The organism is Streptomyces sp. UNOB3_S3 (assembly GCF_020740895.1).
In the GTDB taxonomy this organism is placed as follows: domain Bacteria; phylum Actinomycetota; class Actinomycetes; order Streptomycetales; family Streptomycetaceae; genus Streptomyces.
In genome coordinates, this window is the sequence record NZ_JAILXP010000012.1 from 1 (window position 1) to 41081 (window position 41081).

The window sequence follows — 41081 nt, forward strand, 5'->3', positions numbered from 1 at the left end:
GGGTAATCGGGCGGGTGGGTGGGGTAGAACCGCGCCGAAGGCGCGGAAAACCCCCACGGCGGCGAGCCGAACGTCGGCGGAACCCAGCGGGAGCTATCCCCGCGAGCGCGCCTTGAACGCCGCCTTGCGCGCCGCCTTCGCCGCCGCCTTGTCCGGATGCAGCCTCCCCATCGCCTCCAGGACGTCCGCCGTCGCGGGGTGCTCCACCCGCCACACCGCGTCGAAGAAGCCGCTGTGCCCGCTGACCAGGCCCTCGACGAGTTCCCGCAGCTCCTCGGGGTCGTCCGCCTCCGTGTCCAGGCGGGCGGCGATCGTGTCGACGGTCAGCCAGTAGACCATGTCCTCGCCGGGCGGCGGGACGTCCGTCGCGCCGTGCTCCGCGAGCCAGACGCGGGCGAGGCCGCCGAGCTCCAGGTCGTCGAGGACCTCGCGGAGCGCGGGCTCGGCCCCGGCGTCGAGGAGGGAGAGCGTCTGCTGGCACATGAGGCGGCGCCCCGGCGCCTCCTCGTCCGCGCCGCGCGCGGCGGCGAGCAGCTCGCGGGCCGCGTCGAGGGGTGTGCGGCGGGCGAGCCACAGCTCGGCCTCGGCGCGCACGGCGAAGCCGGGGTGGCCGGGGAGCGCCATGAGGAGGTCGGTGGCGGAGGACTCGGCGAGGTCGCCGACGGCCGGGGCGTCGATGCCGGCGTCGAGCATCCGGGACCGTACGGCGAAGAGGCCGAGCGGGGTGAGGGCGACCATGCCGTAGCGGCTGACGTCCTCCTCCTCGGGGAGGTCGGAGGTCACGCCGTCGACGGACTCCCGGATGTGGCCCTCGCCGTCGACGACCTCGATCAGGGACTCGTCCACCGGCTGGTAGCGCACCAGGCCGGTCGGCGCGAGGATCCGGAACTGGTCGTCCAGGCGCATCATCGCGTCGGAGACCTCTTCGAGGACGTCGTCCGTGGGCTCGTCCATGTCATCCGGGACGATCATGGAGGCGGCGAGCGCGGGCAGCGGGACGGGCCGGTCGGGCGAGCCCTCGTCGAGCGCGGTCAGCAGGTAGAGGTTGCCGAGGACGCCGTCGAGGAAGTCGGCCTCCTCCTCGGGGTTCCAGTCGATCGCGTCGAGGTCGAGGTCGCCGTCGCCGTTCTCGGAGAGCTGCTCGACGAGGTCGCCGAGGTCGGGCGCGGCGGCGTCGGCCAGGACGGTCTCCAGGCCGCCGAGCCACAGGTCCAGGATGTCCTGGGGGCTGCCGGAGGTGAGCGTGGCCAGTTCCTCGCCGGCGGTGGCCGTGCCGTGGGGCTCGTCCGAGGAGACGTCGGCGGACTCGTCGGGGGACTCCGTGAATTCGACCAGGCCCGTGTCGAGCGCCAGCTGCCAGGCCTCGGCCGCGTACGCCGGGCCGTCCTCGTCGTCCTCCAGGCCGAGCAGCCCGGTCGCCGTCTTCAGCTGACCGGAGAGCAGTTCGCCGCCCGCGCCGACCGGGGTGCCCTCGCCGGCCCAGCGGGCGAGCTTCGCGGCGCGGGCGAACAGCGGCGCGGACAGCGCGTCGCGTGCGAGCTCCGCGTCGGAGGGGAGCCGCACCGGCGGCATGGTCGGGCGGTCTCCTGACATCAGGGGGACATCTCCTCGTCGTGACGGCCGCGCCGCGGTCCCGGGCGCGCAGTGCCCCACCTTAGACGGGTTTTCCGCACCGGCCCGCGCGCCGTGGGGGCCGTTACCGGCGGTTCATCGGCGGGTTGCCCGCCAACCCTTGACAACTGGCCGGAAATCAGCGGACATTGACGCGCGTAGATCACTCGTTGCTCGGATGACGGCGGGCGATCTCATCCGATCGGCATACCGGTCGCCCCCTCATCGCTCCCACCGGAGGACTTTGTGCTGTCCCACCGCCGCCGTGCCGCGACCGTCGGCTCCCTCATAGCCGGCGCGCTCGCGGCCGGGCTGATCGCCCCGGCCCAGTCCGCGAGCGCCGCCGACGCCGGTGTCCGCGTCCACGACATCCAGGGCACCACCCGTATCTCGCCGTTCGCCGGCAAGCAGGTCACGGACGTGCCGGGCGTCGTCACGGCTGTGAAGAACTTCGGCTCGGCCCGCGGCTTCTGGGTCCAGGACCCCCACCCGGACCGCGACGAGGCCACCAGCGAGGCGATCTACGTCTTCACCGGCGCGACCGCCCCGGCCGTCGCCGTCGGCGACTCCGTGCTCGTCTCGGGCACCGTCACCGAGTACTACCCCGGCGGCGAGGCGGCGGGCGGCCAGTCGGTCACCCAGCTGACCAAGCCCACCGTGACCGTGAAGTCCTCCGGCAACGCCCTGCCCGCCGCCGTCCGGCTCAACGCGGCCACCCTCCCGTCCCGCTACGCGCCCGACGCCCACGGCGGCTCCATCGAGGGGCTGCGACTGCAGCCCCGCCGCTACGCGCTGGACCGCTTCGAGTCCCTGGAGGGCATGCGGGTCGAGGTCCGTGACGTCCCCGTCACCGGCGCGACCAGCCAGTACAAGGACCTGTGGGTCACCACCGCGCCCCGGCACAACCGCACCCAGCGCGGTGGCGTCGTCTACGGCTCGTACGGCGACCCCAACGCCGGCCGGGTGAAGGTCGCCTCCCTGCTCCCTTACGCGCAGTACCCCTTCCCCGTCGCGAACGTCGGTGACGAGCTCTCCGGGGTCACGGCGGGCCCGCTCGACTACGACAACCACGGCGGCTACACCATCCAGGCCACCGCGCTGGGCACGCTCACCGACCACAAGCTCCAGCGCGAGACCACGCGCAAGCAGAAGAGCGACGAGCTGGCCGTCGCCACGTACAACGTGGAGAACCTCTCCCCCAAGACCCCGCAGGCGAAGTTCGACCGCCTCGCCGGGGCCCTGGTGACCAACCTCGCCTCGCCCGACATCGTCGCCCTGGAGGAGGTCCAGGACAACGACGGCACGACGAACGGCGGTGTCGTGGACGCCACGCAGACGCTGAAGAAGCTGACGGACGCCATCGTCGCCGCGGGCGGCCCCGCCTACCAGTGGCGGCAGATCGACCCCGTCGACGGCAAGGACGGCGGCCAGCCGGGCGGCAACATCCGCACCGCCTTCCTCTTCAACCCCGCGCGGGTCTCGTTCAAGGACATCCCCGGCGGTGACTCCACCACGGCCGTGCGGGTCGTCCGCGAGGGCGGCAAGGCCGGTCTCTCCGCCTCCCCCGGCCGCGTCGAGCCGGGGGACGCCGCCTGGACCAACAGCCGCAAGCCGCTGGCCGGTCAGTTCTCCTTCCGGGGCAAGGACGTCTTCGTCGTCGCCAACCACTTCAACTCCAAGGGCGGCGACCAGGGCCTCGACAGCCGCTTCCAGTCCCCGGCCCGCTCCTCCGAGACCCAGCGAACCCAGCAGGCCGAGCTCGTCAACGGCTTCGTCAAGCAGCTCCTCGCCGCCGACCGGAACGCCAATGTGATCGTCGCGGGCGACCTCAACGACTACCAGTTCTCGCCCGCCCTCAAGGCCCTCACCGCCGGCGGCGCCCTGACGGACCTGGTCGGCAAGCTCCCCGCGAAGGAGCGCTACGGCTATGTCTTCCAGGGCAACTCCCAGGTGCTGGACCACATCCTCACCAGCCGCCACGTGAGCCGCGTGGACTACGACATCGTCCACATCAACGCCGAGTTCGCCGACCAGGCCAGCGACCACGACCCGCAGGTGCTGCGCTGGAAGCCGTAGCAGTGCTTAGGAAAGTCGCTCAGAACATTTAAATAGACCTGTACGGTCGAAGGGCCCAGAATCCGGGGAGGCACCAGAACCCGGAGCGTGACGCCATGCCACCCACCAACCCCTTCGGCCGTACCGTCTGTGCGATGGTGACGCCGTTCACCGCCGACGGCGCACTCGACCTCGACGGCGCGCAGCGGCTCGCCGACCGCCTCGTCACGGAGGGCGGCTGCGACGGCCTCGTCCTCAGCGGCACCACCGGCGAGTCGCCGACCACCACCGACGCGGAGAAGAGCGCTCTCGTCACGGCCGTCGTCGAGGCCGTGGGCGACCGCGCCCGGATCACGGCCGGAGTGGGGTCGGCCGACACCCGGCACACCGCCGGACTGGCCCGGGCCGCCGAGCGGGCCGGCGCCCACGGCGTCCTGGTGGTCACCCCGTACTACAGCAGGCCGCCCCAGGAAGACATCGCGGAGCACTTCCGCACGGTGGCCGACGCGGTGGGCGTCCCGGTGATGCTCTACGACATCCCGGGCCGCACGGGCACCCGCATCGAGCCCGACACCATGCTGCGACTGGCCGAGCACCCGCGCATCGCCGGGGTCAAGGACTGCGCGTACGACCTGCTCGGCAGCTCGAAGGTGATCGCGGCGACGGGCCTCGCCTACTACTCCGGCTGCGAGGAGCTCAACCTTCCGCTGCGGGCGGTGGGAGGAACGGGCTATGTCAGCACCGTGGCCAACGTCGCGGGCCAGGCGCTGGCCGCCGTGCTGGACGCGTTCGACCGCGGTGAGAACGCGGAGGCGACCCGACTCCACCAGCGCGCCCTGCCCCTGACGGAGCGGATGATGGCCGCGGGCCTCCCCGGCACGGTCACGGCGAAGGCGTTGCTGGGAGCGCTGGGCCTCCCGGGCGGGCCGGTGCGGGCGCCGCTGCGCGCGGCGACGAAGGAGCGCACCGAGGCGCTGATGAAGGCGTACGAGGGCGTGGGCGCCCGGTAGTCCGGGCGCCCGGGGAGGGGCGGGGTCGAAACCCCGCCCCTACCGCGTCAGTCGTTGCTGTGCAGGATCTCGTTGAGCCCGCCCCACGTGCTCTTGTACGGGCGGGCCTCGACGGCGCCCGTGGTGGAGTTGCGGCGGAAGAGGATGTTGTCGGCGCCGGAGAGGGTCAGGGCCTTGACGATCTCACCGTCCGGCATCGTGACCCGGGTGCCGGCGGTGACGTAGAGGCCCGCCTCGACGACGCACTCGTCGCCCAGCGCGATGCCGATGCCCGACTCGGCGCCCAGCAGGCAGCGCTCGCCGATGGAGATGATCTGCTTGCCGCCACCGGACAGGGTGCCCATGGTGGAGGCGCCGCCGCCGATGTCGGTGCCGTCGCCGACGACGACGCCCGCGCTGATCCGGCCCTCGACCATGGAGGTGCCGAGCGTGCCGGCGTTGAAGTTGACGAAGCCCTCGTGCATGACGGTGGTGCCGGAGCCCAGGTGGGCGCCCAGGCGGACCCGGTCGGCGTCGGCGACGCGGACGCCGGAGGGGACCACGTAGTCGGTCATGCGGGGGAACTTGTCGACGCTGGTCACCTGGAGGTGGAGGCCCTCGGCGCGGGCGGCGAGGCGCGTGGCCTCGACCCGGTCCACGGGGACCGGGCCCAGCGAGGTCCAGGCGACGTTGGCGAGCAGGCCGAAGATGCCGTCGAGGTTCTGGCCGTGCGGCTTGACCAGACGGTGGGAGAGCAGGTGCAGCCGCAGGTAGGCGTCGTGCGCGTCGGCCGGCTTGTCGTCGAGCGAGGCGATGACCGTGCGGACGGCGACGACCTCGACCCCGCGGCGCGGGTCCGGGCCCACCGCCTTGAGGGCGCCCTCGCCGAGCAGTTCCGCGGCCCGCTCGGCGGTCAGCCGCTCGGTGCCGGCCGGGCCGGGCGCGTCGGCCAGCTCGGGGGCCGGGAACCAGGTGTCGAGGACGGTGCCGTCCTCGGCGAGGGTGGCGAGGCCGGCGGCGATGGCGCCGGTGGTACGGGAAGCGGGAGCAACAGCATCGGTCATGTCCGGAAACCTAACCGGACCGGCCCGTCCAAGGCGAACCGGCCGCCCCTCCCCACCCCTTACCGGCCTTCCACGCGCCGCTCACACGGATGGCGCAGCCCCGCCAGCCGGTCGGCCGCGCTCGCGTCGCCCGCTCGAATGAACCGGCATATCCAGTGGAGTGGGCGCTCCCGCCCACCCCTTTCGTCCCGTCGTGAACGGATGCCGCATGAGACAGCTCCGACGCTGCCTGACCACGGCCCTGGTCCTGGCCCTCCCGCTCACCGCCGCCCCGGTCGCGGCGGCCGACCACGGCCCCGGCCACGGGCGCCCGGCGCACCGGGCACCGCTGCGCAGGACGGCCGGCGAACCGGTGTCCGGGCACTACATCGTCACCCTGCGCAAGGGCGCCAGCCCGCGCACGCTGACGAGCGTGCTGGGCGTCGTCCCGGACCGCATCTACACCCACACCCTGACCGGCTTCGCCGCCCGGCTCACCCCGCAGCAGCTGGAGGCCGTGCGCAGCTCCCCGGAGGTCGAGGCCGTCGAGGAGGACGCGGTCTACGCCCAGGCGGCCGAGGGCCCCCCGTCCATACGTCCCCGGGCGGCGACGGACTCCTGGGGCCTGGACCGCGTGGACCAGCGCAACCTCCCCCTGGACGGCCGGTTCACCGTCAACGGCACCGGTGAGGGCGTCACCGCCTACATCATGGACACCGGCATCGACTACTCCCACCCCGACTTCGGCGGCCGGGCCCGCAAGGGCGTCGACGAGGTGACCACGGGCGGCGACGGCCGGGACTGCACCGGCGGCAGCGGCCACGGCACCCATGTGGCGGGGGTGGTGGGCAGCGCGACGTACGGCGTGGCGCGCCGGGCGTCGCTGGTCAGCGTGCGCGTGCTGGACTGCGCCGGGCGGGGCACGACGTCGGCCATCGTGTCCGGCTTCGAGTACGTGGCCACGAGCGCGCCGCCCGCGTCGGTCCTCAACGCCTCCCTCGTCGGCCCCGTCTCGCAGGCCCTGGACAACGCCGCCAACAGCGTCGCCGCCAAGGGGACGCCGGCGCTGGTCGCGGCCGGCAACTCCAACGACAGCGCCTGCAACCACTCCCCGGCCGCCGCCCTCCAGGCCCTGGCCGTGGGCGCGACCAACCGCATGGACCAGATGACGGACTTCACCAGCTACGGCCCGTGCGCGCGGATCCTCGCCCCGGGCGATGAGATCCTCTCGCTGCGGCTGGGCGGCGGCACCACCACCAAGAGCGGCACCTCGCAGGCCACCCCGTTCGTCACGGGCGTCGCGGCCCTGTACAAGGCGCAGAACCCCGCCGCGAGCTCGGCGACGGTCGTCAACTGGCTCATCTCGCAGTCCACCAAGGACGTGGTGTCGGACATCAAGCCCGGCACGCCCAACCGGCTGCTGTACACGGGCGGCCTCTGACGGACGATCATGGGCATCCGACGATGAATCACCTGCCCGCCGAGGCACGGCCGCACGCGCGGACCTGTCTGGGCTGGCCCCCGGCCGGCCCGGTCCGGGGCGGGCGGACGGCCGCCGTGCGCGAGGACGTCGCCGCGGTCGCCCGGACGGTCGCCGACTACGAGCCGGTCGTGATGCTCGCGTCCCCGCGGGACGCGGCGGACGCCCGCCGGGCGTGCGGCGGCGCGGTGGAGGTCGTGGAGGTGCCGGTGGACGACCTCTGGCTGCGCGACTCCGGGCCGGTGTTCGTCACCGGCGAGGACGGCACGGTCTCCGGGATCGACTTCGGCTTCAACGGCTGGGGCGGCAAGCGGGAGCACTCCCGGGACGGCCTGGTGGCCCGTCGGCTGCTGAAGTGGGCCGGCGTCCCACGCGTCGAGGCCCCGCTGGTCGCCGAGGGCGGCTCCCTGGAGACCGACGGCGACGGCACGCTGCTCGTCACGGAGAGCTCGCTGGTCGACGAGAACCGCAACCCGGGCCGCTCCCGCGACGACATCGAGCGGGCCCTCACCGGGCTGCTCGGCGTCCGGAAGGTGATCTGGCTCCCGGGCGTGCGCGGCGAGGACATCACCGACTGCCACATCGACGCCCTCGCCCGCTTCGCCGGGCCCGCCACCGTGCTCCTCAGCCGTCCGCCCGCCGGTGCGGCGCCCGGTGTGTGGACGCGGGTGTACGAGGAGTCCCGCGCGGCCCTGGAGTCGGCCGCCGACGCCCGCGGCCGCACCCTGGAGATCATCGAGATCCCGGAGCCCGCCCCCGCCGCCCTGGGCGAGCGCGGCCCGGACTTCCTGGGCTCCTACGTCAACTACTACGTGGCGAACGGCGCCGTGATCGTCCCCCGCTTCGGCGACCGCCGGGCCGACGAGGAGGCGGCGGCCATCCTCGGCTCCCTCCACCCGGGACGTGAGGTGCGCACCGTGGGCATCCCCGCGCTCGCCGAGGACGGGGGCGGGATCCACCGCGCCACACAGCAGCAGCCCGCCTCCTGAGGGTTCAGGAGGCGGGCCGGCCGCTGTCGGAAGGCGGGTCGCTCAGACGTTGAAGCCCAGCGCGCGGAGCTGCTCGCGGCCCTCGTCGGTGATCTTGTCGGGGCCCCACGGCGGCATCCAGACCCAGTTGATCCGGAGCTCGTTGACGATGCCGTCGGTGGCCGACTTCGCCTGGTCCTCGATGACGTCGGTCAGCGGGCAGGCCGCGGACGTCAGGGTCATGTCGAGGGTGGCGATGTTGGCGTCGTCGATGTGGATGCCGTAGATCAGGCCGAGGTTGACGACGTCGATGCCCAGCTCGGGGTCGACCACGTCGTAGAGGGCCTCGCGGACCTCCTCCTCGGTGGCCGGCTTGGTGGTCACCTCTGCGTTGTCGCTCATGCGGTCTTCCTTTCAGCGCCTTCGCCCAACGCCTGGGCGGTCGCGTCCTTCCACGCCATCCAGCTCAGCAGAGCGCACTTGACGCGTGCGGGGTACTTGGAGACACCGGCGAACGCGACCGCGTCCTCCAGCACCTCCTCCATGGCGTCGTCCGGCTCGATCCGGCCCTTGGACTGCATCAGCTCCAGGAACGTCTCCTGGATCCGGCGGGCCTCGTCGAGGTCCTTGCCGACCAGCAGCTCGTTGAGCACCGAGGCGCTCGCCTGGCTGATGGAGCAGCCCTGGCCCTCGTACGAGACGTCCTCGACCGTCTCACCGGACATCCGCACACGCAGCGTGATCTCGTCGCCGCACGTGGGGTTGACGTGGTGGACCTCGGCGTCGCCGTCCCGCAGACCGCGTCCATGGGGATTCTTGTAGTGGTCCAGGATCACGTCCTGGTACATCGAATCAAGCTTCACAGTCAGCCCTTGTCACCCGAAGAAGTTCCGTACGTGCTCCAGGCCCTCGATCAGCGCGTCGACCTCGCCGGGGGTGGAGTACAGGTAGAACGACGCTCGCGTGGTCGCCGGAATTCCGTAGCGGAGGCAGACGGGGCGGGCGCAGTGGTGGCCGACCCGGACCGCGATGCCCTGCTCGTCGAGTACCTGGCCCACGTCGTGCGGGTGGATGTCGCCGAGGGTGAAGGAGACGGCGGCGCCGCGGTCCTCGGCCGTGGTGGGGCCGATGATCCGCAGGTCGGGGACCTCCTGGAGCCTGCGGATCGCATACTCCGTGATCACGTGCTCGTGGCGGGCGATGTTCTCCATGCCGATCGAGGTGAGGTAGTCCACCGCGGCGCCGAGGCCGACGGCCTGGGCGATCGGGGGCGTACCGGCCTCGAACTTGTGCGGCGCGGGGGCGTAGGTGGAGGAGTGCATCGAGACGGTCTCGATCATCTCGCCGCCGCCGAGGAACGGCGGGAGGTCCTCCAGCAGCTCCTGGCGGCCCCACAGGACGCCGATGCCGTCCGGGGCGCACATCTTGTGGCCGGTGAAGGCCACGAAGTCGGCCTGGAGCGCCTGGACGTCCAGGGGCATGTGCGGGGCGGCCTGGGAGGCGTCGATGACGACGAGCGCGCCGACCTCCTGGGCGCGGCGGACGATCGCCTCGACCGGGTTGACCGTGCCCAGGATGTTGGAGACCAGGACGAAGGAGACGACCTTGGTCTTCTCCGTGATGACCTGGTCGATGTTCGACAGGTCGAGGCGGCCGTCGTCGGTGAGGCCGAACCACTTCAGCTTCGCGCCCGTGCGCTGCGAGAGCAGCTGCCACGGCACGATGTTGGAGTGGTGCTCCATCTCCGTGATGACGATCTCGGTGTCGTGGTCCACGCGGTAGGGCTCGTCGGCCCAGCCGAGCATGTTCGCGACGAGGTTGAGCGACTCGGAGGCGTTCTTGGTGAAGATCACCTCATCGCGGCTCGGGGCGTTGATGAAGGCCGCGACCTTGTCGCGGGCGCCCTCGTACAGCGCCGTGGCCTCCTCGGCGAGCACGTGCACGCCGCGGTGGACATTGGCGTTGTGCCGCTCGTAGTGGGCGTTGATCACGTCCAGGACCTGGCGCGGCTTCTGGGAGGTGGCCGCGTTGTCCAGGTAGATCAGCTTCTTCCCCTCGTGGACCACGCGGTCCAGGATCGGGAAGTCCTTGCGGATCGCGTCGGTGTCGAGGAGGCCCGGCAGCAGTATTGTCACGCCGTTACGCCACCCTTCACGTACGCCTCGTAGCCCTCGTTCTCCAGCTTGTCGGCGAGCTCGGCACCGCCGGACTCGACGACGCGGCCGTTCGCGAAGACGTGCACGAAGTCGGGCTTGATGTAGCGCAAGATGCGCGTGTAGTGGGTGATCAGCAGGGTGCCGACGTCACCGGTCTCGCGGACGCGGTTGACGCCCTCGGAGACGATGCGCAGGGCGTCGACGTCCAGGCCGGAGTCGGTCTCGTCGAGGATCGCGATCTTCGGCTTGAGGAGCTCCAGCTGGAGGATCTCGTGGCGCTTCTTCTCACCGCCGGAGAAGCCCTCGTTGACGTTGCGCTCGGCGAAGGCCGGGTCCATCTGGAGACGCGCCATGGCCTCCTTGACCTCCTTCACCCAGGTGCGCAGCTTGGGGGCCTCGCCGCGCACGGCGGTGGCGGAGGTGCGCAGGAAGTTGGAGACCGAGACACCGGGGACCTCGACCGGGTACTGCATGGCGAGGAAGACACCGGCGCGGGCGCGCTCGTCGACGGACATCTCCAGGACGTCCTCGCCGTCGAGGGTGACGGTGCCGCCGGTGATCGTGTACTTGGGGTGGCCGGCCAGCGAGTAGGCCAGGGTCGACTTGCCGGAGCCGTTGGGGCCCATGATGGCGTGGGTCTCGCCCTGCTTCACGGTCAGGTCGACGCCCTTGAGGATCTCCCGGGGGCCGTTCTCGGCTTCGACGGAGACGTGCAGGTCGTGGATCTCAAGCGTTGCCATGGGGAACTCAGGACTCCTGGGTGACGGAGACGAGCACGTCGTCCCCTTCGATCTTGACGGGGTAAACGGGGACGGGCTGCGTCGCGGGGAGGCAGTCGGGCTTGCCGGTGCGCAGGTCGAAGCTGGAGCCGTGCAGCCAGCACTCGATGTGGCAGTTCTCCACCTCGCCCTCGGAGAGGGAGACGTTCGCGTGGGAGCAGATGTCGTTGATCGCGAACACCTCGCCCTCGGTGCGGACGATCGACACCGGGGTGCCGTCGACCTCGACGCGCTTGGGCGTGTCCTCCTCGAGCTCGCCGAGGGAGGCCACCTTCACGAACTCGCTCATGCGACCGATGCCTCCAGCTCTTCCTCGATCTTGGCGATGAGGCGCTCCTCCAGCTCGGGGATGCCGATCTGCTGGACGAGCTCGGCGAAGAAGCCGCGGACGACCAGACGGCGGGCCTCGTGCTCCGGGATACCGCGGGCCATCAGGTAGAACAGCTGCTCGTCGTCGAAGCGGCCGGTCGCCGAGGCGTGGCCGGCGCCGACGATCTCACCGGTCTCGATCTCCAGGTTGGGGACCGAGTCGACGCGGGCGCCGTCGGTGAGGACGAGGTTGCGGTTGAGCTCGTAGGTGTCGGTGCCCTCGGCCTCCGCGCGGATGAGGACGTCGCCGATCCAGACCGCGTGCGCGTCCTTGCCCTGCAGCGCGCCCTTGTAGACGACGTTGCTGCGGCAGTGCGGGGTGTCGTGGTCGACGAAGAGGCGGTGCTCCTGGTGCTGGCCGTTGTCGGTGAAGTACAGGCCGTAGAGCTCGGCCTCGCCGCCGGGGGCGCCGTAGACGACCCGGGGGTGGAGGCGGACCAGGTCGCCGCCGAAGGTGACGATCACGGACTTGAAGGAGGCGTCACGGCCGACCAGCGCGGTGTGCTGGGCGGCGTGGACGGCGGTGTCGTCCCAGTCCTGGACGGAGACGACGGTGAGCTTGGCGCCGTCGCCGATGAGGTACTCGACGTTGGCGGCGAGGGTGGCGTCACCGGTGTGGTCGATGACGACGACGGCCTCGGCGAAGGCGCCGATCTCGATGACCTGGTGGCCGAAGGCCACGCCGCCCTCGCCCCGCACGGAGATCCGCACGGGCTCGGAGAGCACGGCGTCCTTGGGGATCGAGACGACCGAGGCCTTCTCGAAGGAGCTGTACGCCTGGGCGGCGACGCGGTCGACCGGCTTGCCCGACCGGCCCAGCCGGGCGTCGTCGCGGCCGACCGTCTCCACGGTCACGCCCTGGGGGGCCTCGACCTCGACCTTGACGCCGGCGCCGTCCGCGACCGCCGTGCCGTCGTGCAGACCGCGCAGGCGCGCCAGCGGGGTGAAGCGCCACTCCTCCTCGCGGCCGTGGGGCACGGGGAAATCGGCGACGTCGTACGAGGCGGGCGCGCTCACTCGCGCGTCGATGGGCTGCCGGGGGCCGCCCACCTGGATGGCGCCGTCGGTCGTGCTGCCGGCGGGAGTGTTGTCAGCCATGGCTGTCGTCGTGCTCTCTTCCTGTCACAAAGGGTTCGCTGCGATGGGGCGGTGGCGGCGGCTAGCCGACCGAGCCTTCCATCTGCAGCTCGATCAGCCGGTTGAGCTCCAGCGCGTACTCCATGGGCAGCTCTCGGGCGATCGGCTCGACGAAGCCGCGCACGATCATCGCCATGGCCTCGTCCTCGGACAGACCGCGGCTCATCAGGTAGAAGAGCTGGTCGTCGCTGACCTTGGAGACGGTCGCCTCGTGGCCCATGGAGACGTCGTCCTCGCGGACGTCGACGTAGGGGTAGGTGTCCGACCGGGAGATGGTGTCCACCAGCAGGGCGTCACAGAGCACGTTCGACTTGGAGCCGTGGGCGCCCTCGCCGATCTCGATCAGGCCGCGGTAGGAGGTACGGCCGCCGCCTCGCGCCACCGACTTGGAGACGATGTTGGAGGAGGTGTTCGGCGCCATGTGGACCATCTTGGCGCCGGCGTCCTGGTGCTGGCCCTCGCCGGAGAAGGCGATGGACAGGGTCTCGCCCTTGGCGTGCTCGCCCATCAGGTAGACGGCCGGGTACTTCATCGTCACCTTGGAGCCGATGTTGCCGTCGACCCACTCCATGGTCGCGCCCTCGTAGGCCACGGCGCGCTTGGTGACCAGGTTGTAGACGTTGTTCGACCAGTTCTGGATCGTCGTGTAGCGGCAGCGGCCGCCCTTCTTGACGATGATCTCCACGACGGCGCTGTGCAGCGAGTCGGAGGAGTAGATCGGGGCGGTGCAGCCCTCGACGTAGTGGACGTAGGCGTCCTCGTCGACGATGATCAGCGTCCGCTCGAACTGGCCCATGTTCTCCGTGTTGATCCGGAAGTAGGCCTGCAGCGGGATGTCGACGTGGACACCCTTCGGCACGTAGATGAAGGAGCCGCCGGACCACACCGCGGTGTTCAGCGAGGCGAACTTGTTGTCGCCGACCGGGATCACCGTGCCGAAGTACTCCTGGAAGAGCTCGGGGTGCTCCTTCAGGGCGGTGTCGGTGTCCAGGAAGATGACGCCCTGCTGCTCCAGGTCCTCGCGGATCTGGTGGTACACGACCTCGGACTCGTACTGGGCGGCGACACCGGCGACCAGGCGCTGCTTCTCCGCCTCGGGGATGCCCAGCTTGTCGTAGGTGTTCTTGATGTCCTCGGGCAGGTCCTCCCAGGAAGCGGCCTGCTTCTCGGTGGAGCGCACAAAGTACTTGATGTTGTCGAAGTCGATGCCGGAGAGGTCGGAGCCCCAGGTCGGCATGGGCTTCTTGTCGAAGAGCCGCAGGCCCTTCAGGCGGAGCTTGAGCATCCACTCGGGCTCGGACTTCTTGGCCGAGATGTCGCGGACGACCTCCTCGGAGAGGCCGCGCTTGGCCGCGGCACCGGCCTCGTCGGAGTCGGCCCAGCCGTATTCGTACGTGCCCAGGCCCTCGAGCTCAGGGTGGGCAGTCTCCGTGGGGAGAGTCATGCGGGGTTCCTCCCGGCCGTGCTGGTGGATGCGGTGGTGGTCTTTTTGGGGATGAACGTCGTGCACACTCCGTCGCCGTGGGCGATGGTGGCAAGACGCTGCACATGTGTCCCGAGCAGGCGGGAGAAGACCTCGGTCTCCGCCTCGCACAGCTGCGGGAACTGCTCGGCGACATGGGCGACCGGGCAGTGGTGCTGGCAAAGCTGTTCGCCGACCGGTGCGCTACGCGCCGTAGCAGCGTACCCGTCCGCGGTCAATGCCCGGGCGAGAGCCTCCGCGCGGTCCTCGGGGGCGACGGCCTCCAGGGCCTCGCGATACCCCTCGGCCTGGGCGGCCATCCGGGCCCGGGCGAACGCGGCGACGGCGGCCTCGCCCATCTCGCCGCCCCCGGCGGACTGGGCGATCCAGCGCAGGGCGTCCTGGGCGAGCTTGTCGTAGGCCTGGTCGAAGGCGTCCCGGCCGCAGTCGGTGAGGGCGAAGACCTTGGCGGGCCGGCCGCGGGTGCGCGCCCCGTAGACGCGCTTCTCGCGGGCCTCGACGACGCCCTCGGCGACGAGGGTGTCGAGGTGCCGGCGGACGGCGGCGGAGGTCAGCTCCAGCCGCACGGCCAGCTCGGCGGCGGTGGAGGGCCCGTGGTCGAGAATGGACCGGGCGACGCGATTGCGGGTGCCGTGCTGCTCGTCATGAGCGCGCTGCTCGGGAGCCGGCACCTCCCGCGACGGTGCGGGCAGGGCCGGGCGCGACCCGGTGGCCGCCTCGGCCACGGGGCTCTGTGAAGCCTCGCCCGCGTATTTCACAACACCATTGTTGCGTAATTAGCCGAAGAGCGACAAGCTCCACCGGGTCACGGAACGGTGGCTTTGATCACTTAGGGTCACCTAACCCCACACCCCGCCGGGGTCCGTTCCGCCCCGCCCTCCGTACACTTCCCCGCATGCATGAAGAGCCCGCGGTCGAGGTCCACGGCCTGGTCAAGCGGTACGGGACGAAAGCCGCGGTGAACGGTCTCGACCTGACCGTCGCGCGCGGCGGCGTGACCGCCGTCCTCGGCCCCAACGGCGCCGGGAAGACCACCACCATCGAGACCTGCGAGGGCTACCGGCGGCCCGACGCCGGCACCGTCCGCGTCCTCGGCCTGGACCCCCTCGCCGACGCCGCCGCCCTGCGCCCGCGCGTCGGCGTGATGCTCCAGAGCGGCGGCGTCTACGCGGGCTCGCGCGCCGAGGAGATGCTGCGCCACACCGCGTCCCTCCACGCCCACCCCCTGGACGTGGGCATGCTGATCGAGCGGCTCGGGCTGGGCGACTGCGGCCGCACGACCTACCGCAGGCTCTCCGGCGGCCAGCAGCAGCGCCTCTCGCTCGCCATGGCCGTCGTCGGCCGCCCCGAGCTGGTCTTCCTCGACGAGCCGACGGCCGGCCTGGACCCGCAGGCCCGCCGCGCCACCTGGGACCTGGTGCGCGAGCTGCGCGCCGACGGCGTCACGGTCGTCCTGACCACGCACTACATGGACGAGGCGGAACAGCTCGCCGACGACGTCGCCATCATCGACGGCGGCAAGGTCATCGCCCAGGGCAGCCCGGAGGAGCTCTGCAAGGGCGGCGCCGAGAACACCCTGCGCTTCAGCGGCCGGCCCGGCCTGGACCTCGCCTCGCTCCTCAAGGCGCTGCCCGCCGACTCCGCCGCCGCCGAGCCGGTCCCCGGCTCGTACCGCGTCAACGGCACGGTCGACCCGCAGCTGCTCGCGACGGTGACGTCGTGGTGCGCCCAGCACGGGGTCATGCCGGACCGCATAACGGTCGAGCGGCACACTCTTGAGGACGTCTTCCTGGAACTGACTGGTAGGGAGCTGCGCGCATGACCGCCACCGGCACCTTCGCCCCCCGGCCCGGGGCCGCGCCGCTGTCGCGGATGATCCGCGCGCAGGCCGCCCTGGAGACCCGGATGCTGCTGCGCAACGGCGAGCAGCTGCTGCTGACCGTGGTCATCCCCACGCTCCTGCTGGTCCTCTTCAGCTCCGTCGACATCATCGACACCGGTGACGGCAAGGCCGTCGACTTCCTGGCGCCCGGGGTGCTGGCCCTGGCCGTGATGTCCACGGCCTTCACCGGGCAGGCCATCGCGACGGGCTTCGAGCGCCGCTACGGCGTGCTCAAGCGGCTGGGCGCCTCCCCGCTGCCGCGCTGGGGGCTGATGACCGCGAAGACGGCCTCGGTACTGGTCACCGAGGTCCTCCAGATCACGCTGCTGACGGTCATCGCGTTCGCGCTCGGCTGGTCGCCGCACGGCAACCCGCTCGCCGTCGTCCTACTGCTCCTCCTGGGGACGGCCGCCTTCTCCGGGCTGGGCCTGCTGATGGCCGGGACGCTGAAGGCCGAGGCGACGCTCGCGGCGGCCAACCTGGTCTTCCTGCTCCTGCTGGTCGGCGGCGGTGTGATCGTCCCGCTGGAGAAGTTCCCGGGCGCCGTGCGCACCGCGCTGGAGGCGCTGCCCATCTCGGCGCTCTCCGGCGGCCTGCGCGACGTGCTGCGCGACGGGGCGGGCATGCCCTGGGCGGACCTCGGCATCCTCGGTGTGTGGGCCGTCCTGGGCCTGGGCGCGGCCGCGCGGTTCTTCCGCTGGGAGTAGGACGCGCCGGGGCCACACCGGACCCTCGTGAATCCGTGCACAAGCGCCCCCTTACGATGACTTCCGTGCCGAAAACGCTGAACCCCCTCCAGCTCGTCGCCGACCGCTGGCAGCCCTCCGCCCGCTTCGTCCAGCGGGCCGCGTTCGCCTGCGTGGTCATGTCCGTGATCATCGTCGTGACGGGCGGCGCCGTGCGGCTCACCCAGTCCGGCCTCGGCTGCCCGACATGGCCGACCTGCACCGAGGACAGCCTGACGCCCACGCCCGCGATGGGCATCAACGGCGTCATCGAGTTCACCAACCGCATGCTGACGTACGTGCTGTGCGCGGTCGTCGGCGTGGCGATCGTGGCGGCACGCGCGCGTGCCCCGCGCCGCCGCAGCCTGACGAAGCTCGGCTGGGCGCAGTTCTGGATCGTCGCGAGCAACGGCATCATCGGCGGCATCACCGTGCTGACGGGCCTCAACCCGTACATCGTCGCCGCGCACTTCCTGGCGGCCACCTCGCTGCTGACGGTGGCCACGGTCATGTGGCTGCGGACCCGCGAGGGCGACGACGAGCCGCGCGACCTGGTGGCCCGTCCGGTGCGTCAGCTCGGCTGGGTGCTGGTCGTCGCGAGCGCGCTGCTGATCGTGGCGGGCACGGTGGTGACCGGCTCGGGCAAGCACGCGGGCGACGCCTCCAAGGACGTCCACCGCATCCCGCTGGACTGGCACGAGGTCACCCAGCTGCACGTCGACTTCGTCTACATCGTCATCGGCCTCACCGTGGCGCTGTGGTTCGCGCTGCGGGCCGTGAACTCCCCCGAGGGCCCGCGCCGCAAGGTCGTCGAACTGTTCGTCGTGATCATGCTCCAGGGCGCGATCGGCTATGTGCAGTACTTCAACGACTCGCCCGAGGTGATCGTCGGCGCCCATATGCTCGGCTCCTGCGTGATGTGGGTCGCCGTGCTGCGGGTCTTCCTGTCGCTGCGCGAGCGCGGCGAGGCGCCGGTGCTGCCCACTCCCGCCGGTGAGCACGAGGCGCTTCAGACGGCCGCCGCGTCCAGCCGGTAGACCCTGCGCGCGGTGCCGGCCGCGACGAGGGAGGCGATCCTTGCCGCCTCCGCCGCCCGGCACCACCCGTCGGCCACCCAGTCGCGCATCAGCCGCTCCATGGCGCGGGTGAACAGCCGGGCGGCCACCACGTACATCTCCGCCAGAGCCCGCGCCCCGGTCGAGAACAGCAGCTTGCCGAACGGCGCCTCGCGCAGCGTCTCCTCCGGCCGGGCCCCGACGTCCGCGTAGACGTGCGGGAAGGCGGCGGCCAGCTGGGCCGCCTGCCGGCGGTGCCAGGGGTCCGCGAGCAGCACCAGGTCCACGCCCCGGCTCGCGGTGGCCCGCAGGAAGCCGGCCAGCCGCTGCGGGCGGGCGCAGTGCAGCTGGACGGGCAGGCCCGTGGCGACCGCGCTCCACAGCAGATGCCGGATCAGCACGGGGTCGTCCGGCGTGTCGCCGGTGCGGCGCGTGCGCAGCCACCGTCCCGTCGCCTCGCGCACCTCGGCGGCGTCCGGTGGGCTGTCGTCGCAGAAGGTGACGCCGGTGGCGAAGGCGGTGGCGCGGCCGGAGGCCGTGTAGAGCGCTTCGGCCGTATACGCGAGGAAGGCGTCCAAACCGGCGTCCAAACCTCCGGTCGTGTCGGCGATTCGCGCGGCCAGCGGTTCGAGCCGGACGACCTCGTGGGCGCGGCCCCCGGCGGCGCGGGCCAGCTCGTCCGGCGAGGTGAGGACGCCGGTCGCGCCCGCCTCCAGCAGGAACGTCCCGATGCCCGCGCCGCGCAGCAGGAGCCGGCCGGCGCGGTAGGCGCCCAGTTCACGGCGGCGGGCCAGATAGCGCACGGGCGCGCAGTGCGGCTCCAGCCCCAGCAGGGGCGGGCACCAGCGGCGTACGGCCAGGCCCGCGCGGCTGTCGAAGAAGGTGGTGCCGGGCGGCGCGGGCCCGGTGGACCCGGCGGCGTCGGCCAGATGGGTCTCGAACTCCCCGAGCCCTATGTCCGCGTGGACGGCGCCGTGGCTGTGCTGGTCGACGAGCGGCGGTATGCCACCGTCCATCCGGCCGTCCATCGCGTACCCCCCACTCGCCGTCCCGGTGGGTCTAACGGATGAAGGGGCCGTCAGTTATCGCCGGGGTTGCGCGGCCCGCCGATCTGGATGCCGGCCATGCGGGACCACTCGTACGGGCCCGTACGGACCTTGGCCGCCATTTCGCCGTCGAAGTCGTCGTGGAGGGTGATCCCGGCGATCCGGGCCGCCTCCTGGGCGGTCTCGAAGTCGCGGGCGACGAGGTTGCCCCATTCGCCGTTGGCGCCGACGAGGGCGATCCGGGTGGTGCCGCGGGCGATGTGCGCGAGCTGGCCCTCCGCGCCGCCGCCGTGGCTCTTGGCGAAGGCGGTGATCTGCTTCGCCAGCTTCGCCGCCTGCTTGGGGTTCGCCGCCGTCTGCTCGGGGTCGGCCGCTGCCTGCTTGGTGTCTGCCATGGCCAGGATGCTACCGACGGGTAGCCGAAACGGCGATGGGCGGCGCGGGTGGCCTTGACCACCCGCGCCGCCCATCGGGACGGTCCGCGGCCTAGCGCAGGAACGGGTCGATCGCGACCGCCGTGAACAGCAGCGAGACGTAGGTGATCGACCAGTGGAAGAGGCGCATCTCCTTGAGCTTGGCGCCCGTGATGCCGGCCTTGGCGCGGGCCTGGAGGGCGTGGGCCTCCTTCAGCCAGAAGGCGCCGCACAGCACGGCCACGGCCGTGTAGAACCAGCCGGTGTAGCCCAGCGGCTGGAGCAGCAGCGACACGCCGACCATCACCCAGCTGTAGAGGACGATCTGCTTGGCCACGGCCTTGTTGCCCGCGATGACCGGCAGCATCGGCACGCCGACGCGCTCGTAGTCGTCCTTCACCTTCATCGACAGCGGCCAGTAGTGCGGCGGCGTCCAGAAGAAGATGACGAGGAAGAGGATCAGGGAGGCCCAGGAGACCTCGTTCTTCACCGCGGACCAGCCGATGAGGACCGGCAGGCAGCCCGCGATGCCGCCCCACACGATGTTCTGCGCGGTACGCCGCTTGAGGATCATCGTGTAGACGACGACGTAGAACGCGTTGGCGCCGAGCGAGAGCATCGCCGACAGGGGGTTGACCAGGTACCAGAACCACACCGTCGAGCCGAGCGTCAGCGCGGCGGCGAAGACCAGGCACTCGCGGGGCGACACCATGCCCGTGACCAGCGGCCGCTGGGACGTACGGTCCATCATCGCGTCGATGTCGCGGTCGTAGTACATGTTGAACGCGCCGGCGCCGCCGGCGGACAGGTAGCCGCCGACGCAGGTGGCCAGCACCAGCCACAGGTCCGGGACGCCCTCGGCCGCGAGGAACATCACCGGCACCGTCGTCATCAGCAGCAGCTCGATGACGCGCGGCTTCGTCAGTGCCACGAAGCCCTTGACCCGGGCCCCGAACGGCCGGTGGACCGGGTGACCCGGGCTCTCGGCGAGCACGCCCGCAGGACGGGATTCGACGGCCGTCACGCACACCCCTGAGAGAGATAAGGCCAGCAAGCTCGTCCGGGCGTGAATCCCGGGTAAAGGCTTGCGCGTACTACGCCACTCTAGACGCAGGGGACAGCGGGTCCTCCGCCGGGGTGGGGTCGTGTTGAGGCACCGCGCCCACCGGGCCGAACGGGGCCGAACCCGGCAGAACGGTCCCCTCCGGGAGGCGGGCGGGCGCCGGGCCCGGCAGGCTGGAGAGGAGGCCCCCGCACCGGGGAGGGAATGATTCCCGCCCGGGTGCGGTTGCCCGGGTCGGCGATCGGATGGTCGAGGACCGCTCGACGGGAACTCGACGATCAAATGAGAGCCGCTCAGCCCGACTGTGAGTCGAAAAAACGCCCGTCCACGCGGGGGTAGGCTCGTCAGCGCCGCGTCGTGGCGGAACATACCGCCCCCGGCAGATCGCATTTGTGGAGAGGAGCCCTGATCCGAGGGTGAGCACCAAGCCGACCACCACAGACCTCGAATGGACCGAACTGGACCAGAGGGCAGTCGATACCGCCCGCGTCCTGGCCATGGACTCCGTGCAGAAGGTCGGCAACGGCCATCCCGGCACGGCCATGAGCCTGGCTCCCGCCGCCTACCTGCTCTTCCAGAAGCTGATGCGGCACGACCCGAGTGACGCCGACTGGGCCGGCCGCGACCGGTTCGTCCTCTCCCCGGGCCACACCAGCCTGACCCTGTACACCCAGCTCTTCCTGGCGGGCTACGGGCTGGAGCTCGCGGACCTCAAGGCGTTCCGCACCTGGGACAGCAAGACCCCGGGCCACCCGGAGCACGGCCACACCGTCGGTGTGGAGACCACCACCGGCCCGCTGGGCCAGGGCATCGCCAACGCCGTGGGCATGGCCATGGCCGCCCGCTACGAGCGCGGCCTGTTCGACCCGGAGGCCCCGAAGGGCGAGTCCCCCTTCGACCACACCGTCTGGGCGATCGTCTCCGACGGCGACCTGGAGGAGGGCATCTCCGCCGAGGCGTCCTCGCTGGCCGGTCACCAGAAGCTGGGCAACATCGTCGCCCTGTACGACGACAACCACATCTCGATCGAGGGCGACACCGAGACCGCCTTCTCCGAGGACGTCCTCAAGCGCTACGAGGCCTACGGCTGGCACGTCCAGCGCATCGAGCAGGGCGCCAACGGCGACTTCGACATCCAGGCGCTGTACGCGGCCTTCCGGGCCGCCAAGGCCGAGACCGAGCGCCCGTCGATCATCGCGGCCCGCACGATCATCGCCTGGCCGGCCCCGAACGCCCAGAACACCGAGGCCTCGCACGGCTCGGCGCTCGGCGACGCCGAGGTCGCCGCGACCAAGAAGGTCATGGGCTTCGACCCCGAGCAGACCTTCCAGGTCGAGGCCGAGGTCCTCGCCCACGCCCGCCAGGTCGTCGACCGCGGCCGCGCGGCCCGGGCCGCCTGGGACAAGCAGATCCAGGTCTGGCGCGAGGCCAACGCGGAGCGCGCCGCCGAGTTCGACCGCATCGTCGCGGGCGAGCTGCCCGACGGCTGGGAGAAGGCCCTCCCGGTCTTCCCGGCCGGCAAGGACGTCGCGACCCGCAAGGCCTCCGGCGAGGTCCTCAAGGCGCTGGGCGGCGTGATCCCCGAGCTGTGGGGCGGCTCCGCCGACCTCGCCGGCTCGAACAACACCACGATCGACCCGTCGTCGTCCTTCCTCCCCGAGGGCAACCCCCTCCCGGAGGCGAACCCGTACGGCCGCACGATCCACTTCGGCATCCGCGAGCACGCCATGGGCTCGACGATGAACGGCATCGCGCTGCACGGCAACACCCGGGTCTACGGCGGCACCTTCCTGGTGTTCTCCGACTACATGCGCCCGGCCGTGCGCCTGGCCGCGCTGATGAAGCTGCCGGTCACCTACGTGTGGACGCACGACTCCATCGGCCTCGGCGAGGACGGCCCGACCCACCAGCCGGTCGAGCACATGGCCGCGCTGCGCGCCATCCCGGGCCTGAACATGGTCCGCCCGGCCGACGCCAACGAGACGGCCATCGCCTGGCGCGAGATCGTCAAGCGCCACACCGCCAAGCCCGCGCCGCACGGTCTGGCCCTCACCCGCCAGAACGTCCCGACGTACGAGGCCAACGAGGGCGCGGCCAAGGGCGGCTACGTCCTGTTCGACGCCGAGGGCGGCCGCCCGCAGGTGATCCTGATCGCCACCGGCTCCGAGGTCCAGCTGGCCGTCGAGGCCCGTGAGGCGCTCCAGGCCGAGGGCGTCCCGACCCGTGTGGTCTCGATGCCGTCCGTCGAGTGGTTCGAGGAGCAGGACCAGGCGTACCGCGACGGCGTGCTGCTGCCGGACGTCAAGGCCCGTGTGGCCGTCGAGGCCGGCATCGGCCTGACCTGGTACCGCTACATCGGCGAGGCCGGCCGGATCGTCTCGCTGGAGCACTTCGGCGCCTCCGCCGACTACAAGGTGCTCTACCGCGAGTTCGGCCTGACCTCGGACGCCGTGGTCGAGGCCGCCCGCGAGTCGCTCGCCGACGCCGCCCGTCGCTGACGACGACGCCCGTATTCAACCTGTAGGAGATGCAGAACCCATGACAGACGCACTCAAGCGCCTCTCCGACGAAGGCGTCGCGATCTGGCTGGACGACCTGTCCCGCAAGCGCATCACGTCCGGCAACCTGGCCGAGCTCATCGACCAGAGCCACGTGGTGGGTGTCACGACCAACCCGTCGATCTTCCAGAAGGCGATCTCCGGTGGCGAGGGCTACGAGCAGCAGCTCACCGACCTCGCCGCCCGCAAGGTCACGGTCGACGAGGCCATCCGCATGATCACGACGGCGGACGTCCGTGACGCCGCCGACATCCTGCGCCCGGTCTTCGACGCCACCGGCGGCCAGGACGGCCGGGTGTCCATCGAGGTCGACCCGCGCCTGGCGCACAACACGGTCGCCACGGTCGCCGAGGCCAAGCAGCTCGCCTGGCTGGTGGACCGCCCCAACACCCTGATCAAGATCCCGGCCACCAAGGCGGGCCTGCCGGCCATCGCCGAGGTGATCGGCAAGGGCATCAGCGTCAATGTCACGCTGATCTTCTCCCTCGAGCGCTACCGCGCGGTCATGGACGCCTACCTGACCGGTCTGGAGCAGGCCAAGGCCGCCGGCCAGGACCTGTCTCTGATCCACTCGGTCGCGTCCTTCTTCGTGTCCCGCGTGGACACCGAGATCGACAAGCGCCTGGACGCGCTGGGCACGGACGAGGCCAAGGCCCTGCGCGGCAAGGCCGCCCTGGCCAACGCCCGGCTGGCCTACCAGGCCTACGAGGAGGTCTTCTCCTCGGACCGCTGGCTGGCCCTGGAGAAGGCCGGCGCCAACAAGCAGCGCGCCCTGTGGGCCTCGACCGGCGTCAAGGACCCGGCCTACAAGGACACGCTGTACGTGGACGACCTGGTGGCGCCGAACACGGTGAACACCATGCCGGAGGCCACCCTGGAGGCCACCGCCGACCACGGGCAGATCACCGGTGACACGGTGCGCGGCACGTACGAGCAGGCCAAGGCCGAGCTCGACGCGCTGGCGAAGCTGGGCGTCTCGTACGACGAGGTCGTCCAGCTGCTGGAGGACGAGGGCGTCGAGAAGTTCGAGGCGTCGTGGAACGACCTGCTGAAGTCCACTGAGGCGGAGCTCAAGCGCCTCGCTCCGGAGGCGTGAATTGAGCAGCAGCAACCCGCTGCGTGACGCTCTGGACCGACGGCTCCCGCGTATCGCGGGGCCGTCGGGCCTGGTCATCTTTGGCGTCACGGGCGATTTGTCCCGTAAAAAGCTGATGCCCGCGGTCTACGACCTGGCCAACCGCGGTCTGCTGCCGCCGGGCTTCTCCCTGATCGGCTTCGCCCGCCGGCAGTGGGCGGACGAGGACTTCGCGCAGGTGGTGCACGACGCCGTCAAGGAGCACGCGCGCACCCCCTTCCGTGAGGAGGTCTGGCAGCAGCTGGTCCAGGGCTGCCGGTTCGTCTCGGGCGACTTCGACGACGACGACGCCTTCGACACGCTGCGCTCCACCATCGAGGAGCTCGACAAGGCGCAGGGCACGGGCGGCAACTTCGCCTTCTACCTGTCCGTCCCGCCGAAGTTCTTCCCCAAGGTCGTCCAGCAGCTGAAGAAGCACGGCCTGGCCGACCAGAAGGCGAACTCCTGGCGGCGCGCCGTCATCGAGAAGCCCTTCGGTCACGACCTGAAGAGCGCCCAGGAGCTCAACCGGATCGTCCACGAGGTGTTCCCGGCCGAGGCGGTCTTCCGCATCGACCACTACCTCGGCAAGGAGACGGTCCAGAACATCCTGGCGCTGCGGTTCGCCAACACCCTCTTCGAGCCGATCTGGAACCGGTCGTACGTCGACCACGTGCAGATCACCATGGCCGAGGACATCGGCATCGGCGGCCGCGCCGGCTACTACGACGGCATCGGCGCCGCCCGTGACGTCATCCAGAACCACCTGCTCCAGCTGCTGGCGCTGACCGCGATGGAGGAGCCCGCCTCCTTCGACGCCGACGCGGTGGCCGCGGAGAAGACCAAGGTGCTGGGCGCGGTCTCGCTGCCCAAGGACCTCGGCAAGGAGACCGTGCGCGGCCAGTACACCCATGGCTGGCAGGGTGGCGAGGAGGTCGTCGGCTACCTCGAGGAGGACGGCACCGACCCCAAGTCGAAGACCGACACCTACGCCGCGATCAAGCTGGAGATCGACAACCGCCGCTGGGCGGGCGTCCCCTTCTACCTGCGCACCGGCAAGCGGCTGGGCCGCCGCGTCACCGAGATCGCGGTCGTCTTCCAGCGCGCCCCCTACTCCCCCTTCGACCAGACCGCCACCGAGGAGCTGGGGCAGAACGCCCTGGTCATCCGGGTGCAGCCGGACGAGGGCGTGACCGTGCGCTTCGGCTCGAAGGTGCCGGGCACCTCGATGGAGGTCCGGGACGTCTCGATGGACTTCGCCTACGGCGAGTCCTTCACCGAGTCCAGCCCCGAGGCGTACGAGCGGCTCATCCTCGATGTCCTGCTCGGCGAGTCGAACCTCTTCCCGCGCCTGAAGGAGGTCGAGCTCTCCTGGGAGATCCTCGACCCGATCGAGGAGTACTGGGACAAGCACGGCAAGCCCGCGCAGTACCCGGCCGGCACCTGGGGGCCGGTCGAGGCGGACGAGATGCTCGCACGAGACGGACGGAGCTGGCGTCGGCCATGAAGATCGACCTTACGGACACCACGGCCAGCAAGATCAACAACGCGCTGGTCCAGGGCCGCCGGGCCATCGGCACCCCCGCCATCGGCATGGTGCTGACCCTGGTCATCGTCACCGACGAGGAGCACGCCTACGACGCGCTCAAGGCGGCCAACAACGCCTCCCGCGAGCACCCCTCGCGCAAGCTCGTCGTCATCAAGCGCGTCAGCCGCTCGCCGCGCGACCGCGCCCAGGCCCGCCTCGACGCCGAGGTGCGGGTGGGCGCGGACGCCGGCGCCGGCGAGACGGTGGTGCTGCGGCTGTACGGCGAGGTCATAGACCACGCCCAGTCGGTCGTGCTGCCGCTGCTGCTGCCGGACGCCCCCGTGGTGGTCTGGTGGCCGGTCGCCTCCCCGGCCGACCCGGCCAGGGACCCCCTCGGCGCGCTCGGCCAGCGCCGGGTCACCGACGCCTACACCGCCGAGGACCCCGTCGCCGAGCTGTCGGCCCGCGCCGGGCACTACGCGCCCGGCGACACCGACCTGGCCTGGACCCGGATCACGCCGTGGCGCTCCATGCTCGCGGCCGCCCTGGACCAGCAGCCCGGCATCGAGATCACCTCGGCCGAGGTCGAGGGCGAGCCCTACAACCCCAGCGGTGAGCTGCTGGCCATGTGGCTCGCCGACCGCCTCGGGGTGCCGGTGACCCGCTCGGTCTCGGGCGGCCCCGGCCTCACGGCCGTCCGGATGGAGACCAAGAACGGCGTCATCACCCTGGACCGCCCCGACGGCGCCCTGGCCACGCTCTCCATGCGCGGCCAGCCCGACCGGGCCGTGGCGCTCAAGCGCCGCGACACGGCCGAGCTCCTCGCGGAGGAGCTGCGCCGCCTCGACCCGGACGACATCTACGCGTCCTCGGTCAAGTACGGCGTGGACCGGCTGAACGCGGCGCCGGCGGAGCCGAAGGCGGACGGTCCGAAGGCGGAGGCCGAGGCCGCCGCCGAGCCCAAGCCCGCCCCGGCGAAGCAGGCCGCCTCCCCGGCTCCGGCCAAGAAGGCGGCGAAGAAGTGAGCACGCCCCAGATCGTCGTGCACCGGGACAAGGAGCTGATGGCCCAGGCCGCGGCGGCCCGGCTGATCACGAAGATCGTGGACGCCCAGGCCGCCCGCGGCTCCGCGTCCGTCGTCCTCACCGGTGGGCGCAACGGCAACGGGCTGCTCGCGGCCCTCGCCGCGGCGCCCGCCCGGGACGCGGTCGACTGGTCCCGGCTGGACCTGTGGTGGGGCGACGAGCGCTTCCTCCCGGAGGGCGACCCCGACCGCAACGCCACGCAGGCCCGCGAGGCCCTGCTGGACGCGGTGCCGCTGGACCCGAAGCGGGTGCACTTCATGCCCGCGGCGGACGGCACGCACGACGACGCGGACGCGGCGGCGGAGGCCTACGCGGCCGAGCTCGCCGCAGCGGCCCGCCCGGAGGACCATGGCCCCGTGCCGTCCTTCGACGTCCTGCTGCTGGGCGTCGGCCCGGACACCCACGTCGCCTCCCTCTTCCCGGAGCTGCCGGGCGTACGGGAGACGGAGCGCACGGTCGTCGGCGTCCACGGCGCGCCGAAGCCCCCGCCGACGCGGGTCTCCCTGACCCTCCCGGCGATCCGGGCGGCCCGCGAGGTCTGGCTGCTGGCGGCGGGCGAGGACAAGGCGGGGGCGGTGGCGCTCGCGCTGAGCGGCGCGGGCGAGGTCCAGGCCCCGGCGGCGGGCGCGTACGGCTCGCGCCGCACGCTCTGGCTCCTGGACCAGGCCGCGGCGGCCCGGCTGCCGCGCGACCTGTACCCGCCGGCGTCGCCCTGACGGCGTCTCATCTGATACGGCGATGGCCCGCTCCCCTGGAGGGGGGCGGGCCATCGCCGTTGTGGCGGGAGGGAGGCCCCGGTCCCGCCCTTTCACCGTTTCCCGGGGCTCCGCCCCGGACCCCGGTCCTCGAACGCCGGACGGGCTGACTTGCGTCAGCGCCCGCGCAGCTCCCGGTACCGCGCCACGAGGCCCGCCGTCGAGGCGTCCAGGCCCGGCACGTCCGCGCCCTCCGTCAGCGCCGGCTCCACCCGCTTGGCGAGGACCTTGCCGAGCTCGACGCCCCACTGGTCGAAGGAGTCGATGTTCCAGATCGCGCCCTGGACGAAGACCTTGTGCTCGTACAGCGCGATCAGCTGGCCGAGCACCGACGGCGTCAGCTCGCTCGCGAGGATCGTCGTCGTCGGGTGGTTGCCCTTGAACGTCTTGTGGGGGACGAGCTCCGCCGGGACGCCCTCCGCCGCGACCTCCTCGGCGGTCTTGCCGAAGGCGAGGGCCTGGCCCTGGGCGAAGAGATTGGCCATCAGCAGGTCGTGCTGGGCGACCAGACCGGGCTTGAGGTCCTCCACCGGCCGGGCGAAGCCGATCAGGTCCGCCGGGATGAGCTTCGTCCCCTGGTGGATCAACTGGTAGTACGCGTGCTGGCCGTTGGTGCCCGGGGTGCCCCAGACCACCGGGCCGGTCTGCCAGCTCACCGGCTCGCCGTCGCGGTCGACCGACTTGCCGTTGGACTCCATGTCCAGCTGCTGGAGGTAGGCCGCGAACTTCGACAGGTAGTGGCTGTAGGGCAGCACCGCGTGCGACTGCGCGCCGTGGAAGTTGCCGTACCAGACGCCCAGCAGGCCGAGCAGCAGCGGCACGTTCTCCTCCGGAGGCGCGCACCGGAAGTGCTCGTCGACCAGGTGGAAGCCGGCCAGCATCTCGCGGAAGCGGTCGCCACCGACGGCGATCATCAGGGAGAGGCCGATGGCGGAGTCGTACGAGTAGCGACCACCGACCCAGTCCCAGAACTCGAACATGTTGGCGGTGTCGATGCCGAATTCGGCGACCTTCTCGGCGTTCGTGGACAGCGCGACGAAGTGCTTGGCGACCGCGTCCTCGCCGGCGCGCAGCTCGGTGAGGAGCCAGTTCCGCGCGGAGGTGGCGTTGGTGATGGTCTCGATCGTGGTGAAGGTCTTGGAGGCCACGATGAAGAGCGTCTCGGCGGCGTCGAGGTCGTGGACCGCCTCGTGGAGGTCGGCGCCGTCCACGTTGGAGACGAAACGGACCGTCAGGTCACGGGAGGTGTAGGCGCGCAGCGCCTCGAACGCCATCGCCGGACCGAGGTCGGATCCGCCGATGCCGATGTTGACGACGTTCTTGATGCGCTTGCCGGTGTGGCCCTTCCATTCACCCGAACGGACCCGGTCGGTGAAGATCTGCATCTTCCGCAGGACCGCGTGGACGGCGGGCACGACGTTCTCGCCGTCGACCTCGATGACGGCAGACTCCGGGGCGCGCAGGGCGGTGTGGAGCACCGCGCGGTCCTCGGTGGTGTTGATCCGCTCGCCGCGGAACATCGCGTCCCGCAGCCCGGCGACGTCGGCCGCCGCCGCCAGCTCGCGCAGCAGCCGCAGAGTCTCGTCGGTGACCAGGTGCTTCGAGTAGTCGAGGTGGAGGTCGCCGACGGAGAGGGTGTACTTGCCGGCCCGGCCCGGGTCGTCGGCGAACAGCTCCCGCAGATGCACCTCCCCCAGCTCGTCACGGTGCTTGGCGAGCGCGTTCCACTCGGGAGTGCGGTCCAGCCTGGTGCGGCTCTCTGCGTTCATCTCGGACATCAGTCCACTTCTCCTCGTGATTTCCCCGCTGTCCCCAACCTAATTGATCAGCTGTCGATTCCCCGCGCAAACGACGAGCGGCCCGGCCGGACACCTTCTCAGGTGCCCGGCCGGGCCGCTCTTCTCTTCCGCGCTAGATCTCCCCACGGAGCTTGGCGAGCGCCTCGGCGAGGATCGCCTCGCCGTCGGCGTCGCTGCGCCGCTCGCGCACATAGGCGAGGTGGGTCTTGTACGGCTCCGTGCGCGGCGGGTCCGGTGGGTTGTCCCGGTCCTGGCCGGCCGGAAAGCCGCAGCGGGGGCAGTCCCAGGTGTCGGGCACCTGGGCGTCGCTGGCGAAGCTCGGCTGCGTCTCGTGCCCGTTGGAACACCAGAAGGAGATCCGCAGTCGGGGTGCTGATTCGCCCCGCTCCGCCTCTCCCATGGGCCCCGCCCCGACCCGGCTTCCTCGGATCGCGTTGCCACTTGCCACGGTCGTAACTCCCTGCGTGATGGTGCTGCACTGTGCCGAACAGCGGCTGCGCCGCGGGGTCGACAGTCCGCTCCGCTGCGGGCGCCTCAGTCTACGTAAGGCCCAACGCGCGTCCAGTGGCAGGAGTTACAGCCCGGCCGCGAGGACGCGCCCTCAATCATAGGCCGCGTCCGCGACGGTGCGTCAGCTGCCGACCTTCATCAGCACGCCGAGCGTGACGATGCACGCGAACCACAGCAGACCGATCACGATGGTGATCCGGTCGAGGTTGCGCTCGGCGACCGAGGAACCGCCGACGGAGGACTGCATGCCACCGCCGAACATGTCGGACAGGCCGCCGCCCTTCCCCTTGTGCATGAGCACCAGCATCATCATCAGCAAGCTGAAGACGATGAGGGCGATCGAGAACCCGATGACCACGGCTGGACCAACTCTCTCGGACTGACTGGATGGAAAACGCTACGGGGCCGGGCAGCGGCGTTCACGCCGGTCCCGGCCCCGACAGGGTACGACGGCGGGGGGCCGTCGTCATAGCCGCTGCTACTGGTCGGCGAAGCGGACGATCTTCACGAACTCGTCCGCGTCCAGCGAGGCCCCGCCGATCAGGGCGCCGTCGACATCGGGCTGCGCCATGATCGCCGCGATGTTGCCGGACTTCACGGAGCCGCCGTACTGGATGCGGACCTTGTCGGCCAGCTCCTGGTCGTACAGTTCCGCCAGACGGGCGCGGATGGCACCGCAGACCTCCTGGGCGTCCTCGGGCGTGGCGACCTCGCCGGTGCCGATGGCCCAGACGGGCTCGTAGGCGATCACGATCGTCGCGGCCTGCTCGGCCGGGATGTCCGCGAGGCCGCCCTCGAGCTGCGCCAGGGTGTAGGCGACGTGGTTGCCCGCCTTGCGGACGTCCAGGCCCTCGCCGATGCAGAGGATCGGGGTGATGCCGTGGCTGAAGGCGGCCTTCACCTTGGCGTTGCAGAGCTCGTCCGTCTCGCCGTGGTACTGGCGGCGCTCGGAGTGGCCCACCGCGACGAAGGAGCACTTGAGCTTGGCGAGCATGCCACCGGAGATCTCACCGGTGTACGCGCCGGAGTCGTACGCCGAGATGTCCTGGGCGCCGTACATGATCTTCAGCTTGTCGCCGTCGACCAGGGTCTGCACCGAGCGGAGGTCGGTGAAGGGCGGCAGGACGGCCACGTCTACGGCGTCGTAGTCCTTGTCCGCGAGGGTGAAGGCGAGCTTCTGGACGTGGGCGATGGCCTCGAGGTGGTTGAGGTTCATCTTCCAGTTGCCCGCCATCAGCGGGGTGCGTGCACTCACGGTGGTTCAGTCCTCCAGTGCGGCGAGGCCGGGGAGCGTCTTGCCCTCGAGGTACTCGAGGCTGGCGCCGCCACCGGTCGAAATGTGGCCGAAAGCGTTCTCGTCGAAGCCCAGGATGCGCACGGCGGCGGCGGAGTCGCCACCACCGACGACGGTGAAGCCGTCCGAGTCCAGCAGGGCCTGGGCGACGGCCTTGGTGCCGTTGGCGTAGTCGGGGTGCTCGAAGACGCCCATCGGACCGTTCCAGAAGACGGTGCCCGCGTCGGCCAGCTTGGCCGCGTAGAGCTCACGCGTCTTCGGGCCGATGTCCAGGCCCTCCTTGTCGGCGGGCATGGCGTCCGTGGCGACGACCTCGGGGTTGGCCGGGGCCTTGGTCTTCAGGTCGGGGAAGTCGGCCGAGACCAGCACGTCGACCGGCAGGACGAACTCCACGCCCCGCTTCTCGGCCTCCGCCAGGTACTTCAGGCACGTCTCCTTCTGGTCCTCCTGGAGCAGCGAGATGCCGACCTCGTGGCCCTTGGCGGCCAGGAAGGTGTACGACATGCCGCCGCCGATGAGGATGCGGTCGGCCTTCTTCAGCAGGTTGTCGATGACACCCAGCTTGTCGGAGACCTTGGCGCCGCCCAGCACGACCACGTAGGGGCGCTGGACCTCGTCGGTGAGCTTCTTCAGGACGCCGACCTCGGTGGCGATCAGGTCGCCGGCGGCGTGCGGGAGCCGCGCGGGGAGGTCGAAGACCGAGGCGTGCTTGCGGTGCACGGCACCGAAGCCGTCGCCGACGTAGAGGTCGGCGAGGGACGCGAGCGCGTCGGCGAAGGCGCCGCGCTCGGCGTCGTCCTTGCTGGTCTCGCCCGCGTTGAAACGGAGGTTCTCCAGCAGCGTGACCTCGCCGTTCGCCAGTGCGGCGACGGTGGCCTTCGCGCTGTCGCCGACCGTGTCGGTGGCGAACGAGACGTTCTTGCCCAGGATCTCGCCGAGCCGCTTCGCGGCCGGGGCGAGGGAGAACTCAGGGTCCGGGGCGCCCTTGGGACGGCCCAGGTGGGAGGCGACGATCACCTTGGCGCCCGCGGCGGCGAGCTTGGCGATCGTCGGCGCGACGGCGCGGATGCGGCCGTCGTCGGTGATGGTGCTGCCCTCGAGCGGCACGTTCAGGTCGGCGCGGACGAAGACCCGCTTCCCCTCGATGCCGCCTTCGATCAGTTCATCGATCGTCTTCATGCAGTGACTCCGTGACTTCGTTAGTCATAGGACGGGGCCCGTACGACGCGCCGTCGCGTCGTGCGAGCCCCATCCCCACACTCGGTGCCTGGTGACAGTAGTGCGGACTGCCGGTCAGGCGAAGGTCAGAGCTGGCCGCCGACGAAGACCGTCAGGTCCACCAGGCGGTTGGAGTAGCCCCACTCGTTGTCGTACCAGCCGACGACCTTGACCTGCTTGCCCTGGACCATCGTCAGGGAGGAGTCGAAGGTGCAGGACGCCGGCCAGTTGACGATGTCCGAGGAGACGATCGCGTCCTCGGTGTAGTCGAGGATGCCCTTGAGCTGACCCTCGGCGGCCTTCTGGAAGGCGGCGTTGATCTCTTCCTTGCTGGTCTCGCGGTCGAGCTCGAGGACCAGGTCGGTGACCGAGCCGGTCGGGACCGGGACGCGCATGGCGATGCCGTCCAGCTTGCCCTTGAGCTGCGGGAGGACCAGGGCGGTGGCCTTGGCGGCACCGGTCGAGGTCGGGATGATGTTCTCCGCGGCGGCGCGGGCGCGGCGCAGGTCGGAGTGCGGGAAGTCCAGGATGCGCTGGTCGTTGGTGTACGCGTGGACCGTCGTCATCATGCCCTTGACGATGCCGAAGTTCTCGTCGAGAACCTTGGCCATCGGCGCCACACAGTTGGTGGTGCAGGAGGCGTTGGAGATGACGTGGTGGTTGGCCGCGTCGTACTTGTCCTGGTTGACGCCCATCACGATGGTGATGTCCTCGTTCTTGGCCGGAGCCGAGATGAGGACCTTCTTCGCGCCGGCGGCCAGGTGCTTGGCCGCGTCCTCGCGCTTGGTGAAGATACCGGTGGACTCGATGACGATGTCGGCGCCGAGCTCGCCCCACGGGAGGGCGGCCGGGTCGCGCTCGGCCATCGTCTTGAAGGTCATGTCGCCGACAGTGATCGTGTCGTCGGTGTGGCTGACCTCCTGCTTCAGACGACCCAGGATGGAGTCGTACTTCAGCAGGTGCACCAGGGTGGCATTGTCGGTCAGGTCGTTGACACCGACGATCTCGATGTCCGCACCCTGCTCCAGGAGCGCACGGAAGTAGTTACGACCGATACGGCCAAAGCCGTTGATGCCTACGCGGATCGTCACGAACCGATCTCCTCGTTGGTGTGCCGGGCTGCCCGGCGGCTGTATTGGGATGTCCCCGACCACCACCGACCCTACCTCTAACAGGGGAGGTACGTGACATTGGCGGCGGGGGCTGTCAGGCGCGCTCAGCCGTGCTCAATCCCGCTCAGCTGCAGGTCAACCGCCGATGGCGCGCAGTGCGGCGCCGACCAGCCCGGCCCGCTCGCGCGGGTCGGACACGCGTTCAAGACCGAAGCCCAGCAGGACGGTGTCCCGGGTGGTGAGGGCCGCGGCGCCGCGGTCCCGCACCTCCGATCCGTCACTCTGCGTCACCGGCGAGTGGTACTCGCCGGCCGCGGCGGTGCGGAACTGCGGGAAGGTGTCGGGCGGCAGCTCGTCGGAGATCGGGCGGTAGGCCCCGGCGAGCGCCAGCGGGCTGCCACCGGCGCCGAGGGCGGCCGTGGTGCCCGTGAGCTCACCGGCGCCGGTGAAGCGCGTGGCCTGGGCGAACGAGGTGCGGGCGCCGGCGCCCAGGTAGTACTGGGCGAAGTCGTCGGTGTCGGCGTCGCCGACCCGGGAGTCGCCGCCCGCCCGGGTGCCGGCGGCGATCAGTTTGCCGCCCTCGTTGACGAAGTCCCGCACGGCGAGCAGGGTCGCGCCGTCGGGGCGGGCGTCCCCGGAGGCCCACAGGACCGTGTCGTAGTGGCCGAGCACGCCCAGCGCGGGCGGCGCGCCCTGGGTGGCGACGTCCCAGACGGTGGCCTTGCGGCCGTTGTCGGTGAGGGCCTTGACATGGGCCGGGGCGTGCCGGGAGGCGCCGCCGGGGCCCTCGTCGGCGACGACCAGGGTGTCCGCGCGCGGGGTGTCGGCCACGGTGAAGGTGAACGGGGCGCTGGCGGTCCCGTGTCCTCCGCGCGTCACGCCGCTGAACCGGACGCGGACGGTGGAGCCGGGGTGGGCGCCCTGGAGCGTGGCGCGGTACTGGTCGAAGCGGAGGTTGTCCTCGCCGCCGTAGCGGTCGCCGCCGTCCCAGGCCTTGACGGGCACGGTGGTCTCGGGCTCGCCGTCGACGCTGTAGTGGGCGCGGAGCCCGGTGAGGCTCTTGCGCGCGGTGACGGCGACGGTCTGCTCGCCGTCACGGGCGTGGGAGACGGCGAAGGGGTGCGGGGTGAGGTCGGGGGCGTCGAGGCCGACCGAGGAGGACGGGCGGTCGGCGTGGCGCGCGGACTCGGCGACGGAGAGGGCGAAGGGGATGTTCTTGGCGAACTCCCCCTGGATCAGCTTCTCGTCGTCGGGGAAGTTGAAGGAGGAGCGGCAGTCGGCCGGATCCCAGCGGTCGTTCGGGTCGGCCTGTGAGGCGGTCTCGCAGGTCGACATCTCCGGGGTGAACATCATGGTGCCGTTGACGTTGGCCGCGTGGCCGTCCGCCTCGCCGTTGGTGGTGTAGAGCTCCGAGGAGAGCTGGGGCCGGTAGCCGGGTATCGCGGACTTCTCCGGGGTGCCGGCGAGCGCCTTGTAGAGGACGTCGTCGGGGGTGGGGGTGGCCACCTGCCAACCGACGCCGTAGAGCAGGAGTTCGGCGGCGGAGTGGTAGTTGACGGCGTAGCCGAAGCGGTGCTCCTTCTCGAAGGAGTCCAGCGCCCTGGTCTCCGGCTCGGAGGCCGCGGCGGGCCCGCGGTAGGTCTGGGAGGCCGGGCGCGGGGAGGAACCCTCGTTGTCGTAGCCCCACTTGTAGGGGAAGTTGCGGTTGAGGTCGACGCCGTCGGCCGTGGTGATCTTTCCGTCGCCGTCGTTGTCGCGGAGGTTCTTCCGCCACAGGCGGGTGGCGGGGCTCTGGAAGGTGTAGTCGTAGCCGTCGGGGTTGGCGGAGAGGACGAACCACAGTTCGGTGGAGTCGACGATCCTGGTGATCCGGTCGTCCTTGCCGTAGCGGTCGAGGTAGTGGTGCATCAGTCGCCGGGTCATCTCCGGGGTGATCCACTCGCGGGCGTGCTGGTTGGAGAGGTAGAGCACGGCGGGCCGGTCGCCGTCGTGGCGTGCGGCGGCGTCCTTGGCGACCTTGAGGGCGAGGATGTCCTGGCCGCGTACTGTCCTGCCGATGCTGACGACCTTGGTGAGGCCGGGGTGGGTGCGGGCGGTGTCGGTGATCTCCTGCTGGAGGCCGTTCTTCCCGCTGTACGGACGGAAGACCCCGTCGCCCTTGGGCGCCAGGCCCTGATGGTCGCGCACGCGCTTCTCGGTGATGTCGACGCCCTGGCGGCGCAGCTCCTCGGCCTGCGTGGCGGTGAGGACGACCTCGACGGGCGCCTTCTCGCCGCCGGTGACGCGCCGGCCCAGCTCATGGCCGTCGACACCGGCCCGGAGCAGCAGCGGGACCTGGGCGCCGGTGACCCGGGCGGTCCATACGGTGAGCGGGTCGCCGGTGCCGGCGGCCGGTCGTGCGTGTGCGGAGGGTGCCGCCGCCGCGAGGCCGCCAAGCAACAGCGAAACCACCGCGATGATCGATCGCGTCTTGCGTCTCATGAGCCCCCCTTGCCGTTGTCTGCCACGTCAGTGCGGACGCCAGGCTTCTAGGGGTTTCATGGCCATGTCAACGGCGCCTTTTGCGCCCGGGTGCCGTCCGTCCGTGCCGTTTCCGGGCCCGTATACGCCGGAGGGGCCGCTCACGCGGCCCCTCCGGCGATCGGGTCGGCTCAGCCGACCATGCCCTCGGCCATCTCCTCCGACAGGTCCGACAGATCGGAGAGGTTCGACTCGGTGCCGGGGATGCCCAGGTCCTGGGCGCGCTTGTCGGCCATGGCCAGCAGCCGGCGGATCCGGCCGGCGACGGCGTCCTTGGTCAGCGGCGGGTCGGCGAGAGCGCCGAGCTCCTCCAGGGAGGCCTGCTTGTGCTCCATCCGCAGCCGGCCGGCGGCCGCGAGGTGCTCGGGGACCTCCTCGCCGAGGATCTCCAGCGCCCGCTGCACCCGGGCGCCCGCGGCGACGGCGGCCCGCGCCGATCGCCGCAGATTGGCGTCGTCGAAGTTGGCCAGCCGGTTGGCGGTGGCCCGCACCTCGCGGCGCATCCGCCGCTCCTCCCAGGCCAGCACGGACTCATGGGCGCCCAGCCGGGTCAGCAGCGCGCCGATCGCGTCGCCGTCGCGGACGACGACCCGGTCCACGCCGCGCACCTCACGGGCCTTGGCCGCGATCTGGAGCCGGCGGGCCGCGCCGACCAGTGCCAGCGCCGCCTCCGGGCCGGGGCAGGTCACCTCCAGGGAGGAGGACCGGCCGGGCTCGGTGAGGGAGCCATGGGCCAGGAAGGCACCGCGCCAGGCGGCCTCGGCGTCACAGGTGGCCCCGGAGACGACCTGCGGGGGCAGCCCGCGGATCGGCCGACCGCGGCCGTCGACCAGGCCGGTCTGGCGCGCCAGCTGGTCACCGCCCGCCACCACCCGCACCACGTACCGGCTGCCCCTGCGGAGCCCGCCCGGGGCCATCACCACCAGGTCGGAGGCGTGCCCGAAGATCTCCAGGATGTCCTTGCGCAGCCGCCTGGCCGCGATCCCGGTGTCCAGCTCCGCCTCGATCACGATGCGCCCGCTGACGAGGTGCAGCCCGCCGGCGAAGCGCAGGATCGCCGAGACCTCCGCTTTCCGGCAGCAGGTCCGGGTGACGGGGAGCCGGGAGATTTCGTCCTTCACCGCTGCCGTCATCGCCATGGGCCGATCCTTCCATGCATCCGAAAAATACGGTCGTACGCGGCGGCCAACAGCTCCGGGTCATGTGTCGGGGAGCCGTCGGGCGAGGCGACCGGCGCCAGCTCGACCGTGGCCCCGAGCCGCTTGGCGGCGTCCTCGAGGCTGTCCCGGTCGGGCACGGCGGCCTCGTCGGCCAGAACCACGTCCAGGGCGAGTTTAGGGGCGTGTCGGGCCAAAACCTCCAAATGACGCTGCGGGGAGAAGCCATCGGTTTCCCCGGGCTGCGGGGCGAGGTTCAGTGAGAGCACCCGGCGGGCCTTGGTCTCCTGGAGCGCCTCCAGCAGCTCGGGCACCAGCAGGTGCGGGATGACGGAGGAGAACCAGGAGCCCGGGCCGAGCACCACCCAGTCCGCGTCCAGCACGGCCGCAACGGCCTCGGGGACCGCCGGCGGGCCCTCCGGGACGACGTGCACGGACTGCACCTCGCCCGGGGTGAGCGCCACGGTGGCCTGGCCGCACACGGTGGTGACCGCGTCGGGGGCGGCCGGGTCATGGCCCTTGACCAGCGCCTGGAGCTCCAGCGGGACCGCCGACATCGGCAGCACCCGGCCGTGCGCGCCCAGCAGCTTGCCGACCAGGTCCAGCGCCTGGACGTGGTCGCCCAGCTGCTCCCAGAGGGCGACGATCAGCAGATTGCCCACGGCGTGGCCGTGGAGCTCGCCCCGGCTCTCGAAGCGGTGCTTGACCACCCGGGCCCAGGTCTGCCCCCAGTCGTCGTCGCCACACAGCGCCGCGAGGGCCTTGCGGAGATCGCCGGGGGGCAGCACGCCCAGCTCGTCGCGGAGCCGGCCGCTGGAGCCGCCGTCGTCGGCGACGGTGACGACGGCGGTGAGGTCGCCGGTGATCCGGCGGAGCGCGGCGAGGGAGGCCGACAGGCCGTGGCCGCCGCCGAGCGCGACGACCTTGGGCTGGGTGCCCCGGTGCGCACGGCGCTCGGCCCGGCCGCTCGCGCGGCCGGGCACCAGCTTGCGGACGCGGCGCATCCGGAAGGTCCGGCCGGTCACTCGCGCCCCATGTCGCGGTGGACGACGACGGTCTCGACGCCTTCCGAGACGAGACGGTGGGCGAGCTTCTCGGACATGGCGACGGAGCGGTGCTTGCCGCCGGTGCAGCCGACCGCGATCGTCACATAGCGCTTGCCCTCGCGGCGGTAGCCGGCGGCGATGAGCTGGAGGAGCTCGGTGTAGCGGTCGAGGAACTCCTTGGCGCCCGGCTGGTTGAAGACATAGCCGGACACCTCCTCGTTGAGGCCGGTGAAGGGGCGCAGCTCGGGCACCCAGTGGGGGTTGGGCAGGAAGCGGCAGTCGACGACGAGGTCGGCGTCGACGGGCAGGCCGTACTTGAAGCCGAAGGACATGACGGTGGCCCGCAGCTCCGGCTCCTCCTCGCCGGCGAACTGGGCGTCCAGCTTGGCGCGCAGCTCGTGGACGTTGAGGCTGGAGGTGTCGATGACGAGGTCGGCGTCGCCGCGCAGCTCGCGCAGCAGGTCGCGCTCGGCGGCGATGCCGTCGACGATGCGGCCCGAGCCCTGGAGGGGGTGGGGGCGGCGCACGGACTCGAAGCGGCGCACCAGGGCGTCGTCGGACGCCTCCAGGAAGATCACCCGGCGCTTGACCTTCTTGGCCTCCAGGTCGGCGAGCGACTCGCGGAGGTTGTCGAAGAACCGCCGGCCGCGGACGTCCACGACGACGGCGATCCGGGCCACATTGCCCTGGGAGCGGGCGCCGAGGTCCACCATGGTGGGGATCAGGGCGGGCGGCAGGTTGTCCACGACGAACCAGCCGAGGTCCTCCAGACACTTCGCGGCGGTGCTGCGGCCCGCTCCCGACATGCCGGAAATGATCACCAGCTCGGGGATGCCCGCCGTCTCGCCGGTAGCGTCCACCGTCGTGCCCGTACTCACCTGTGCTCCGTCCCGGTCGGTCACGTTCATGCTGTCTTCCCCCGTTCTGCCGACGGCGCCACCGGCGTCGTCTTCCCTTCCATACTGAGGCCTTCCCGGGCGTGCGGCCCGGACGACGGACCGCGCCGGTCCGGGCGCGGTCTGCCGGAGCCGTCCTGTGCGGCCAGGTCCATCATTCCTCCGCGTCGTCCATGATCTCGCCAGTGGCCGTGTTGACGGCCGGGGCGGGCGGGGCCGCCGCGGCCAGCGCCGCGGCGACGGTCTCGGCCGTCTTGCGGCCGATGCCGGGCGTCGCGCAGATCTCCTCGACCGTCGCGGCGCGCAGCCGCTTGACCGAGCCGAAGTGCTTGAGCAGCGCCTGTTTGCGGGTCTCGCCCAGGCCGGGCACCGCGTCGAGCGGTCCGGCCTTCATGCTCTTGGAGCGCTTGCCGCGCTGGTAGGAGATCGCGAAGCGGTGGGCCTCGTCGCGGACGCGCTGGAGGAGGTAGAGGCCCTCGCTGGTGCGCGGCAGGACGACCGGGTCGTCCTCGCCGGGCAGCCAGACCTCCTCCAGCCGCTTGGCGAGGCCGCACACGGCCACGTCGGTGATCCCGAGCTCGTCCAGGGCCCGCTGGGCGGCGGCCACCTGAGGCTGCCCGCCGTCGACCACGACCAGCTGGGGCGGGTAGGCGAAGCGCTTGGGCCGGTCGCCGTTCTCGGCGGGGACCTCGCCGCCGGGCTCGTCGCCCGGGGCCTCCTCGGCCCACTCCCCCGTCTTCAGGCTCTCCCGCAGATAGCGGCGGAAGCGGCGGCCCACGACCTCGTGCATCGACCGGACGTCGTCCTGGCCCTCGAAGCCCTTGATCTGGAAGCGGCGGTACTCGCTCTTGCGGGCCAGGCCGTCCTCGAAGACGACCATGGACGCCACGACGTCCTGACCCTGGAGGTGGGAGATGTCGAAGCACTCGACGCGCAACGGCGCCGAGTCCAGGCCGAGGGCCTCGGCGATCTCCTCCAGGGCCCGGGAGCGGGTGGTGAGGTCGGAGGCGCGCTTGGTCTTGTGCAGCGCGAGCGCCTGCTGGGCGTTGCGCTGGACGGTGGCCATCAGGTCCTTCTTGTCGCCGCGCTGCGGGACGCGCAGGTCCACACGGGAGCCCCGGCGGCCGGTCAGCCACTCGGCGACGGGCAGGGCCGGCTCCGGCAGGGCGGGAACGAGCACCTCCTTGGGGACGGCGTCGCCGCTCTCCTCGCCGTAGAGCTGCTGGAGGGCGTGCTCGACGAGGCCCGCCGTGTCGACCGCCTCGACCTTGTCGGTGACCCAGCCGCGCTGGCCGCGCACCCGGCCGCCGCGCACATGGAAGATCTGCACGGCCGCTTCGAGCTCGTCCTCGGCGACCGCGATCAGGTCGGCGTCGGTGGCGTCGGCCAGGACGACGGCGTTCTTCTCCATGGCGCGGCGGAGCGCCTCTATGTCGTCCCGCAGCCGGGCCGCCTTCTCGTACTCCATCTCCTCGGCGGCATCATGCATCCGCTGTTCCAAACGGCGGATGTACGCACCGGTACGTCCGGCCATGAAGTCGCAGAACTCCTCGGCCAGTTCGCGGTGCTCCTCGGGGGTGACGCGGCCGACGCAGGGGGCGGAGCACTTGCCGATGTAGCCGAGGAGGCAGGGGCGGCCGATCTGGTGGGAGCGCTTGAACACCCCGGCGGAGCAGGTGCGCACGGGGAAGACCCGCAGCATCAGGTCGACGGTCTCCCGGATGGCCCAGGCGTGGGCGTACGGGCCGAAGTAGCGCACGCCCTTCTTCTTGGGGCCGCGCATGACCTGGACGCGGGGGAACTCCTCGTTGAGGGTGACCGCGAGGGAGGGGTAGCTCTTGTCGTCCCGGTACTTCACATTGAAGCGGGGGTCGTACTCCTTGATCCAGGAGTACTCCAGCTGGAGCGCCTCGACCTCGGTGGAGACCACGGTCCACTCCACGGAGGCCGCCGTGGTGACCATGGTCCGGGTGCGCGGATGCAGGCCGGCGAGGTCCTGGAAGTACGACGAGAGCCGCTGGCGCAGGCTCTTCGCCTTCCCGACGTAGATCACCCGGCCGTGCTCGTCGCGGAACTTGTACACCCCCGGCGAGTCGGGGATCTGTCCCGGCTTGGGTCGGTAGCTGCTGGGGTCGGCCATGTCACACACCCTACTTGCGGGCACTGACAACTCCACCGTCCGGCCGCCGGGGCCGGAGTCGTGCCCGCGGCCGGGCCGGGGACGGGCCGGGGAGG

At 71.4% G+C, this 41081-nt stretch carries 35 protein-coding genes and 1 pseudogene; 12 read left to right on the forward strand and 24 right to left on the reverse strand.

The genetic code is table 11. The features are described 5' to 3' along the window. Positions 1 to 93 precede the first annotated feature (93 nt). Positions 94 to 1593 carry a hypothetical protein gene (locus K6I33_RS02630; RefSeq protein ID WP_229348021.1) on the reverse strand — a complete coding sequence of 500 codons (1500 nt, stop codon included), beginning with the start codon at positions 1591 to 1593 and terminating at the stop codon, positions 94 to 96. Positions 1594 to 1857: 264 nt separating this feature from the next. Here K6I33_RS02630 and K6I33_RS02635 point away from each other — a divergent pair, with 264 nt between their 5' ends. Together K6I33_RS02635 and dapA are read left to right on the forward strand one after the other, a co-directional pair. Beyond that, entirely contained in the window at positions 1858 to 3687 is a 1830-nt protein-coding gene (locus K6I33_RS02635) for an endonuclease/exonuclease/phosphatase family protein (RefSeq protein WP_229348022.1), read from the forward strand. A 95-nt stretch (positions 3688 to 3782) separates the two neighbouring features. Continuing rightward, complete coding sequence (gene dapA / locus K6I33_RS02640) at positions 3783 to 4676, forward strand: 4-hydroxy-tetrahydrodipicolinate synthase (RefSeq protein WP_229348023.1); 894 nt, start codon at positions 3783 to 3785, stop codon at positions 4674 to 4676. A gap of 47 nt (positions 4677 to 4723) precedes the next feature. On the opposite strand, the gene dapD is transcribed toward dapA, so the two are convergent. Continuing rightward, on the reverse strand, positions 4724 to 5719 hold the full coding sequence (gene dapD, locus K6I33_RS02645) for a 2,3,4,5-tetrahydropyridine-2,6-dicarboxylate N-succinyltransferase (protein WP_229348024.1): 996 nt from the start codon (positions 5717 to 5719) through the stop codon (positions 4724 to 4726). 208 nt (positions 5720 to 5927) lie between these two features. Between dapD and K6I33_RS02650 the strand changes: the two genes are divergently transcribed. Continuing rightward, positions 5928 to 7139: a S8 family peptidase gene (locus tag K6I33_RS02650; protein WP_229348025.1), complete on the forward strand. Its 1212-nt coding sequence runs from the start codon at positions 5928 to 5930 to the stop codon at positions 7137 to 7139. Between the two features lie 23 nt (positions 7140 to 7162). Continuing rightward, a complete protein-coding gene (locus tag K6I33_RS02655) occupies positions 7163 to 8167 on the forward strand; it encodes an agmatine/peptidylarginine deiminase (protein WP_229348026.1) in 1005 nt (334 codons plus the stop codon). 42 nt (positions 8168 to 8209) lie between these two features. On the opposite strand, the gene K6I33_RS02660 is transcribed toward K6I33_RS02655, so the two are convergent. The 8 genes from K6I33_RS02660 to K6I33_RS35945 form a co-directional block, all read right to left on the reverse strand. Next, positions 8210 to 8548, reverse strand: a complete 339-nt coding sequence (locus tag K6I33_RS02660) for a metal-sulfur cluster assembly factor (RefSeq protein WP_229348027.1) — start codon at positions 8546 to 8548, stop codon at positions 8210 to 8212. Further along, positions 8545 to 9009, reverse strand: a complete 465-nt coding sequence (gene sufU / locus K6I33_RS02665) for a Fe-S cluster assembly sulfur transfer protein SufU (protein ID WP_229348028.1) — start codon at positions 9007 to 9009, stop codon at positions 8545 to 8547. The genes K6I33_RS02660 and sufU overlap by 4 nt, the downstream gene beginning before the upstream one ends. Before the next feature lie 12 nt (positions 9010 to 9021). Further along, positions 9022 to 10275, reverse strand: a complete 1254-nt coding sequence (locus K6I33_RS02670; protein WP_229348048.1) for a cysteine desulfurase — start codon at positions 10273 to 10275, stop codon at positions 9022 to 9024. Between the two features lie 2 nt (positions 10276 to 10277). Next, positions 10278 to 11042, reverse strand: coding sequence for a Fe-S cluster assembly ATPase SufC (gene sufC, locus K6I33_RS02675; protein WP_229348029.1), 765 nt, complete (start codon positions 11040 to 11042; stop codon positions 10278 to 10280). A 7-nt stretch (positions 11043 to 11049) separates the two neighbouring features. Further along, complete coding sequence (locus tag K6I33_RS02680; RefSeq protein ID WP_189454976.1) at positions 11050 to 11370, reverse strand: non-heme iron oxygenase ferredoxin subunit; 321 nt, start codon at positions 11368 to 11370, stop codon at positions 11050 to 11052. Then, a complete protein-coding gene (gene sufD / locus K6I33_RS02685) occupies positions 11367 to 12548 on the reverse strand; it encodes a Fe-S cluster assembly protein SufD (protein WP_229348030.1) in 1182 nt (393 codons plus the stop codon). The genes K6I33_RS02680 and sufD overlap by 4 nt, the downstream gene beginning before the upstream one ends. 61 nt (positions 12549 to 12609) lie before the next feature. Next, a complete protein-coding gene (sufB, locus tag K6I33_RS02690) occupies positions 12610 to 14031 on the reverse strand; it encodes a Fe-S cluster assembly protein SufB (RefSeq protein WP_229348031.1) in 1422 nt (473 codons plus the stop codon). Next, positions 14028 to 14828, reverse strand: coding sequence for a helix-turn-helix transcriptional regulator (locus K6I33_RS35945; RefSeq protein ID WP_374283079.1), 801 nt, complete (start codon positions 14826 to 14828; stop codon positions 14028 to 14030). The genes sufB and K6I33_RS35945 overlap by 4 nt, the downstream gene beginning before the upstream one ends. Positions 14829 to 14965: 137 nt before the next feature. Between K6I33_RS35945 and K6I33_RS02705 the strand changes: the two genes are divergently transcribed. The 3 genes from K6I33_RS02705 to K6I33_RS02715 all read left to right on the forward strand — a co-directional run bounded on the left by K6I33_RS02705 (position 14966) and on the right by K6I33_RS02715 (position 17714). After that, on the forward strand, positions 14966 to 15892 hold the full coding sequence (locus K6I33_RS02705; protein WP_229348032.1) for an ABC transporter ATP-binding protein: 927 nt from the start codon (positions 14966 to 14968) through the stop codon (positions 15890 to 15892). Next, the gene (locus K6I33_RS02710) at positions 15889 to 16659 is read left to right on the forward strand and encodes an ABC transporter permease (protein ID WP_229348033.1); all 771 of its coding nucleotides are present in this window, start codon (positions 15889 to 15891) and stop codon (positions 16657 to 16659) included. The genes K6I33_RS02705 and K6I33_RS02710 overlap by 4 nt, the downstream gene beginning before the upstream one ends. A 65-nt stretch (positions 16660 to 16724) precedes the next feature. Beyond that, positions 16725 to 17714: a heme A synthase gene (locus K6I33_RS02715; protein WP_229348034.1), complete on the forward strand. Its 990-nt coding sequence runs from the start codon at positions 16725 to 16727 to the stop codon at positions 17712 to 17714. Here K6I33_RS02715 and K6I33_RS02720 read toward each other — a convergent pair. The 3 genes from K6I33_RS02720 to K6I33_RS02730 form a co-directional block, all read right to left on the reverse strand. Continuing rightward, complete coding sequence (locus K6I33_RS02720; RefSeq protein WP_229348035.1) at positions 17687 to 18748, reverse strand: amidohydrolase; 1062 nt, start codon at positions 18746 to 18748, stop codon at positions 17687 to 17689. The two genes, K6I33_RS02715 and K6I33_RS02720, sit on opposite strands and share 28 nt — an antisense overlap. Positions 18749 to 18810: 62 nt before the next feature. Beyond that, positions 18811 to 19173: a hypothetical protein gene (locus K6I33_RS02725; RefSeq protein WP_229348036.1), complete on the reverse strand. Its 363-nt coding sequence runs from the start codon at positions 19171 to 19173 to the stop codon at positions 18811 to 18813. Positions 19174 to 19264: 91 nt separating this feature from the next. Next, positions 19265 to 20215 (reverse strand): heme o synthase, encoded by a 951-nt coding sequence (locus K6I33_RS02730; RefSeq protein ID WP_229348037.1) that lies wholly within the window; start codon positions 20213 to 20215, stop codon positions 19265 to 19267. A 455-nt stretch (positions 20216 to 20670) separates the two neighbouring features. Between K6I33_RS02730 and tkt the strand changes: the two genes are divergently transcribed. Genes tkt through pgl form a run of 5 tightly spaced genes read left to right on the forward strand, consistent with a single transcriptional unit; the run spans position 20671 to position 27255 of the window. Then, positions 20671 to 22752 (forward strand): transketolase, encoded by a 2082-nt coding sequence (gene tkt, locus K6I33_RS02735; RefSeq protein WP_229348038.1) that lies wholly within the window; start codon positions 20671 to 20673, stop codon positions 22750 to 22752. 40 nt (positions 22753 to 22792) lie between these two features. After that, positions 22793 to 23908: a transaldolase gene (gene tal / locus K6I33_RS02740; protein WP_229348039.1), complete on the forward strand. Its 1116-nt coding sequence runs from the start codon at positions 22793 to 22795 to the stop codon at positions 23906 to 23908. 1 nt (position 23909) lies between these two features. Next, positions 23910 to 25433 carry a glucose-6-phosphate dehydrogenase gene (gene zwf, locus K6I33_RS02745; RefSeq protein WP_229348040.1) on the forward strand — a complete coding sequence of 508 codons (1524 nt, stop codon included), beginning with the start codon at positions 23910 to 23912 and terminating at the stop codon, positions 25431 to 25433. Continuing rightward, positions 25430 to 26479, forward strand: a complete 1050-nt coding sequence (gene opcA / locus K6I33_RS02750; protein WP_229348041.1) for a glucose-6-phosphate dehydrogenase assembly protein OpcA — start codon at positions 25430 to 25432, stop codon at positions 26477 to 26479. The genes zwf and opcA overlap by 4 nt, the downstream gene beginning before the upstream one ends. After that, on the forward strand, positions 26476 to 27255 hold the full coding sequence (gene pgl / locus K6I33_RS02755; RefSeq protein WP_229348042.1) for a 6-phosphogluconolactonase: 780 nt from the start codon (positions 26476 to 26478) through the stop codon (positions 27253 to 27255). Before opcA ends, pgl begins: the two co-directional genes overlap by 4 nt. A gap of 155 nt (positions 27256 to 27410) precedes the next feature. Here pgl and pgi read toward each other — a convergent pair whose 3' ends face one another. The 11 genes and pseudogenes from pgi to uvrC form a co-directional block, all read right to left on the reverse strand. Beyond that, on the reverse strand, positions 27411 to 29063 hold the full coding sequence (gene pgi / locus K6I33_RS02760) for a glucose-6-phosphate isomerase (RefSeq protein WP_229348049.1): 1653 nt from the start codon (positions 29061 to 29063) through the stop codon (positions 27411 to 27413). A gap of 142 nt (positions 29064 to 29205) precedes the next feature. Next, on the reverse strand, positions 29206 to 29541 hold the full coding sequence (locus tag K6I33_RS02765) for an RNA polymerase-binding protein RbpA (RefSeq protein ID WP_003957010.1): 336 nt from the start codon (positions 29539 to 29541) through the stop codon (positions 29206 to 29208). A 183-nt stretch (positions 29542 to 29724) separates the two neighbouring features. Beyond that, positions 29725 to 29961, reverse strand: coding sequence for a preprotein translocase subunit SecG (gene secG / locus K6I33_RS02770; RefSeq protein ID WP_308297031.1), 237 nt, complete (start codon positions 29959 to 29961; stop codon positions 29725 to 29727). Positions 29962 to 30081: 120 nt separating this feature from the next. Continuing rightward, positions 30082 to 30858: a triose-phosphate isomerase gene (gene tpiA, locus K6I33_RS02775; RefSeq protein ID WP_229348043.1), complete on the reverse strand. Its 777-nt coding sequence runs from the start codon at positions 30856 to 30858 to the stop codon at positions 30082 to 30084. A 6-nt stretch (positions 30859 to 30864) separates the two neighbouring features. Then, positions 30865 to 32076, reverse strand: coding sequence for a phosphoglycerate kinase (gene pgk, locus K6I33_RS02780; RefSeq protein WP_229348044.1), 1212 nt, complete (start codon positions 32074 to 32076; stop codon positions 30865 to 30867). Between the two features lie 125 nt (positions 32077 to 32201). After that, positions 32202 to 33206, reverse strand: coding sequence for a type I glyceraldehyde-3-phosphate dehydrogenase (gene gap / locus K6I33_RS02785; protein ID WP_189455004.1), 1005 nt, complete (start codon positions 33204 to 33206; stop codon positions 32202 to 32204). A gap of 249 nt (positions 33207 to 33455) precedes the next feature. Then, positions 33456 to 35708 (reverse strand): annotated as a pseudogene (locus K6I33_RS02790) (M14 family metallopeptidase); the annotation flags it as partial. Between the two features lie 170 nt (positions 35709 to 35878). Beyond that, positions 35879 to 36886, reverse strand: coding sequence for a DNA-binding protein WhiA (whiA, locus tag K6I33_RS02795; RefSeq protein WP_071964484.1), 1008 nt, complete (start codon positions 36884 to 36886; stop codon positions 35879 to 35881). Next, positions 36877 to 37929, reverse strand: coding sequence for a uridine diphosphate-N-acetylglucosamine-binding protein YvcK (yvcK, locus tag K6I33_RS02800; protein ID WP_229348045.1), 1053 nt, complete (start codon positions 37927 to 37929; stop codon positions 36877 to 36879). Before yvcK ends, whiA begins: the two co-directional genes overlap by 10 nt. Then, a complete protein-coding gene (gene rapZ, locus K6I33_RS02805) occupies positions 37926 to 38858 on the reverse strand; it encodes an RNase adapter RapZ (RefSeq protein ID WP_229348046.1) in 933 nt (310 codons plus the stop codon). Before rapZ ends, yvcK begins: the two co-directional genes overlap by 4 nt. Positions 38859 to 39000: 142 nt before the next feature. Next, positions 39001 to 40986, reverse strand: coding sequence for an excinuclease ABC subunit UvrC (gene uvrC / locus K6I33_RS02810; protein WP_229348047.1), 1986 nt, complete (start codon positions 40984 to 40986; stop codon positions 39001 to 39003). Positions 40987 to 41081 lie beyond the last annotated feature (95 nt).

What these genes read in the sequence shown, in the direction of transcription:
- K6I33_RS02630 (WP_229348021.1), bottom strand. Translation starts at nt 1,593, where the DNA reads ATGTCAGGAGACCGCCCGACCATGCCGCCGGTGCGGCTCCCCTCCGAC.
- dapA (WP_229348023.1), top strand. Translation starts at nt 3,783, where the DNA reads ATGCCACCCACCAACCCCTTCGGCCGTACCGTCTGTGCGATGGTGACG.
- dapD (WP_229348024.1), bottom strand. Translation starts at nt 5,719, where the DNA reads ATGACCGATGCTGTTGCTCCCGCTTCCCGTACCACCGGCGCCATCGCC.
- K6I33_RS02650 (WP_229348025.1), top strand. Translation starts at nt 5,928, where the DNA reads ATGAGACAGCTCCGACGCTGCCTGACCACGGCCCTGGTCCTGGCCCTC.
- K6I33_RS02655 (WP_229348026.1), top strand. Translation starts at nt 7,163, where the DNA reads ATGAATCACCTGCCCGCCGAGGCACGGCCGCACGCGCGGACCTGTCTG.
- K6I33_RS02660 (WP_229348027.1), bottom strand. Translation starts at nt 8,548, where the DNA reads ATGAGCGACAACGCAGAGGTGACCACCAAGCCGGCCACCGAGGAGGAG.
- sufC (WP_229348029.1), bottom strand. Translation starts at nt 11,042, where the DNA reads ATGGCAACGCTTGAGATCCACGACCTGCACGTCTCCGTCGAAGCCGAG.
- K6I33_RS02680 (WP_189454976.1), bottom strand. Translation starts at nt 11,370, where the DNA reads ATGAGCGAGTTCGTGAAGGTGGCCTCCCTCGGCGAGCTCGAGGAGGAC.
- sufD (WP_229348030.1), bottom strand. Translation starts at nt 12,548, where the DNA reads ATGGCTGACAACACTCCCGCCGGCAGCACGACCGACGGCGCCATCCAG.
- sufB (WP_229348031.1), bottom strand. Translation starts at nt 14,031, where the DNA reads ATGACTCTCCCCACGGAGACTGCCCACCCTGAGCTCGAGGGCCTGGGC.
- K6I33_RS02705 (WP_229348032.1), top strand. Translation starts at nt 14,966, where the DNA reads ATGCATGAAGAGCCCGCGGTCGAGGTCCACGGCCTGGTCAAGCGGTAC.
- K6I33_RS02710 (WP_229348033.1), top strand. Translation starts at nt 15,889, where the DNA reads ATGACCGCCACCGGCACCTTCGCCCCCCGGCCCGGGGCCGCGCCGCTG.
- K6I33_RS02720 (WP_229348035.1), bottom strand. Translation starts at nt 18,748, where the DNA reads ATGGACGGTGGCATACCGCCGCTCGTCGACCAGCACAGCCACGGCGCC.
- K6I33_RS02725 (WP_229348036.1), bottom strand. Translation starts at nt 19,173, where the DNA reads ATGGCAGACACCAAGCAGGCAGCGGCCGACCCCGAGCAGACGGCGGCG.
- tal (WP_229348039.1), top strand. Translation starts at nt 22,793, where the DNA reads ATGACAGACGCACTCAAGCGCCTCTCCGACGAAGGCGTCGCGATCTGG.
- opcA (WP_229348041.1), top strand. Translation starts at nt 25,430, where the DNA reads ATGAAGATCGACCTTACGGACACCACGGCCAGCAAGATCAACAACGCG.
- pgi (WP_229348049.1), bottom strand. Translation starts at nt 29,063, where the DNA reads ATGAACGCAGAGAGCCGCACCAGGCTGGACCGCACTCCCGAGTGGAAC.
- pgk (WP_229348044.1), bottom strand. Translation starts at nt 32,076, where the DNA reads ATGAAGACGATCGATGAACTGATCGAAGGCGGCATCGAGGGGAAGCGG.
- whiA (WP_071964484.1), bottom strand. Translation starts at nt 36,886, where the DNA reads ATGGCGATGACGGCAGCGGTGAAGGACGAAATCTCCCGGCTCCCCGTC.
- rapZ (WP_229348046.1), bottom strand. Translation starts at nt 38,858, where the DNA reads ATGAACGTGACCGACCGGGACGGAGCACAGGTGAGTACGGGCACGACG.
- uvrC (WP_229348047.1), bottom strand. Translation starts at nt 40,986, where the DNA reads ATGGCCGACCCCAGCAGCTACCGACCCAAGCCGGGACAGATCCCCGAC.